The following is a 57,671-nucleotide window of genomic DNA, read 5'->3' as shown; positions in this document are numbered from 1 at the left end:
TTCACCTATTTCGCCTGAGTTTTGAGGGTTGCGTCCTCCAGGAGCTGAAATGTCATTGCTTGCTTCAATTTTAATTCTTCTCTCAGCCAATTTTTCCATCAGCTCCATATCAACATCACCTGTGAGTAGCTTATCGATTATTTCCTTGTCCTGTGCGTTTTCATTGTAGTTGAAGTTGTACTTGGCTTCGTACTCTTTTATTTTCCTTTCGTTTTCATGTTTTCTAAGTTCAGACAATTCCTTTAGGATATCTTCCTTATTGTTTATGAATTCCTTGTTTTCCTCTATAGACTTTTTAATCTTGTCATACTTTTTGGATTCCTTTTTCAGGTTTTCTATTTCATCCTGAAGTTTTCCTATTTCTGCATCTTTTCCCTGAAGTTTTTCCAAAAGCAAATTAGTGGCCACATTAGCGTCCTGGTTTTGCGGTTCCGGAGGTTGTGGTGCAGGTTCTGGATTTCCAGTTTCACCAGTCACACCTGTTTCACCGGTTTCTCCAGTCTCACCGGTTATTTCAGAATTCAACAAAGTTATCTTTCTCGGGTTTTTGGTTACACCTACATCTATCAAGCTCATAGTATCAATTCCAAATGAATCTCCATTGTCTTTCAGCAAAACATCAACTTTTGGTGACAGCCCTTTTCCTTTCATGTCCAGTTCATCCGGAAGGTCTATGAATAGCTTTCCATTATCCTCTTCGAATACTATGTTGTTTCCGATGCCGATATAAACCCTATCGTGCTCGGAAGTTAAAGGAATTCCGCCACGGTAGTTTTCAGCAATTTGCTTTAGATCTTCGGCTGTCCATTTCACAGGTTTGTTGAGTCTGTCGTCCAGGTCGGAGTAGTCATAGGATCCGACTTCAAAAAGTTCATGTTTCATGATTATCACATTTTATTATATTATTTATTATATATTTTATTATTTATTTTATATAAATATTTATATAATTTAATGCCAACTCATTAAAAATCCACACCCTATTAATCCTCCCATTAGACACTCCAAAAAAGTTTAAATTAATTATATGCTAATAGTTAATTAAAGTATTCAAATAATTTTTTCAAAATGGTGCAATATATGGCAAAAATTGGTAGAAATGAACAATGCCCTTGTGGCAGTGGAAAGAAATATAAAAATTGTTGTCTTATAAAAGAAAGATATTCAAAAAATCTTTCGGATGATGCATTAAAACAATTAAAAGAAGAGTTTTCCAAATATAATCCAGAAGACCTGATTAAAACTTTAGCTGCATTATCAATATGTCCTGAAAATCAGTCACAACAAATTCGATTAGAGATAGCCACTCAAATAGCCTGCTCCAATATTAATTGTGAAGATAAAATAATTACAATACCTGAACTAAATGAATTATTCTTAAAATATCTTCCTTCCAGAGGGCCAATTGGTTTATTAGAGGATCCTTTAGATAATTTATTTACACACAATATTTTATTTTTTAAAAATCATGTAATTTTTACAGGCCATTGTACTTTTGAGTATTATATATTACAAAAAATAATTAATTCCATTCAATTTAATTCTTCTAGTTTTTCAGACAAATATCGAGATCATTTCTTTCAAAATTCTATGCTTATCTTATCTTTAAGTGATTATATTGCTAAAAAATCAGGTCACGAGCGTTATGAACTTTTTAATGATGAATATCGGCAAGAAATATATTTCCCAGATATTAATGAATTAGATAATCTTAAAAAAAGTGTTACATTTAATATTAAAGAGTTTGAAAATTTTAAGGCTTCTTTAAATATTAATGAAGATATAGGTAATGATTTTATTATTGAAGTGGGAGACAATAGTTTTAATAGTTTTTTATCAATTGAAAAAGAATTAAAAGAACATGATCTTTTTGAGTACATAATTACTAAAAAAGACCCATATTCAAAATTTAAACAGCAAAATCCATTATTAATCTCCCCCCTAATAAAAATTAAAGATAGTTACATAATTTTTCCAACATTATTATCCATTTCTCTTAGACACCATATTTTATCATCCATAATGAAATTTAATGAAAAGGAAAATTTTATAAAAAATTATCAAGACACATTATGGCAGGATATCCTATTTAATTTAGAGAACCGATTATCTTTTGAAAAATTTGATTATGAATTACCCGAATGGGAAAATACAATATTCAAAGATGAAGTTTTTAAAATTGATACGGATAAGTTAGCTTATTGCATTCTTATTAACGATAATTTGAAAAATTATAGTGATGAACCCTGGGAAATTGATTTAAAATATAATAAAAAATTAAGAAGTAGAATAGATTCAGTTATTGATGATTTATTGAATTCAGATGAATTAATTAATGATATTCTCATAGTTTTATTTGTTGGTCAAAGCGGACGACAAATTAATAATTTAGAAATACCCAACTATAAAAATTTATTGACAATAACTTGTGAAGAATTCGACGTGATGGCTAACTCAGGCAATTATGATAGCTTGACACTTTTTAAGTTCGCAAGTTTATTAGAAAATACAGATAATAAGGAAATAAGTTTTTTAGATAACTTTAGCATTTATCTTGAAAACAACCATTCATTTCCAGTTAATAATAAAGGCACTTATGAAATGTTATTAGCTGAACCAGAAGATATTAAAAAATTAAGAAAAAAAGCAATAAAAGATAAAGACCCTCATTTAGAGAGATATGGTAAGAAATTGCTTTTAGCTTATAAAATAAGTGAGTTTATGTATGTAGCATGGCATAATTTATTTTTAATCAAATTAAATAATCAAAATATTTGGATTAAGTGTGAAAATGACTCCGAATCCAATATTGCCAAATCAATAGGCTATTGGCTTTGGCAATTCAGTGATGAACTTAAAATAGATTTAAATCCCTTGAATGACAGCCCAATTTTTATTTCAATTAGTGTTGAAGAATATACTAATCTAGATACAAATATGGAAATAACCCCAGAGATTAAAGAAAACCTAATTACATCCAGTTATACCTCAGAAAATGAAATTAAATTTAAAATTAGTAAAAATTTAATTCATATTGCAAAACAGGAAAATAATGAAGCTGATAGGCTTTTAATGAATGAAATTTTAAAATTAATGGGAAATCTATTAGAAAAAAATAGTTTAGAAAATACATTAACAGAAGCCCACAGACTCGAAATAATCAATGAAAAAATACCTTTAGGTTTAAAAAAACAAATATTAATTTATACACCAGAAAATATCAATACTCCTGTAAAAAGTCAAATAAGATTATTGCAGGAACATAATATCCAATTAACAATGGATGGATTGGTAAATAAAGTTCCAGGTGAATTTGATTATAATCAAAAGTTAACTAAAGACCAGTCTCACAAATTAAGCCACCAAATTGTAGATTATTATCTGGACTGTATTAAAAAAGAAATCATAAAATATGATTGGGAGGATCTTATCCAAAAATTAATTTTAAATTATGAGAATATCTTATTTTCCAGATATTTCACTACATTTAATAATGTATATTATTTCAATAATTATGAAAATAATCCCGACATTTTAAAAGACATTGTATATGATGAACATGAATTAGATAAAATGGGATTGCCAACAAGGTTTTTAATAGAAATTTTATCTGCGGAACAAAATTTTAGTAGCAATGTAAAAATATCAACTAACAGTTTTGACCATTTAATGGGTTTATCATATAGTTTAATTGAATGGGGATTTGCCAGTGACTATATTTATTCTGAATATGTGAATTATGAAATTATCCCTTTAGAATCTGGCCGTTTTGGAATTGAAACTAATTTAGAGGATATCATTGATACTTTTAGAACTAAAAGAACATTAGAACATATCACTAATTTATCTAGAAATATTCTTCTAGAAAAGAAAAGTGTTGAAAAACCAAGGGATGAAACAGAAGATGCATTTAAATCAGAATTTGGTATCAATTTAACAGATTATTATAATTTTATGTCTGTACTAATAAATATAGCTGTAGACGATGAAAAAGATATTGTTTTTATTTCTAAATCTAATTTAATTGATATCTTGAAAGATAAATTAGGATGGGAATCTGATAAATCTGTACAAGCAATAGAAAAATTTTCATTAAAGTATCGAAATAAATGGGAAGAAGCACCTGAAGGTTATGATGGAAATGATATTTATCCATGGGTTTTTAGAAGACCTTTATCATATTATCTGAAACCTTTAATTATTAAAAATGACGATGATGAAACAGTGATTTACGGTTTTAGAAATGTTTATCATTCTTGTTTAAATTTAAATCATCAAATTTTTAAAGGATTATATAAAATTAATAAAAATTCTTCAGATGAATTTAAGTCATTTATTAGCAAAATGCTTGATGCCAAAGGAAAAGAGTTTAATGAAACAGTTTTTAAATGGTTTAAAAATAATTTGGACACATCTAAATTTTATTTAGAACCAAATGTGCAAATAGATAAAATAGTTAATGAGGAACCAAAATATGGAGATATCGATGTCTTATTACTAGACAAAAATAAAAAACGATTATTTTCAATTGAATGTAAAAATATTGAAAGTGCTAAAAATCCTCGTCAGATTTTCCAGGAAATAGAAAAATTTTTTAATAAAAAAGAATGGATAAAAAAACATGAAAGAAGAGATGAATGGATAAAAGATAATTTAAACAAATTAGGTGAAAGTATAGGATGTGATTTAAAAGATTATAAAGTTTTTTCAATTTTTATCGTATCTCAAGAGTTACCTATAATCTATTTAAAGGACACCCCTATTGACATAATACCTTTTTCACATATAATTAATAATGGGATAAACATATTAAATAAATACAAATAATTATGAGTTTTCAATAATTATATTTCAACTCCACTATCCCTTATAATTCTCTCACCGACAGGCTGTTCCTCCTCAAAGTTAGACAAGTAATTCTTATAGATTTCATCACCTTCAGCAGTGAGTTCCATAATGTATCTTAAAACATCATCTCTTGAATAGCTGAAATAAATATCCAATGTTTCACTGATTCCCATCAGCTCCAATTGCATGTTCAAAAGCTGATTACAATACTTTAAAACCCATTTCTGGTCATTGGCAACATTGACGATAAAACCTGTAATGGCCGAATCGTTGATGTATTCTGCAACGTTCTGGTTTGATCTTTCATTACCTGCCTGAGACTGGGGAGTGACGAAAGTCCTTAGGATGTTGTTTCTAAATATTTCAGTCTGTCTTGTATAGTCGGACTGGTAGTTGTTACCCCCTAAGATTTTGGATTCAATTCCCGGAGGCACAATAGCCACATTTGAATTCGCAGTTGTTCCGTAATCGGCATAAAGGTTTTCCTTAGCGGTTGAAGAGAGCTCCATTATTATTGGCTGGCCGTTAGCATCAAGTGACGGCTTTACTTCAATGATGTTGTCCTTATTGATTCTTTCAACCTGGTTACGCTCCAAGTTGCATTTGTGGTAGATATCATCAAGACAATTTAAGATAATGCTTTGGGCTTCCGAATATATTTCATTGTACATGAAGTTAATGACCTCATCAGGTTCGTATTTAACAGTCAATGTTCCCTCCTCAACACTGACATAATTGTCAAACTCTTCAGGTGATCCGGCAACAATATCTTTCGGCATCTCATGCAAGTACAGCTGCACCTCATTGTCATCATTGAACTCCTTTTTCAAACCATAGCCGTGAGCACCGATTTCAAGAAATATCGGCTTTATGTATTTTCCTATGGATTTGTCCCATCTCTGCACCGGTTTGATTAGACCTTCACCATCAACCATTCCACCCTGCAGGATGTTTTTAGCAATTTGGCGAATGTCGATTTTTCGAGCCCAAAGAATTAATGTAAGTTTCTGCTCTTGGGAGAGTTTGTTTTCCTTATCAACAAGCACCACATTAACATTGGCTTTGTCAATTCTGTTTTTCAATATTCCTGAAGTGTAACCGTCAAGCTTTATAGCATAACGTGCATTAGCTATTGTTTTGTTGATGACTGGTGGAAGTGCATCCTGCAAATCAAGGCCAGTGTTTATTCCATCGACTCTAGGCTGCCTTTCACTTTCACCCCAATAGCTGCGCTTGGTGTTGTACTGTTCCACACGGTTGTTCAATAATCTGGTTTTGATGTAATCAGTAATTCCCATATCAATCATTCCCATTACAATTTTTTATTATATTATTTATTATATTATTTATATAAAATAAGTAATAAAATTAATGGGATAAAATAATCACAAGACCAAGACTGTTTTGAATATTTTTCCAAAAATTTTAAATAACAACATCGAAGAAATTTTATAACAAATTGACTAGTATAAACAATATATAAATTTAGCTTGAAAGAAGAAATGATACATCAGATATACCATTTTAGATTGTGTAATTTATTTTTTTAAATTCAACAAGCTTATACTCGTTATGATATTTTTCCATTAAAATATGTTTGTTTTCAGTACTGTGAAGTTTATGAGTATTAGCTATGCTAACCATCAATAAAAATCATGATAAATAACCTATTATTCCTTATCAGTAAGTCCACTTTTAAATCTAGGCGAATCATCCTCTTTTAATAGGTTTTCATTATTGATTTTAAATGGATCTTCATCATAATATTTTGATATTTCATGTTTTATTTTAAATGAAGATTCAATTAATTTTTCTAGTTTAAATATTTTTATTATATCTTCCATTTTAAATGTGGCATTAATATTTAACATGAGACCTAATATATTATTAGTTCCATTATAAATTTTTAGAATTTCATTAAAATCACAAATTAAATCATTTGTTAAAAAATAAGAATAATATCTATGGAAATTAGAAATATCTTCAAAAAAACTCATTAGTTGTCTTGCAATTGTTTCTCTCCATAGTTGTGTGGTTACTAAATTTCCGATATAGCTCTCATTATTATTAGTAGTTACTAAATTTCCGATATAACTCTCCTTATTAGTATCAATCAATTTAATTTTATTTACCATCATTGGCACATTTTCAAGATTGTATTCTAAGCTTTTCATTTCATCATAAGTTACTGTAGATTTATACATATTCAGTATAAATTTGTCAAATTCAATTATTGGAATAATTAGTTGACTGTATATGAATTTTCTTTTTTCTTCAAGTTCTTTTTGAGCAGCAGCCTCTCTTTTGAAATCTATCAATGAAATAATTATGATTGATGAGATAATGTTTATTAAAAGTGGAATTGCAATTGTTTTGATAGATTCGTTTAAGGAGTCATCTTTAGGAATTATTTGTAATAGTATTATTGCAGATACTAGCAATATTCCTGCAATTATGAGTAATATCATTGCAATTTTTTTATAATCTGTTTGGAACATGGTGTTCTCCTATAAATTGATTTCTTTAGATTTTAGTGCATATTCTGAATAATTCATTTCCATTTTATATAACTTCCAATTTTTTTCACGAGCAATATCTTTGAAATAATCAAGATATTCATCATTAAATTTAACTCCCAAATATATTTTGGAAGGTTTTAAAGGTAAAAACTTCTCATCAGATATTAATCTCCATTCTCTTTCATATCTCCAGTCTTTATATTTAATCAGCAAATTTAATTTTTTATCAGTTTTTTCAACGTTTATAAGTGGGAAAAATGTTTCATGATAGAAAACAGGAAATAACTGTTTTTTGATTTTTTCTTCAATTTCAGATGTGTCATATCCAATACAGAATCCTTGATGTTGATTTGCATAATGAGACCACATTAAAATTGAATCATGAATTTCACTTAAACAACTGACTTTAAATTTTATTCTATTTTTAACATAATAATCATAGAAAAATTGTTGATTTTCATCTAAAAAACCATCCATTATACCCATATCAATATTTATGTCTTTATACATTATTTCTTTATTGGACACTATATTTGGGTCGATACCAGCTTTTCTAATTAGAGTGTCTGTGTATAGTTCTATAACTTTTTGTTCTAAACTTTTTTTGGTGTCCTCTTTGAATTTTTCAATATCTATGCTAAAAGCAGAATCATAAGGGTCGTTAAAGTTATAAGGATTACTTAAATAAATTTTCTCATTTTTTAAAGCATCAACATGTTTATTGCATTTGATGTTTTCGTCTTTGGAGATGGAACGGTAACGGTATAATTCTTTAGGAATATATTTTTCCCTTTCTTGTATGATTGAATAGATTTGATCTAATTGTAGATTAAGATTGTTTTCTAAAATAATGCTCACTCCCTAATATCATTTTGTATTGATATCTTTTAAAATTTTAGTTTTGAAACTGTGTTTGGTTGCTGTAACTTTCATCTGAAATCTACATCACCATTGATATCGTCATCAAAGCGATTTTAAAAATAACCTCACTAGAAGATGTTATAATTCATATTTATCTCGTTTATAAATATCTTTACCATTCATAAGATATACTCCCAATTCACTTACGTTGCTCATGGAGTGTTTTGTATTAATCGGTGCTGGATTAAAGATTGCCATATCAATTATTTTATCCAATACCTTAAAAATATCTTTATCAAAAATGCTCTCATCATGAGTTTCTTTATAATGCTTGACGAGGTTTTTAAAAGCTTTTTTGTTAATTGGTATTTTGTTAGCTTCAACAATATCCCCTAAACTTTTAAGTCCTTTCTTTTCACCATTTTGGGAGTGTTTATAAATATTTTTAATTTTTTTTAAGCTAAAATCAGTTTCACATACTTCATTTATGGCTTTTTGCAATTCTTCAGGAGTATAATTGTCTAATTCAAAATCATATTCCCAAATATGTGACCATTCCTTAATCATTTTTTCATATTTTTCTTTACCTGATTCTAGATGCTTTTTTTCAATTTCTTTAATGTTTCTTCCATCAAATTTTTCAAATAATTCTTTTAAATCAAAAACTCTCCCCTCAAGTACACGTTCTGTAAGTTTATTTTCATCATCACCTAGAAAATAGGGTAAAGCTTGCCATTTATGCAAATTATAGTTAATCAAATGTTTATAACTAGTTACAATATTATCCATATATTTTCTGGTGTTTTCATCTTTAATTCGAATATTTTTTCCATAAAAGTTAGAAACACCTCCAATATTAATAATTTCAATTCCTAAATTATCACATGAGATTGCATAAAATTTTAAGAACATGGGGAGCATAATCTCTTCGGTTTTTCCTTCAACAAAAACAACAACTTTCGGATGATAATTAAGATTGAGATAATTTGCAAGGTAAAATAATCTTTTTTGATGGTTGTTGAATTCATATTCTCCAGTGATTTCATGGGTAAAATCTTCATTTCTACATCCTCTGATGCTTCTACCAGTTTCTTTTGAAGGAATATTATTTTTTATATCCTCAGGGGACATGTCTATTTCATCCACATCAAAAATTTCTCTCCCTAAATGATGCTGAATGCATTCTTTAAGCATTTCTGCCCATTGTAAATATTCAATTCCTAATCTTGTTGATCCTTTACAATCATCTTTTTTATCCCACGCAATATTTTTCCATAATTGTATTGCAAAACGGCTTCCTAACATGTATTCTAATTTATTGCAGATTTCAAAGTAAGTTTTGTATAAATCATCTTCTTTAGCGCCAATAACATCTAATGCTTCGTTTAAATTATATTCTTTTATTTTTTCATGATAGTTATTTCCATAGTTTGGATAAAAATATACTCCATTTGATTTACCGTAGGGGGAGTAAATTTGAGTAGCAATTAATAAGTTGATGAATTTTTCGATATAAATCTGATAAGAATCGAAAAATATATTATTTTTATTTTTAGGGTCATATTTTAATAATTCAATTACATGGTATATTTGAAAAGTAGAATAAAAGGATTCAAATTTTCTTTTCCTTGATGTTTTATCAAAAAACTTAGAAAATTCCATAAAATCTTTTTCTTGAGGTAAAAAAATATATCCTTCATTAAGTAGCTTATTAAAATCATTGTGATGTTCGGGGTGGAAATCTAGAGATATAAAGATATTTCGAGGTTTGTTTTTGAAATCTTTAACTCTAAAAATTGGATAAAACCAACCATTTTTCTCAAATTTTTCTAATTTATCTTGTGTTAATTTAATCCCTCTTTTATCGCAGAATTCAATGAAATTTTTCATATTTAATGGAGGATTTTCTACATACAATTCTTTTTTAAAGTAGTATTTTAAAAATTCATAATTCATTTTTCATTTCCTTTTAAAATTATTATTCAATTTTATGATAGTTTTTGTATATCATTATTTTTATTATTAAGCAATAATATAAATAATATAATTATTATTTAAAGGGAAAAAAGTTTTCTTAATTTGTAAGTTTTTATTCATAATTGTTAATGGGGGTTAATATGTGGTTAGATAATTTTTTTGAATTATTATATTTTAAAGGCGGTAAAAAAATTAAAGAAGCATATGAATTAAAAAATCAAGAAATGCCTGAATTTCTTTATAAATATAAGTCCATTGATGAACTGGGACATACTTTTGATTTATTAGAAAATGATTTAATATTTTTATCCAGTGCCAATAATTTAAATGATTTATATGAAGGTGAAATTTTTTATGATAACAAAGAACTACTTTATAATAGATTCAAATCTGACGGTTTACCTTATTTTATGACAATAACTAAATTTAACCATGACCAAAAGGAACAAATAAAAAACTCTGAAAATCCTTATTTAGAGACAATGAAGTTAATTTATGAAACAGATCCTGATATTAATCCAGAAATTTCATTTAATGAATTTAATGATAATCTATCTAATTTCTTTTTAGACATATCTGATGATACTTACAAAAAGAGAAATGATGCAAGTAAAGAAAACACTTATTTAACTTGTTTTTCTGAAAATCATGATATAAAATTAATGTGGGCTCATTATACTGGTTATAATAAAGGAATTTGTATAAAATATAATATTAAGGATTATGAATATTTAAGGGATAAATGTTATCCCATTAAATATGAGGATGGATATGATTACACTGAAGAATTGTCTAATTTTAAAGAACATATTTTTAAACTTGCGTTTGATCCCTATTTAAGAAAAGAAACAGATTGGAGTTATGAAAAAGAGTGGAGAATATTATTTAATTATGAATTTTTAAGAAATACGATAAAGATTGGTGAAAAATATTTTCTTAAATTACCAAAACCTTCTGCCATATATTTAGGTAAAAGAATTGACAGTGAAAATAAACGAAAAATCTTTGATATTTGTAAAAAAAGAGAAATTTCACTTTATCAAATGGAAAAAGATAGGCGTGAAGCTAAACTTTATGAAATTGAAATTTTAAAATATTCTGATAAAAATTTTGAAGATGAAATGTTTATTGTAGAATCTATTAAAAATAAGACATATAAATCATTGATTCGTAATTATTTTTACTATCCAATTTTAAGAATGGCAGATATAGAAAAAAGGTTTTCAAAAATTATTGATTCATTTAATAATTTAACAGATAAGGAAATACAATTCTTTTTAGATGAATTATTATTTAAAAATGATATTTTTCCAGTTTTATATCCATATTATTCTAATGTATTATTATTTTTGATAAAATTATATAATAATAACTCATTTAATCATATAACTACTAGTGATGGATTATCTGTTGAAAAAAACTTAGAAAAATGGATTGGATATTGTATTTCCAATTTCTATAATAAAAAACTTGTAAGATATATGATTTTCTTTGAAAAATTATTTATGAGATTTTATAACCGTTATGTAATTCTCTCAGATAAAGAAAAAGAGAGTTATGAACGAGAATTATTTAACTATAATTTAAAAAATAAATACGTTGAATTGATTGAAGAAGATATTACTGGTGAATCCAAATTAATACATCCATTCACAAATAAAGACCGCAAGGAACTAATTAGAAACAATATTTTAGATAATATTCAAAGAGTGTTTGATTTATTTTATATTAATGGCAAATTTGATGAAGAAAGTTGTTATGAAGAATATCTAAAATTAAAATTAATCGTTGCAAAAATAGAAAATAATACTGAATTACATTATCAAGAAATTTTTTTAAATTCAAAAGACGACTACATACTTGATTATGACAATTTATTTAATAAATCATATGATATTCAATTAGAAAATTCTGGACTTGCATTAACAAAAAATAAACATGTTTTACAATTAGTGTCTCATAAAGATAGGGTCTTATTTGAAATTTTGGGAAAAATTAATTATAATCAAAAAATCTCAAAATTCATTTTTGAATGCTGTGATGAATTGAATTTAAATTATAAAGAAAATATTGTAATTAATGTAGATAAAGATTATTTTAATCCCAAAATTAATCCATATACAATTTTAAATTTATAGCTCAGAACATTTGATAATTTATTAATTTCTTTTTTATTTTCACCATATTATTTTGCAGTTTATGGAAATCATCATTTCGATATACACATAAGCAACTGTTTATGGAAATGTTATAACCAACAAATAATTGGGACTTCATCCACAAATTTAATTAAGCATCCCAGTCAAAAGAATATTATAGAAAAGTTAAGAGAGAAGCAGTATAAGTAACTGATATTTAAAGTGATATAATGATGATACCAACAATACCTACTCCTGATGAAATATTAGACAAGGGATTCAGCAGAGGTAAAAAACAAGCAGATTTACTCAGGTCTCAAAAAATACCTAAACACCTGAAAGGCAAAAGGATTGAGGAAAGACGTGTTGTCACATCCTGTCAAGTAATTAAAGATAAACTCAAATCAATTTTGGATGCAGTTCCTGAAATTGAAAGCATGCACCCATTCTATCAGGACTACATCGACATCACTGTCGGAGTGGACGATATGAAACAAGCGCTTGGAGGACTTAACTGGGCTTACGGAATTATAACCCAACTTGAAAAGGAATATGGTGCTAAAATCAGAAAAAATCCATCTGAAAGAGCAACTGCAATACAGAAACAGGCCTACGGCAGAATCGCATCTGTCGTGAACAAGATTAAACCTAACTTGGATTTCCTGGATTTTGCAAAACAGAATTTGAGGAATATGCCGACAATCGATTTCGATGCAACTACAATCGTCATTGCAGGATTTCCGAATGTGGGGAAATCCACATTGCTTACACAACTAAGCAGTGCAGATCCTCAAGTTGCAAACTACCCTTTTACAACAAAAGGTATTCAGATTGGCCACACTGAAATGCGCTGGAAACATATCCAGATTATCGACACACCAGGACTGCTCGACAGACCAGTATTAGAAATGAATGACATTGAAATGAATGCAATTGTTGCACTTGAGCATCTGGCTGATGCAATACTATTTATCTTTGATGCTTCCGAAACCTGCGGATTCCACCTGGAAAACCAGTACAATCTCCTAAAACAAATTGAAAAAATCTTTTCTGAAATACCTATCGTGTATTTATTTAACAAGATGGATCTTGTTAAAGATAAGGAACATCTTAAGGAATACATCGACGACGAGGAAAACTCAATTTTTATTTCCGCAATTGAAGGAGAGGGAATTGAAGAGATTAATAAGAAAATCGGCAGAATCAAAAAAATAGAACGTGATTTTGAACAAGACGATGACGATGATGAATATTATTAATGATTTAGCAATGAATCTAGACTTAAACTCATAGTCACAGCCATGATTGAAAATAATTAATACAGATTAAATAATGATGAAAAGTCTTTATTTAATCACTAATTTAATTTCTCTTTAATCTATAAATATGAATGGAGCAAATTCTATTTCAAAATTAGGATCAATTTCCAGAATTTTTTCGCTGATTAATTCTTTTAATTTTGAAAGGTCTTCGGCGGTGTCAGCGAACAAATAAATGCTTTCGGGTCTAACCTCCTTGTCCCCAATTGGTGTATTTTCAATTGGTCTGAAATTAGGATTATAGCTTTTGCATATCCCGAATTCGGTTTTCAAATAATTTAGTGCATCAATTTTTTCGTATGTGCCTTCCTTTACATATTCAAGATTGTCAAATTTAATGAATAGTGCAACTACATGCTCAATTTCTACAATCATCTCATGAGTATTCTCATCTCTAATGGCATATCCTGTATTTAACTGGTTAAGTTCATCCATTAAATCATTCAATTCTTTATTTAAAGATGATTCATTTTCAGAATTTAATTGGAAAAATGTAATGTCCATAAAAACTTCATCAGAATGGATAGGATTCAAATTAAAATAAAGATATGAAGAATACTGTTGGACATTTGATGCATGATTGATTACAATTTTATTTATTTCTTCTATTTTTTCAACATCGACAATAGCAAGGGAAAACTTTTTTTTAATGGACATGGTTATAATTATGATTTATAATAAGATAAACCTTATGAAAATTATGTAGCAATACATTTTTTTACATATAAATCATAAACCAATTAATTATTCTCCAATATCACCCAATTTAAATTAACTGATTAGACCAATATAATCTATTTAACAATTTAACAAGCATTATTCGAAACATCAACAAAATAATTTAGGAATTCAAAAAAATAAAGCAAAATACATATAAAAAAACAAAAGATTGAAAAAATTAAGTTTTAATAACTTTTAGTAAATTTAATAGAAAAGTTTATATAGTAACATAATGTAATTAAAACATAATTATAAAAAACCCATGTATAAGGAGCGTGAAAACTATGGTAGATTCCGAAACCATTGATACAAAAGTTTCTGACAAAAAAGAAGAATTCAATGATGAACAAGAAGAAGAAATAAATGACAATCATGAAGAAACAAAAGAAAAAAGAAAAAACATAGGTGATGGAGTAATCAACGATTTATATGCCAGCATTGATGAATTCAAAGAATACATCAAAAATATGCAAAAAAATGCAGACAGAAAATATGCTGAATACAAAAAATCCACTGTTCAAACCATTGACATAGATTTAATCGAAACCAAAGATGCTTACCACATAAAAGCAGCAGTTCCGGGCGTTTCCAAGGAAGATGTAATGATTGAAGCAGGAGACAATGACTTGACTATTGAAGCTACCTTAAATGCATACATCGATGAATTTGAAGAAGAAGCCGAAGTAATTGCATCCTCAATAAAATCAGGAAAATGTGTAAAAACAGTAAGATTTGAAAACAGCCTTGATTTAGAAAACATCACTGCAAAATTCACAAATGGAATCGTTCTCATAAACATTCCAAAATTGATTATACCAAAACATAAAATAAATGTGGAATAAATCCACATTTTTACTTATTTTTAAAAAAATTAATATCTGACTTTTCCGATGTGTCTTGTAGCACCAGGATCTTCACCATTATAATGTGCCAAGTAATAGATGAACCATTCCAATGGAATTACAAGGACAAACGGAGACAATAACTTGTCGACATCAGCATAATCCTTTAATTCATAAATGATTGATTTCAATTTCAAGTTTTCAGAAAAGTCGATTGCCTTGTCGGTAATCTCGTCAGATTCAAAATCAGACCTTAAAAATATGATAGGAACACCTTTTTCTGCCCTTTCAATCAATCCATGTCTGAATTCAGCAGAATACTCAGGGCAAGCATGCTTGATTGCACCTTCCATAAGCATGGTCATTGCCAACTTATAAGCAAGACCGAAGTTTGGTCCGGAACCTAAACAGTAGAAAATATCCTCTTTTTTGAAATCCTCTGCCAACAATCTGTTGGCATATTCTGTGGTTTTTAATAACTCTTCAATAGTATCAGGCATTTGAGCTAACTGAGCCAACAATTCATCTTTAGCTTCATAATCACTGGCAGTGAATAAAATCTGATATAGGCATGCAAGTTGAGTGATATATGTTTTTGTGCCCAATATTGCAGTTTCAGTTTCACACCTAGTGACAATTGGAGTTTTAGCTTCTTTAATCATTGAGCTTTCAGGTTCGTTGGAAATTGAAACAGTATGTATATTAAATTCATTTGCTCTTCTAAGTGAAGCAAGAGTATCGGCGGTTTCGCCGGATTGTGATGTGAAAATAGCTATTGCATTCTCATTTTCAACCAATTTCTTATTATAGTAAAATTCATAGCCTGTATAAACTTCAATGTCGATATTAGTGGAGGACATCCTTATTGCATCCCTTACACTATAACAGGTTGAAATAGAACTTCCACAACCGATTAAATAGATTTTATCCTTATCTGAAATTAATTTAGAAACTTCATCCATAGTAGACATTTCACTTTCAAAAGTTTTTCTAAGGGAATCCGGTTGTTCCATCATCTCATCATACATCTTATATTTCATAGCTCAAAACTCCTTTAAAATTAAATATTATAATTATTATATTGTTAATCAAGATATAAAAAGGTTTTTTAAAAATGGTTAATATGAAAGTAAATTTAACTTCAATTGGAATGGAAAAGGGCAGACAATACGAAACGATAATAACAACAAAAAATGAGGATGGAACCAAAAATGCCGCACCCATCGGTGTGCTGTGTGCCGGCGAAAACAGAATCATCAATCGTATCTTTAAGGGAAGTCATACTTTGGACAATATTGTCCGTGAAAAAGAGTTTATTGTCAATATCACCCATGACCCAGAACTGTTTAAGACTTCTACCTTGGGAAATTTACCTCAAAGCCATTTCAATGATGACATGTCCCTCAAATGCGCTGATGCATATTTCAAATGCGAAGCATTTAGATTTACCAAAGCAGTCAAGCAAAGCGATCCGATAAAAAAGAAAGGTGAAGCGATTGTGTTTAAATCAGAAGCAACCGATTTGATAATTAACAAACCTGTCAAAGCCATGAATAGAGGATTTGGATATATTATTGAATCCTTGACCAATTTAACACGCTTTGATTTGGTTAATGATGAGAAAAAAGAGGAATACCTGACCCATTTTAAAGAGGCCAACCGTGTCGTTTTAAAGGTTGGAAGAAAAGAAGATATAAAAGCGATGCGGGAAATAAAAAAAGAATTGATTAAAAGAGGACATAACCTCTAATCAATAATCACATCCATAAATTCAAAGTTATCTCCATCGAAGAGTCCCTTATCTGAAATCTTGATTGACGGAATGACAAGCAATGCCATGAATGCCATTGTCAAGAATGGAGCTTCAAGCTGACAGCCCAAATCCTTTGCCATATTGCGCAGGACACTCACATCATGGGCAACATCATATGCATCTTCATTAGACATCAATCCTGCAATCGGAAGTGGCAAGGAATGATTGAAGTCCGAACTTACAATAGAAATGCCTCCTCCATCATCAATTATCTGATTGACAGCCTGCGCCATAGTTTCTGAGTCACAGCCGATGACAATTATATTATGTGAATCATGGGCAACTGATGATGCAATAGCTCCTTTTTTAAGTTCAAATCCCTTGATGAATGCATTTGCAACAGTGTTTCCACCATAGCGTTCCACAACAGCAATCTTTAAAACATCCTGATCAATATCCGGTTGAACTATGCCGTCCTTAACCTGTAATCTCGCAGTTAATTTCTTGGTCAACAACTCCCCATCCAAACTCTCGATTACATTGACTTCACATTCATCACCATCATAATGTATGTCAAAATCACCGGCAGTTTTTTTGGAAGCATTTATACTATTCTCAAATTCAATTTCCGGAACATCAAATAATACATTTTCTCCATCAAAGACACATTCCCCACCAATATATGTTTTTAAGACATTACAGTCATATATGCTCTCAAGAACTATAAAATCTGCCTTCGCACCTTCCACAATGGCTCCGCAATTCAGATTATAATGTTGTGCGGGATTAATCGTTACCATATGAATTGCCTTTAAGACATCAATGCCAAGATTAATCGCTTTTTTAATGGACAAGTTTAGATGACCATTGATTAAATCATTTGGATGTTTATCATCACTTACAATGAAATCAAATAATGGAGAATAAATCTTGTTGTCAAAAATATCTTTAAAAAAGACGTTAAACTCATTTTCATATTTAAGAAACGAATCATCATTATATATATCAAAAAGTCCTTCCATATTCAGGGCGGATGAACCATCCCTCACCATAATTTTCATACCTTTCAGCTTTTTCTCGAGGACTTCAATAATATTGCTGCATTCGTGGTCAGTGCTTATACCCTGTGCAAGGTATTTATCCAAATCATCACGGGAAAGCAATGGAGCATGACCGTCAATTGGCTTGCCGTATTGTTTTGCCAATTCAATCTTACGAATAACCTCCTCATCACCATTTATAACACCCGGAAAATTCATCATTTCCCCTAATGCAACAATCTCATCCTTTTTAAGCAAATATTCAATATCAGATGAATCCAAAGTAGCGCCTGAAGTTTCAAATGGGGTGGCAGGCACACAGGAGGGTGCTGCGAAATAAAAATTAAAAGGAACCTGATTTGCATTTTCAATCATTGATTCAACCCCCTCAATTCCCAAAACATTGGCTATTTCATGAGGGTCGCAAACAACAGCAGTAGTGCCGTGACGCACTGCAATCTTGGCAAATTGAGCAGGAGTAATCATACTGCTTTCAATATGAATATGGGAATCAATGAAACCAGGAACAATTAATCCTTCAACATCAACCCCATATTTTTCATCAAGTGTGATTGGAGTAATCTCTTTAAATAATCCGTTTTCTATTGTAATTTTTGCAGGATATATCGTATCAGTTATCACATCAAGAATATATGCCGTAAATGACATAATCAATCCTCCATGAGAGAATTGTAGAGGAGTGGCAGGAATGTACCAATATCCGTTACAATACCAACAACCTGAGCGCTTCCCCTATCTGATAATTTTGTAACGGTAGATGGATTGATATCAACACAAATACTTTTAACCCTTGAAGGGAGAAGATTTCCTGTTGCAATCGAATGAAGCATGGTGGCGATCATGATGACCATATCCACTTCCTGAGCATAATGCCTCATTATCCTTTGGGCTTCAGTAATGTCCGTTATGACATCAGGCAAAGGTCCATCGTCACGAATCGAACCTGCAAGAACAAATGGAACATCATTTTTAACGCACTCATACATGATACCTCCAGTCAAAGTGCCGTCTTCAACCGCTTTTTTAATGGAGCCGGAGTTGTTGATTCTGTTGATTGCTCTCATATGGTGAGTGTGACCGTGAGCTACAATCCTACCTGTTTCAACTTCAATACCTAATGAAGTTCCGAACAGATTTGACTCGATATCATGAGTTGCAAGAGCATTTCCCGCCATAATGACATCGATGAATCCTTCCTTAACAAGAGCTGCCAAGTATTTGCCTGAACCTGTGTGAACTATTGCTGGCCCACCAACAATACCTATTTTTCCGCCTTTTTCCTTGATTTCCTTCATTTCATCAGCAATCCCCTTGATGAGATTCATTAAAGGCTTTTCGGAAGAAACTTCGCTGTTCATGAACTCGAACACCTGCTGTTCGTCACGTGATCTGTGAGGAGGTGTGACCTTAACCCCATCAAGGCCAACGACGATCTTGTCTCCAGCCTTAACATCAGATATAGGCTTTACAAATGCCCTTTTCTCATTTTCATCCACAACTACAAGACAGTCCATTTCAATATCTTCGACAGGAATCCAATTTCCATTGTAGAAAATATGAGTGGTATGATTAGAGGATGAATAAAATCCTTCAGGAGCAACTTTGTCTTTAGTTGATGCAACAAGATTGACTTCCTTAATATCATCAATTGATGCACCTAAAACAGACAATTCATCTAAAATAGAATCCAACAATTCGGGAGAATCCGCAGATACTTCAATCTTTGCATGACTTACGTCTGACTTTTTACGTCCAATATCGATTTCCAATATGTCAAATTCTCCGCCTTTGTCCATGATTATGCCCATTGTTCTTGTTAAAGTCAATGAGTCGATAATATGGCCAGAAAGCTCAATAGTTCTTTTATTCATAACAATATGCTCCATTTTTAGTTAATATTATAACTTTGGTTTTGGTAATATTTAATTTTATTGTTATATTGTTGAAAGATCCCATTTGAGAAGTAAAAAAATTATATATTTACTAAATACATACTTTAAATTAACAAAAAATCGGTGATATTATCAAAGATGATGAATTCGAAGAGTTTCATGATTATGAAAGTTTAAAAAATTACTTTAAATCAGGGCTTTATGACATAGCAGAAGAGTTGGATGAAGAAGATCTTGAAAGAATCAAATCGTTTAGGGACGAGTTTAAAGAAAAATACTTAACAAAACCTAATGTCGAAAAAAAAGTAGATACAATAGAAAATGGGTTCTTTCAAGAGTTTGTGCAAACTTTTGATAAAAATATTGATATCGACCCCGGAAGATTGATAGGTTTGACTGACGGCATTTTCGGCATGGTAATGACTCTTTTGGTCTTTAGTATGGCTTTGCCAGGAGCACAATTGTTAAGTGAAACGGATTTTATAACTTTTTTACAAGCAAATGCCCATACTTTTGGTTTAACCATTGTAAGTTTTATTCTAGTCAGTTCCTTTTGGGTTTATCATCATGAATTTTTAAAGATTGATTCATTGAATATGCTACATTTATGGATACATATGTTCTTTTTGGCCTGCATATCCGTTACTCCATTTACAACATCCATGATGGGTAATTATTCAGAGTTTTTCATAGCGGAAGTGCTATTTGGAATGAATATATTTTTGACAATCCTGACCTTTTTAATAATGTATCATCATGCATATAGCGAAAAAACCTTCAAAAAGTGAAAAGAGATACGTTATAAATACGTTCATCATCCTTATGGGCATTACCATTGCCGTAAATCTTTTGGATTACAATGTTTCAGAGGAGTTTATGTATCTGTTCCTGTTGGTTCCAGTAATTTCTACAATTCGAGACATCAGATTTAAAATGAAATCACGATCTCATTAAAAAAAAAAGAGAAAAAATAAAAAATTATTTTATATTACTTTGAACAACTTTACCAATAAACGCTCCAAATAATCCGAGTATTATAAAAAGAGGTATTGTAAAAGCAGTCAACATTAGAAAACTACATATTATCCCTACAATTGCGCCATAGATTAATGCATATTTAGTTGAGTTATTGGTTAAAAATCCGGAAATTGCCGAACCAATAATTACACCAAACAAACCGAGAAACCCTGAAGTAAACCAACCGATTATGATAAGAATAATTCCCGCAACAGCACCTTTAATTATAGGTTCAAATTCAATATTCTGTGCAATATCCTCACCCATTTTCATTCCTCATTTAATTATTTTGGCAAGCAATTCATCATGCTGCAATCCTTCATCGGCATAAACAAAAGGAATATCCAAAATGACATATTTTCCATTTTCAACATACCCATAACCGTATCTGGGACCACCAGAATATATGCGGCCGTATCCTTCTTTTCCGTTAATTGTTTTTTGTGAAAATCCCTTCTTAATTAATGAATTATATAATGATGTTTCATCACCATCAAAATCAACCACACAAATCTTTATAAATTCATGATTATTCTCATTATCATAGGTATAAGCTTCATAGTTACCATTACCGTTTAACTGGTCTTCTTTTTCAACATGATTAAATCCGTCAGGAAGATGAAAATTAATCCCATTAACGGTTACATCTGATCCACCATCAAAAGGCCAAATTGCACTTACGCTGGAAACCAATAAAACTGCTGATAAAATTATTGCTAAAGTAAATAATAGTTTCCTATTCATATTACCTCCAAAAAAAAGTTAAGTAAACAAAAAAATGTTTACTTAACTAAATTCAATTGTATTTATGCACTGTTTTGCAAGGTCTAAATCATCGCATCCAACAAATACTGTTTTATTTTCTGGTGAAGAAACACCAACAAAATATTTTACAGCATAACTAGCACCTTTAGGAGAAGTGGTATCTTCAAAAATTGTTAAATTCCCTTCAACTTTTGGTTTACCAGTGAATAATGTATTACTTTTAATGATTGGAATCAAATTATCCATTCCCATATCATAATAACATACATACATGGTTTCATTATTATTAATCCATGATTGATTAGATACATATTCCGGAGAATACCTATCACTCACTGTAAAATTAGTATTTTCAGTACAATTCATTTTGAATTTTCCATCAAAGTCATTTTCCTTTGTTAAATCAACTGCACATACACTAGCAATTGAAATAACTGCAATAAATACTATTAAAAAAGTTAATATTTTACTATTCATATAAAACCTCCATAATTTGTAATAGTAATTTTATTAACCCCATAATATAAACATTGCTATTAGCATGCTAATATCCTATACATATCTATTAAATAAAAAAGATGATATGAGCATTATATCACTGTTGGCACGTTCCAAAAAAAGAGTAAAAGTGCTTAAGTCCTTAAAAAAAGAAGATAAGATTCCATCAAAAATAAGCAAGGACATCAACGACAACAGCAATCATGTCTCCAAATATTTAAAGACATTGAAAGAAGCGGAGTTGGTGGAATGTCTCAACGAAGAAGACAAAAGATACAGATTTTACAGCATCACCGACAAAGGTAAATATTATCTTGACAAAGTAGAAAAAGAATACAATGACTGATTTTTAAAAAATAAAAGTCTAAAGTCCAAAGAACAGATATATAATGAATACTAGAACCATCAGCCAGATTCCCCAACCCAAATCCCTTGCCTTTCCGCTAGCAATGCTTGTGACTGTGTAAATCACGAATCCCCAAGCGATACCTAATGAAATGGAGTAGGTCAGAATCATCATGATGATAGTCATGAATACAGATGCGGCCACAATCATACTGTTCCACTGAACATTCTTTAACTGCCTTATCATCAATATGCCGACAATCACCAATGCTGCACAGGTAACTGGAGAAGTGAACAGCCCCAATATCAATGGCGCAAAGAATATTGAAAGAAGGAACAGTAAACCTGTGACGATAGCTGTTAGGCCTGTCCTGCCGCCGTTTCCGATACCTGCAGCACTTTCCACAAATGCAGTAACTGTACTGGTACCCAATACTGCACCGACAATACCTCCAACTGCATCAGCCATGAATGCCTTTTCGATTCCGACGGCCTGGCCTTCATCATCAATGAATCCACACTGTCTTCCCAAACTCATCAGAGTTCCTGTCGTATCAAAGAACGTTACGAATATCAATGAAAACAAAATCATTATCAGGTTCGGAATGTTTGAGAAAAGCTGTCCAAACCCTCTGATGAATCCGCAAAACAATGACAAATCAAAATTGGCCGATACGATATGCGCCGGAAGTGAAGGCATCAATATGTTGCCCGCACCAAATCCGCAAGCAGTAAAGATCACTCCAATTATAGCGGTCCCAATCAATCCGAGAAATACGGCAGCCGGCATTTCCTTCACATATAAAACCAATGTAATGATAATGCCAATCAATGCAAGAAGCGCTGGAGGAGCCATAAGAGATCCCATGCGAACAATAGCGGATGGGTCAGCAACAATGATTCCAGCACCTTTTAATCCTAAAAATGCCAAGAAAAAGCCGATGGCAGCACCGATACCCAACTTCAAGTCAATAGGAATGGCATTTAGGATGGCTTCCCTCAAACCTGAAATGGTGATTATCAAAAAGATTATGCTTGAGAGGAATACTGCAGCAAGAGCAGTTTCCCAAGTGTTTCCCATCGCCAATATAATCGTATATGTAAACAATGCATTCAGCCCCATACCTGGAGCCAATCCAATCGGATATTTGGCAACAATACCCATAATAAAACAAGCAATAGCAGAAGATACTGCAGTGGCAAAGAACACTCCAGAAGCAGGCATTCCACCATCAGACAAAACAACAGGATTTACCCCCAAAATATAAGCCATTGCAAGGAATGTGGTAATGCCTGCAGCGATTTCTGTCTTGAAATCAGTGCCATTTTCACTTAATTTGAAAAAATTGTCCAGCATATAATCATCCAAAAAAAATTAATTTACATATTACTATTTAAAAAAAAGTGATATTAAAACTATCTATTAATTTTTACATCAGAACTATTCGACCAATGTTAAAAAATCATAAATGATTTTCGCCGCTACAACAGCAGTACTATCTCCTAGCTGGTTGCTGGCAGTCTCAACAACATCCAGCCCAACAACGTTTCTGTGAGCCAAAGTTTCAATAATTGCTTCGATTTCAGAAATGAATAATCCTCCAGGAGTAGGATTACCGACATTTGGAGCAATAGACGGGTCCATAACATCCATATCTATTGAAATGTAAATTGGTCCATCAATATTTATCAGGAAATACTCAATGGCATCCATATGTTTGTGGACGTCCTTATTCTTGAATGTTTGGATATTATATGTTGATTTTACAAATTCATTTTCATCAGCCGAAGAGGATCGGATTCCAATTTGAACCAAATCGGCTCCCATTTCATGAGCCCTTCTCATTACAGTTGCATGAGAATACTTTTCACCGATAAAGTCAAATGCAAGGTCCCTGTGGGCATCCAGGTGTACTACTGTCAGTTTTCCATATCTTTTAATCAATGCCTTGATGGCTCCTATGGAAGCTGAATGCTCCCCTCCTATGACTATCGGCCTGAGGTTCAAGTCCAAAATTTCATTGACAGTGTCCTCAACTATCCTGCAAGTTGCCTCACAGTTGCCGGGAACAACATTTACATCCCCGAAATCATGAAAACGAGTTGTCAAATCTTTATTAAAAACAGTATTATATTTTTCAAAACCAAATGAAGCTTCACGAACAACAATTGGTCCTAAACGTGAACCGGAGTGATAAGAAGTAGTGCTGTCAAATGGAACTCCTATAATTCCAAATGAATTTTCAGTTATTTCATCATTTTCACAAGAAAATGCAAATTTCCATGGTTCATAGGTATTTAAAAGCATAATTAATCTAAAAAAAGGAAAAATAAAAAAGAGAACTTATGATCCTCTAGTTCTCATAATTTTCATATTTCCCATAGCAACAATGTATTCTACTTCAATACCTTCAACGATTGCATCTTTTAAGTCTTCAGGCATTGGTAAGTCAATGGTATCATAATTTTCCATATCCATGATTTGTACGTTGTCGCCTTGGATAGAGATTACTTGTCCTAATCTTTTGTCGATAATAGGAATATCTACTTTGTTATCTACAGGTTTTACAAGACTTCTTTTTTGATTATCGAAAACACCGACTGCTTCAATTCTTGCTTTTGCAGCTCCGTGTTTACCAGGAGATGAAGTGGTGTAACTAATGATTTTACAAGCTTCTCCTCCTAAAACAATGTATTTTCCAACTTTTAATGTTTTAATTTCTACAACTTTTGTTGACATTAATTTTCCTCCATTTTTTTTAAAAACCGGTTTTTAATCTTATAATAAGGAATATTATTAGATTAATATAAATTATCTTTTCCATTTTATATAAAGTATTCGTTTAATCATCTCAAAAAAATTATATTCCAAAAATATTAAATTAATTAAATTATTTAAATACATTGAAAAACATAATTAGAATAGTGATAGAATGAAGATAGCAATAGTTTCAGGAAAGGATGAAGGACCAACAAAATTGAATGCATTTGATAATGCGCTGACAAGTGCCGGAATTGGAGATGTAAACCTCATAAAAGTATCCAGCATGCTTGCAGGGAATGCCAAAATCCAAAAGCTGCCAAAATTAAAAGCAGGTGCTATGGTAAACTGTGTATTATCAGAAATCACTTCAGACAATCCTGGAGACGAAATTACTGCTGTGATTGGATTGGCTATCGGAGAGGAATTGGGTTGTGTCGTTGAGACATCCGGAATCAACAGAAACCCTACGGAACTAATTGATGAAGCTAAGGAAATGGTAAAATACATGATGGATAAGCGTGAAGTAGAAATAAAGGAGTTGATTATCGAATATTCAACTACAAAAGTTGAAAACATTGCATCATGCATATCTTCAGTAGTTTATTTGAATGACGACATCGTGGAGTAATGAAAATGGATAAAAAAACCAGGAAAATCGCCAGAAGATTAGCAAATAAAATAATTAAGGAAGTCGGACCTGCAGTAAGGGAGTATGCCGGAACAGAACTGGCAGGTGCAGAAGTAAAGACTGGCGCTGACGGAACCCCCACATCTTTCATAGACCAAGTTGCAGAAGAAAAAATTGTCACAATATTGAAAAATGCAGATGTCTATTCCTATTTGGTCAGCGAAGAAATTGGAGAAGTAAAATTAGGAAAAGGAACCAAAAGAAGAATTAACTTAACCCAAGAGCTGAAACGTACTGATTTGAAAGAGGATGAAACCCCAAAATTCATATTTTTAATCGATCCGGTCGACGGAACAACAAATGCAATAAAAAAAATCCCCGCTTATGCCATTTCAATTGCAATTGCAGATGTCAATCAGGGACATGTTGCAACAATTAATGATGTCGAACTCGGATTTTTATACAATTTAGCAAACGGTAACTTCTTTGAAGCGGAAAAGGGTAAAGGGTGCAAATTGAACAATAAAAAGGTCAAGCCAAGCAAAGTCATTAAAGTCAATCAAATGACACTTGGAGGATTCACAAAATCGGGAACTTCAGAAGCTTCAAAACTGGTCGACAGTGCACGTCGTATGAGAGTTTTAGGAAGTGTCGTTTTAGAGCTTTCCTATGTTGCAAGCGGAAAATATGATGCATTTCTTGATTTGAGAGGAAGCAGAATAATTGATATCGCCGCAGGAAAATTAATACTTGAGGAAGCGGGAGGAATCATAACAGACAAATACGGCCAAAAGCTCAATAACGTATTGAGCATTTATGAAAAAGCAATCGTTGTTGCTGCAAACAATGAAATAATGCACAAGCAAATGATTGACATACTGAATGATAATCAGGCAGACATAATCGGTAAAATCGGAATCATATCAAGAATTGACCAGACCCCACCAATCATATTTGCCGCAAAAATAATTGATTACTTTCTTACAAATGGCCGTGAAGTAATCATAGAAAATCAATTGGTACATGAACTGGTTAAATTAAAGGAAAATCCCGATTTAGATAAGATAATTCAGGAAAGCAAAGAGGAATACCCTAAAATCGCACCGATGCTTGATGACATCAACTTTAACATTGACTACGAAAAGATATCAGAAAACCTCTTTGATTTCGACTGTGACATGGCTCTGATTCTTGGAGGGGACGGAACACTTCTAAGGGCACACAATAAAATGCACAACAACATTCCATTATTTGGAATAAACATGGGCACTGTCGGATTTTTAACAGAAATCGAAGTCGAGCATACCTTTGATGCACTTGAAGAAATCATGAAGGGAGAATACTACAAAGAAAAAAGAACACGACTCATAGTATCCCACGAAAACCACAACTTCAAGGCCATGAACGAGGTAGTGGTGATGACAGACAAGCCGGCAAAAATGCTTCATTTCCAGATACTGGTCGATGGAGAAATCATCGAAGAGGTGAGAGCCGACGGACTAATCATTTCAACACCGAGCGGTTCAACAGCATATTCAATGTCTGCAGGAGGCCCTATTGTGGATCCCAAAGTTGCAGGATTCATCATAAATCCAATTTGCCCATATAAACTGGGAGCCAGACCATTTGTCGTATCAGACAACAGTGAAATTACCGTCAAATTGCTTAAAAAAGGTAAAAATGCAGTATTCGTTATGGATGGCCAGATTAATGAAGAGGCCAAGTATGAAGAGGAAATCAAGTTTAGAAAATCCCCTAAAGATGCCCTTTTCATTAGAACTTCAACCAAATACTTCTATGAAAAAGTTAAAGACAAATTAAACGAAGGCGGAATCAAAAAATCCTCCTAGGTGCAACAATGAACAATCTTGTAATTGATTTGACACATGGCGGAGTAAAAATAGCCATCAGTTTATCCAAAAAGGGCAAAAATGTTCTTTCTTATGACATTTACAACACATTGGAAGGCATCGATGCCAAAATGCTTGAGGTCTATGGCGTTAAACTAATCCAGCTTGAGGAATTGAGTGACTTTAAAGGAGATATGAATGTAATCTATCCCATCCACATGCCTTTAAGTTTTGATGAAATAAAATCATTCAACCCTGATTTGAACTGGACTTTCCAGAGCCATCATGAAATCATCGGAGAAATCCTTAAGGATTGGGGAGATGGAATCCCAAAAATAGAAATAACCGGAGTTAAGGGAAAAACAACCTCTGCATTTATGCTTAAGGAAATTCTTATTGATGAAAACCCCTTGATATTGTCCAGCCTTGGAGCATTTCTATATGAGAATAACGAGGAAATCGTTTTAAAAAAGGACATTTCAATTGCCCCTGCAAACATTAAAGAAACAGTTGATTTAGCCTACAAGATAGCAAATCCCATTTGCAAAATAGCTGAGGGCACGGTTGTGAGTGAAAACTTAAGAAAATACAACTCAGCAATCTTTGAATCATCTTTAGGAGTGAGCGGAATTGGGGATGTAGGACTTTTATTGAATATCGTTGAAGACTACCCCATTGCAAAGGGAAGAAGCACCGCCAGTGAGGCCAAAAAACAGGTATTCCGATGTAAATGCGTATGCATTCAAAAGGAGGCTCTTGTCAAGTACTATTCAGACATAAAACATGAAACGACCAACACATTTTCCCTAACTGACCACACAGCAAACTTGTTCGTTGACAATGCAGAATATGACCTTGACCAGACCAGCCTGGAAATCGCCTACAATAATATAAAAACAATAAATGGCAACCTCATTTCCGGAAAGATCAAAGTGAAAACATTTGCTCCAGGACCACACCACGTAAGCAATGTTTTGGGAGTGATATTGACTTGTCTTAGTCTGGAAATCGAATCCGACAATATAATTAAAGGGCTTGGAAATTACAAGGGCATACCTGGCAGAACCACTAAAAAAACAATTGAAAATTCCACCATCATTGAAGAGATCAATCCAGGATTGAATACAGAGGCCATAAAGGAATCCATCAACATGATTCAAAATTTGAGAGATTACTATATCTCAATCGGAGGAGATTACGGAATTACATGTGAAGAGATTGATGAAGAAAAACTATCCGATTTTTTAAACACACTAAACACAGACATCATCTTGACCGGTGAATTGGGATTGTCAATTGAGCCAAGATTAACTAAAAAAACTCAATACTTCAAGAACTATTATGATGTTTATGATTTAGCTATAAGCAATGATAAAAACCTTCTTTTCATCTACAGGTCAGATTACCGCAAACTTTCACAAAGATGAATTTTTCAAAAAATTGAAACATTTAATATAGATTAATTCTAAAAGTTAATAATGTACCAAAATCTTATAGGTTATACTATAAAAGAAAAATTTTCAAATGGAGATACTTAATGATTGTAGGAACACGCGGTAGTAAATTAGCTTTAGCACAAACAAATCAGGTATGTGCCGATTTATCTAAAATAACCGGAGAATCTATTGATGTTGAAATTATTAAAACAAAGGGAGATAAAATCACCACATCCCAATTGTACAACATGGATTCAAAGGGACTCTTTACCAAAGAACTGGATATAGCCCTTCTGGAAGAAGAAGTTGATTTCACCGTGCACAGCTTTAAGGATTTGCCTACCGAACTCGATGCGGATTTGAAAATCGTGGCTGTTCCAAAACGTGAATCTCCAAATGAAGTGCTAATTTCCAAAAAAGACTGGAACGACTTGGGCCCGGGTTCAAAGCTTGGAACAAGCAGTCTTAGAAGAGAAGCATTTTGTAATCATTATAATAAAGAATTTGAACTCAAACCTATCAGAGGAAATATTGAAACAAGGATCCAAAAAGCTTTGGAAAGCGATTTGGATGCCACTATAATGGCACAAGCCGGCTTAAAAAGGTTAAATCTAACCCAATACATTAAAAATGTATTTCCACTAGATTATATCACACCCCCTGCCGGCCAAGGCGCATTGGCAATAATTACCCGTAAGGATAGTGAAATGAAAGAGAAAATATCTAAATTAAATGATTACATTTCAATGCAAGAAGTATTTGCAGAAAAGAAAGTGTTGGAAGAGCTGGGCGTCGGCTGTCAATGGCCAATCGGTTCAATAGCACAAATGAATAACAACAAATTTAATATTTACTCAATATTATTGACTAAAGAAGGAGAAATCCTTAAAGAGCACAGTGAAAAAGGATCCGTAAAGGATGCGGTTGAACTTGGCAGGCGCATCGGAAAAATTTTCACAGATTACGTTTAAACGGAGGAATTAAATTGAAAACTATTAACGTAGGAGTTGTCGGAGTAGGAGCGATGGGTGAAAACCATGTTCGTGTCTACCACAAAATGGAACAAGCGAATTTACTCGCTGTAAGTGATGTAAGCGAAAGAGCACTCAAAAAAATTGAAAAGAAATATGGTGCCAAAGGTTTTACAGAATATAGCGAACTATTGGAAAATCCGGAAATAGAAGCGGTAAGTGTATGTGTACCGACCACATTCCACCATGCAGTGGTAATGGAAGCTATCAAGAATGGAAAGCATGTTCTGGTGGAAAAACCGATTGCATTTACAGTGGAAGAAGCTGAAGAAATGATTGCAGCTGCTAAAGAGGCAGGAGTCCTTCTTGCGACAGGACATGTTGAACGATTCAATCCTGCTGTTCAAAAAGCTAAAGAGCTTATTGATGACGGAGTCATTGGCGATGTCGTATCCGCATTCGCAAAAAGAGTAGGGCCGCTCCCACCAAGAATCAAGGACGTTGGTGTTTCAATAGATTTAGCTATTCACGATTTAGACATTATGAATTATTTATTTGAAGAGGAAGTTACCCAGGTTTACGGTTCAATGAACTGCAGTTTTGACGACAGTGAATTTGAAGACCATGCAGAGATAATGGTTAACTTTGACAACGAGTCGACCGGAATCATTGAAGTGAACTGGCTTACACCATATAAGCGTAGAGAATTGGAGCTTACAGGTACTGCAGGAATCATATCTGTAGACTACATCAAACAAAGTATTGAAGTATATGGTAAGTTTGCTCAAGACATTCAAATCAAGCATGAAGAACCTCTTAAAAGTGAATTAAACTCATTCTTAAATTCAGTGATGAACAAAGAAGAGCCCGAGATTACCGGTGAAGACGGACTTAAAGCTCTTAAAATGGTCATCGCTGCGAACAGATCCTCCAAAGAACATAAACCAATTAGTTTTGAACAACTCGAATAGGTGATAATGTGAAACAAAAATTAATTCAAAAAGCTCAAGAACTAAGACAACACGGATTTACAACCGGTGAGATAGCTGATGAACTTAATGTTAGTATGGATACTGCCAGATGGCTAACTCTCCAGAAAACAGAAGAAGTAAAAGCTGAAGCGCCAGTTGACTTTGCTATCAATTGGAAAAGCATCGGCGGAAATTCCACCCGTTTAAGTTATGTTTCAGGCGCTTTAAGCGATATGGCATTATCACATGGAGATGTTGATACTGTTGTTGGTGTTGCAGTCAGCGGAATTCCATTTGCAACCGTGATGGCAGACCTGATTGAAGACATGACAGGAGAAGACACATCCTTAGCCATTTTCCACCCTCACAAGCACAGAAAGGATGCTGATGAAAGTGATGATGAAGGTACAATGAGTACCAACTTCGCAAACGTCGAAGGCAAGAAAGTTGTTATAGTTGACGATGTAATCACAAGCGGAACAACCGCAAAAGAGGTAATTCACACCGTGAAAGACCTTGGCGGAGAACCTACTTGCGTTACAGTCCTAATTGATAAGGCAGGACTTTCAGAAATTGAAGGCATACCTGTTGAATCTTTAATTAAAGTTAGTAGATTATAATCTACTACAATTTTTCCTATTTTTTTGACCACTACGACCATTTACAAGAAAACCTTATCAAAGAGATTGACACAATTTAAATACAAGAGGTGAAAATGTGTATATAACAATCATTGCATTTAACAAATTTCATGGCTCCAAACCCCTTAAACTGGATGGAATAGTCAAACTAGTTAAGGAACCGGACAACAAATATGATGCAGAGGCAATAGCCTGTGAGATGAGATATTTTGGAAAAATAGGATATCTTGCAAATAGCGTCAATTCAGTCATAAAAGGATGTATGAGTTCCGGAAGGGTTTATGACAAAATCGAGGACGAATACTATGCCCAAATCAAATTCATATCCGATCATAACGCAATAGCAAAAGTATTGTCATCTGACGAATTCATAGAAGAAATTGAAAATCCAGAAAGTGACGTTCATTACTTAAGTGAAAATCCTGCAGAACTGGATATCGAATACATTAAACAAAACTATTGAAGGCGATAAAAATGATGGCACTTGGAAATGATATTGAACTTTTAAATCCGCAGGTTCATGAAAATCTGGCGATAATTCCATTAAAAACTGAAAAATCATACATTGACCTGTTGACCCTTAAAAAAGGCCTTGAATTGGGACTTGTCGAAGTCAAGGAATGTGAAACATCCACAGTGAATACGGTAATTGTTAAAAACAATTCAGTTGTTCCGCTGATTCTGATTGATGGTGAAGAGATTGTTGGAGGAGACCAGAACCGTCTCGTCAATTCCACCATTCTGGTCAATGCGAAAAGTCATATGAAAATACCTGTAAGCTGCACAGAAAAGGGAAGATGGGCATACAAAAGTGAATTCAAGCAATCAAACTATATTGCAAACTACAATACCCGAAGGGCAAAGGAATATGCCTCAAGAAATTCAGGCTCCTTTCAGAATGTCATCTGGTCATCCATCAACAGCCTGGAGGTCGAAAACGATTATGCATCTCCAACCTGCGCAATGGAGGAGAGCTACGAAAACCTGAAAACAGACCATGCAAAAGTAATAAAAGAGTTCAATGTTGAAGACAGTCAAAACGGTGTTCTGATTATTGTGAATGGAGAAATCAAAGGCTTTGAAATATTCTTAAACCCTGAAATATACCGTGAGTTTCATGAAAAGATATTGAAAAGTTACCTGATCGACTCAAAGGTTGAAAACAAGACATTTACAATAAATACTGATGCCGCAAAGAACGTGATAGACAATGCATTTGCTTCAGCATTTGAAAAAAGAGGCAATATCGGCCTTGAGGAAGCCTTTGAATTTGAAAATGATGAAGGTCTTGGAACGCTATACACATATAAGGACAAAATTATCCACTTATCATATTTCACAAAGTTAGAAAATAATTTTGAGGATGAAATTAATGATGATATCGGTTTAAAATCTGATATCTAATTCATCCATCATTTTTTCTATTTTAATATTCAAACTATTTATATTTGATTCGATTTCCTCTTTTTCATCAGCCAACTGGTCAAGTGAAATGAATTCCCCTTCAAAAGTGTCCACATAACGGGAAACTGACAAATTAAAAGCGTTGCATTTTATTTCTTCAATGGAAATCAGATTGGAAAATTTTGGTATTGTCAGTTTGTTTAGATACACATTTTCCATTTTAGCCATAGTATTATTATCCAATATGAGATTTTTTCTAAATAGTCCAGGATATGCACGGCCGCTTCTTTGAGTTTCGTAGTCCGCTGCCATGTCAATGAATAGAATGTCATCATTTTGCCTGTTTTTCTTAAATACGATAACCACTTCCGGTCTGGAACGTATGATTTCATTTGGAATGCGAATGATGGCATCGATGTAGTTTTTCTTGTATGTGAGATATTTTCTAAGGGTCTCCAGGGAGTTTTTAAACAGGAAATTCTCGGAAATGCTTACCACCATTATTCCGTCATCTTTTAGAGAATCAATAAGATTGAGCAAAAACAGGAATTCGCTTTCCTTAAGTGATTCATATTCCCCAATAAAATCGGTTCCGGATTCATTTTCAAGATCAATCTTTTCAACAAGATTTTCCAAAGCAATATTCAATTCACTATCCTGCTTGAATGAATCTCCATCCATACCGAAGTTATCCAGAAGCAGGCTTTCGAGTTCGCTGCGCTTATTTCTTTTAGCTATTTCTCTGCTTTGATTGACATTTGATGAATAGTAGTTCTTTATGGCAATTGGAATCTTTGACAATATGACATCAAATGATGATCCATTAATGTCAATGGAATCCAATGCATCTTCATTCTTTAAGAAGACGTCTTTGAATGATAAATGGTTTATAAAGAATTTTACAAGAGTATAAAAGTAATTGAGCTTGTGCGAATCCTTACCATAGCAATACTTCAGATCATATCCTATGCTTTCGTATAACTTCATTATGGATTCCCCATTCTTTATGAATGGATCATATGCGCTGTTGATGGTTTTTTTCTCAGACAAAACGATTCGAGACAGAATCTGATTAATGTATTCTGGATTTGAACCGATGTGCATCAGTTTGGAATCTGAAATTATGCTGAACACCTCGCTGAACTCGAAATCTGAATCGAAAACATCGAATTGAGAAATCAGATTAATTATCTCACCGATATTGTGAGCCTCTTCGCTTGTGAACTGGAATGTGTCGATTTCATTGTCAATGGTTGCAAACATATAATCAAAATAATCGGAATTGTGATATTCTGAACTGAATACAATGTTTTTGGGAAATATCTTTAAGAAATCCGGCAAAAAACCAGGTTTTGAGTAGTTGTTGTTAACGACTTCCTCAATGAAAGCTTCAGAACTTTTAATATAAAAACCGTTTAATTTGAGTGAATCAAAAAGCAAATGTTCCTGATAGCCCTTATCCCTGTAAGCTTCATCAATAGTGAGTTCCTTGTCCTTCAATTCAAGCTGCAAAAAATCTTTTATGGTATCTGAGCAGTATTTATACAAAAATGCATACATTACTATGTAGTCTGTTTCAGGAGGAAGCTTATATCCCCTTGATTGAGACATCAGCATTCTTAAAATCTTATAATTTATGGATTTCCTATTCCTCATGTACTTTCACCCCATAAATCATTAAGTATCGCTTCCTTAAGGTGCCTGTCATATTCCACTTGACGCAAATCCTCAATAATCTTATCGTTTATGGTGTTTAAAAGTTCTCCATATTTCATTTGTGTTTTCAAATCCGGAACAATAATCTGAAGTTGTTTTATCTCTTTTAGTGATGTGTGAGGTATCTTGCCGCTGCCTCCAAGCTCGTGGAGCTGCTTTTTAATATGGGCATTGGTCAGGAGATGGGCAATGAAATCCGGATCATAACCTTCTTTAAGCCTTATTATTGCTATCCTATCACTTATAACAAGGTTTTCCTCTTTTACACAAACGACATCATATGGATAGGTCATTTTCATCAAAACATCATTTTTTTGTGTAAAATATCTTTCTTTAATATTGCTTTTTAGAGATATCTCTTCAAAATCAGATAGATCTCCGTCCTTTTTAATGGACCTTTGAACAATGACTTTGAAGTCCTCTCCGTTTTCATCTAAGTAACGTCTATATGATAAGCCGGAAAATATTTCGGCCATATCATTAAGTATCATCTTTTGCATGTTAATCCCTTTCAAAGAAAGTTATTTGAAGATGGTGGTTGAATGAGCATTAGTTTTGGTGGTGAGCCAAAACTAATTTATTGGTAAAGACCTGCTACGTCATCGAGTAGCGGTGTTTCATCAGGAATTTCAGAAGGGTCAACTTTTTCAGCAGAGACTCCTCCGATAACTCCTACACTTTGAATGTTATTCTTTAACACAGCTGTTGAAGTAAGGCCTGAACCTTGTGGGGACAAGACAAACAAATCAAGAAATGTCTCATCTTCCCCGACAATGAATGCAGGTTCAATTGATTCAGCAGACTTTGTTTGAACTTTGATTAAGATATGTTTAGCTTCGTTTTCTTCTTCCATACCAATTTCTTTTCTAATTGTTTCATCCAAATCTTTAACTTTTTCGCTCCAATTAATATTTGGGTTCATATTATTACCTCGCTTATTCTTTTATAATGCACCTTAAAATACAATGGTGTGATTTTTTAGTAACAGTCAATGCATTTTTTGAAAAGTTATGCACTTTTCAACATTACATTGATTTTAATAGTATATAAACTTAACTATTTTAATTATGTTTTTTAAAAAATTACATTTGTTAAGCTGTAAAACATTATCTATTTTAGGACATATATAAAGTTTTTTGTATTTTTTGAAAAAATGCAAAAAAGTGCAAAATCACGGAGGTGTCAATGCAAAAAAATTCAAAAACAAAATATTATAAAATTAGAAAAAAATAGGCAAATGCCCATTAACTGAAAAAAAGCTTAAAATAAAAAAATAGAGATAGTGAGACAGTTATGCCTCAGATTTTTCCTTTTTGCCTTTTTTGTCGACGATGACCATTTTTTCTTCTTCCTCGTCAACTTCCATGACAATCGGGTCGGCTTCAAGTGCACCAGGATCCTTTTCAACACATTCGTTGATTTTTGATTGGATTGTTCCGATATCTTCAGTATCAATCAAATCAACAATTTCCAGCTGTTGCTGGAATCTTTCAATACCCTCGAGAGGAACATTTTCAACGAATGGAATTGCTCCTGTAGCGCCGGTTATTTTCTTTTTGTCAGGGTCTGCTCCGTTGTCATACAATGCCTGAATACTTTGACCGGTAATGTGTCCTTGGACCTCAGCACCAGCCAAAATCAAGAATCTGATATTCGGATTTGATATAATATTCGCTACAACCTTTTCAATGCCTAAGTTTTCTGTTTTACATGGGCCTGCAATAGCTGCTCCTGACAGTTCTGCTTCAATGTGGGAAGCAAGAGTAGTTACTGCAACTGGACTTTCCGGATCTCCTACAATATAGTCACCGCTAATTACCGGCCAACCATCTGCAGGGGCTTTTTTATCAACCATAATTGATTCCTCCTATAGTATAATTGTGATTATATTTAAATGAATATATAAATATTTTCATCAGTAATACAGTTCGGAAGGTTTTCCGATATATTCAAAATCGTCCTTGTTCTCCAGGTACTTGACGCCGATGACCTTGCCATCGGGAAACCTTGTGACAACGCTCATACCGTCATTGACATCAATGACAATCACTTTTGTGTTTTTTTCGCCAGCAGCCTCAATTTTGATTATCTCATCATTTTCCAAAAGAGTTGCATCTTCAAAATCGTTGCTGATGTCTGTTGAATACCAATGCTGAGGCAACTTGACCCTGATATCTAAATAATCCAATAAATCTTTAACATGCATTTTTTAATCCCTCTGATTAAATGTTAATTTGAAACATTTATAAAGATTTTGTAACTTGTCAAGGGTGCAAAGTAGCTAAACCATGAAATGAACCTTGTTCTTATCGACATCTGCCGGCTCATGTGCCGGAGGAATATCGTCGGAATGGCCCAATGCCATGATGCCTACAATCCTGTAGTGGTCATCAATTTTCAGAATGTCCCTGACAAGCTCTTCGGAATCTTTTCCGTTTTTGGACCTCAAATGAATCTGAACCCAGCAGCTTCCAAGGCCAAGCTCTGTAGCCATCAGATGCATATAGGTCAGGGCAATGGATGAATCTTCAATCCATGTATCGGCAACCATGGTATCTGCAACTACGACAATGGCCTTATCGGCGCCATTGATCAAGTCTGCACCATGGTCTTTAGAATTTGCCAAATCAGTCAATGTCTCCTTTCGCTCAACCACCATGAAATTGCACGGCTTGCGGTTCATGCTGGTCGGTGCAAGAAGAGCGGCTTGGAGAATCTTGTCCAGTTCCTCCTTTGTCACCGGCTCGTCATTGAATTTCCTTGTACTTCTTCTCTTAAGCATAACATCTATAAGTTCCATAGTAATGTTTTTAGAAAACTAGATAATTATATGTTGTGATGTAGATGATGGAAATGATATTTTTGAAAAGATAGATATACAGTGCAAAAAATTGAATGTGAAGTGAATTAAAGTATACTCCCCATGCAATGAGAATGGTTTAATCGATTGGAATTTGAATTAAATGGTTGGCAAAAAATTTGTCAAAAATCACATCACAAATGTTGCGACTATCAACAATTAGAGTTGCATAAAAAAATTCGAAGTTACGGCAGTGCAACTCCGAATTTGCTATTTTTCACGACTTGTTAATCAGTCACTTAATAGTTATTGATTTCATCATTTATAAAACAAATGGTTTTTGAAATAAAAATACCATGTTGAAAACAATATTTATTTTGACTTAAAATAATTACAAGTCCATTACAATATTGCAATTAATTCATACATAGATTTAAAAGCGATTAAAACAATAATCAGTAATTACAAAAAGTTTTGGTGAAAAATATGCAAGATAAAAGCAATATTGATTTTGAAAATATAATTCGCATGAATGAAATCGCAGAGGTTTATGAAATTACAAAGCAAAACAAAAAGGCTGAGAATTATCACAGAAACATCGTCAAACTCTGTGACAGATATCCGAAAAATGAAAAGGCACTCCAATACAAAATACACTCCCTGAACCAACTAAACAAACCATATAAATCCCTGGAAACAACAAATGAACTTTTGAATCTGAATCCGAATAGCCTGATTGCACTGTTCAACATCATAAAATACCTGAAGGAGGCATCATATGTTTAGGCGAAACAGCCTGGAAAAGACAATTGAAAAGGCAGAAAAATACTTCAACAAAGGAGAGATGTACAAGGCGAGAAACATGTATCTGAAAGCCCTTGCACAAGATCCAAGAAACATTGCAATCCTAAATAACCTCGCATTCATATATCATGTGCTTGGAGAAGAAGACACATCAAAAGGATACAGCGAGATACTTTTAAAGGAATGTGATGAGACTCTAAAACATGAAACCGTGAAGGAAATTCTAATATTAAAGATTCCGGCATTGGTCTCCCTTGAAAGAACAGGAGAAGTGATGGAAGTCATTGATGAACTACTGAAAATCGATTCAAAAGACATGAATGCCCTGTTTCAAAAATCATATTATCTTGAAAAAGAAAATCGACACACAGAGGCGCTGGACTGCATAGAAGAGATATTAAAAAAGCATCCTTACCATATCGGATCACTTCTTTCAAAAGGCAGAAACCTGGTTGAACTGAATAGATTTGAGGAAGCCGAGAAATGCTACAATCTGGTTTTTGAAATCGAACCCAAAAACAAGGCGGCAATCACCCTCAAATCACAACTGCTTAAAAGGAAATACAACCTGACAATAACATCACATGATTTGATGCTTAAGGCTGTTGAAAGCTTTGAAATGGAAAACTTCAAGGCTTCAAGAGATTATTTCAAAAAAGCACTGGATATGAGCTCCGAATATGCTGAAATCTGGTTTGCCCAAGGCGAACTGTTCATAAGGACAGGCCACATCAGCGATGCAATAGCATCATTTAAAAAAGCATTTGAGATAAATCCCACCAGTGGAGGAATAGTAAAGCATAAGGAGTTTTTCAAACTCCTTGACCGCATGAAAAAAATAAATGTGTTTCTTGGATTTGAAGAAAAGGGATGAATTGAGTTTTAAAAAAAACTCACTATAACTTAAATCCGGTTCCGACAAACTGGGCAACATCACGTCCGATGTCATCGCAGATATTGACGATTACGATTGATGATGTGCGTCCGCTTTTGCGGCATGTTGCCTCAGCAATCAGCTTTTCGCCTTTTGGAGCGGACAGATAATTGATGCTTACCTGCTGAGCGACAGTCAGTTGGTGTATCTGATTTGACAGAACTGCAAATGCGAAATCGGCCAGTGTGAATATAACACCACCCATCACTCCACCATAAGCATTCTTATGGTCGTCGGTTATCTTTAAGCTGCAAACAGCCTTGTCTTCTGTCAGCTCATCCAATGTTATGCCTGCATTTACTGCAAATTTGTCTTTATAAAAGAATTCCCTTGCGCTTTCTACTGTATCATAATTAGCCATAATTACACCAAGATAACTATTTATAATTCATCATTATTAATTTTTTTACAAAATAATTTAACCGAAAATCTCCTAAATCATCACCTTGAATGACTCCCAAAACAGATAGACTGCTCCAATAATTATTAAAACAGCGAATATTTTTGGAATGTATTTTGTTTTTCCAATGAGCTTTTCAAGATTTATCTTTGAAATCAGAAGGCTTAAAACGAATAACATCAATCCAAAGCCCAGACAGTATAAAAGTATATTGAAAACGGCGTACGGCCAGTCGCTGGAAGACACCAGAAGTGTTATGAGAGAAATCAGATACGCACTATAGCACGGAGCCCATGAAATTGACGTTATAAATCCCAAAATGAATGATCCGACAATTCCGTCACTCTCTTTCGGTAATTTAATACTGAAACTGAATGAATAGTCAACAAGCATCAAAATTCCGATTGCGAGAAGAAGCACAGCCGAAAGAATCCTTATATAGAAAATGTATGAGTAAACAACGGATGTGAAAAATCCGGTCAAAAGAACTATAACCAGAAAAACGCTCAACAGTCCCAAGGTGAATGAAACAATTTCGCTTTTTGACTTTGTTTTCAGGCTGAAAGCTACGAATATGGGTATTACCGGCAGGATACATGGAGACAATATTGAAATTACTCCCGTAAAAACGGAAATCAAAGGAAATATTTCCATTTATATCTCCTTAAGCTCCTTTAGAAATTCATCAGCCTCGACATATCCCTGGATTTCATGAGTAACCTTACCGCTAGGCTCAATGAACTTGATGATAGGAGTTCCGTAAACCCTGTACTTATCGGCGAATTTAGGATTTTCATTGATGTCAACCAGAACGAAGACATAATTTTCATTCAGCTGTTTTTGAACATCAGAATTGCTTAAAACATTATTTTTCAGCATGTCGCAGTAAGCGCAACTGGCCTGATCAAAGAATATTGCTACAGACTTGTTTTCACTCTGTGCCGCATTCATTGCCAAATCAATGTCAGTTGTCATGTTCAGGCCCGGAATGGTGCTGTTTTCAAAATCCGCACTATACACTGCAGGAGCCACTGCAAGCAACATGATGGCCATTAAGATAAAGACATATTTTTTCATATGGAATAATCTAAAAATAATTATTTATAAAGTTATTCTTAATCGTTCGTTGAAATAGCAAAAATAAGTGTCACGGCAAATAACCGTTTTTCTGGAAATGGTTCTCCATTTTAATATAGAACTCCTCGTCTGTGAAATTAAAATTGGTATTGAATGACTTATAAGCCAGCTCGCAATCCTTTTTTAAATTGAATCTGAAATCAGGACGTGCCCTGAAAAATTTTTCAAAACATATTTTGGAATTTTCAGGGAATGGAACCTCCTCAAAGGAAATCTTTTCTATTGACATTTTCATGGCGCATGAGAGAACGGTTAGCTGGATAGCTGAAGCGTAGGCATCATAATACTGACCATAATCCAGATTTACATTGAAGTATATCATGAAATTAATCATCACATGAGAAACCCAAATTAGAGAATTCGGTTCGAATTTTTCCAGCTGCAAATCGGTGAACTTGAATATTTTATCTTCCAGACTTTTTTCACTGTTCTCGCTGCAGAAGCCTACAAACTCCTCAAATGAGTAATTTGTCAAATATTTAGTGTAAGCATCTTTAATCTCTTCATCACAGAGATATTTGGAAATATTTTTCAAATCCTTTTTCCTTAAAACTCTTGGATAGGTAAACATCAAAGTAATATATTTAATTTATTTAATTAATAATTTCCTAAATTAGTATTCCTAAACCAAACGATTTTTTGTGCAGGGATGGGTAAAATTTGATTCTGAAAATCATCAATAATATCTTATTTATAACAAAATACACAAACATTAAAATTGTATATAAATATGGGAGAAAAATATGAAATTTCATAAGATAAGCATATTCTTTCTATTTTATTGATAATGACAGTGGGAGTTGTCTGTGCTCAAGATGCAAATCAGACAGTTCCAGACACATTAGAACTTGACGACACACAGAAAGTTATTTCAGATACTCCTGAACTGTCATATGATGATCTATCAAAAAAAATAAATGAATCATCTGATTCAATAACATTAGAAAGCGATTATAAATATAAGGATACTGACAGTATTAAGCACATTGAATTTACAAATAGAAATTTCACCATTGATGGAAATAATCATGCAATCGATGCCGACGGCAAAACCAATATATTTAAAATGAATGGTGGAAAGTTAACATTGAAAAATCTTGTATTGAAAAACACCAATGACAGTGCAATACTATTGCGTAATGGTATACTGAACACCATCAACGTCACATTCATAAACACAACTTCTCCGAATACAGGAGGTGCAATATATGCCTACAATAGTATATATTACAGTAACAACGATAAATTTATTGACAGTTCCGCTAAAGATGCGGGATCAGCATTATTCGCATCATCTGCTACAATGCATATAAAAAATGCAACATTTGCAAGCAAAAATCCTATTAAATGGAGTTTGATTTATGGAATCAATAGTATTATTAATGTTTCAGACACTACTTTTGCAAACATTTCCTCAAAATATGCAACAGCAATATATAATATAGGAATCACACACATCACAAGATCAAAATTCATTAACTTAAGGGCAAATGCAACTGGAGGCGCCGTTGCGGTAAAAGGTGATGATGAAAAAGGATTTGCTCAACTATTAATTACTGACTGTGAATTTGCGAACATCACTGCTGGAAGAAATGGTGGAGCCATCTTTGCAGATATCGCAGCCGGCAGCGATACCCTAGGCGAAGGAAGAGTCATAATCACCAATACTGCATTTAACAAAAACACTGCTGAATTTGGAGGGGCAATACTCCAACTTGGAGGAACACTTGCTCTGATTAACTCCACTTTCACAAACAATACTGCATCTGAAAACGGTGGAGCAGTCTACACATCAAGGACAAATGTAGCCATTTACAATGATTCATTTACAAACAACCGTGCACGAGAAACTGACGGATGCGGCGGAGCCATATATCTTGATCATGGAGAGGCAATTATTGTCAATTCCACATTTGCAAATAATTCTGCAGGCAAAGGCGAAGCCATTTACTGTTATGAGATAATGTACACAATCAACAATGCAACTTTCAAAAACAATAAGATATACACCCAATTCGATTATACTGGAAGCAGCATAACAAACTGCGAAGGATGCAACGGCACACTAAACGAGACAAATATAACTTATCTCATAAGATACAACGGTGAAGCAATCATATTGAATCCTCAGCCTATTCCAGGCTCCGCTAAGGATTCTTACTTCAATCTGAATGATTGGGGATTGGTTACCCGTGTTAAAGACCAGGGCTCAATGGGTTCATGCTGGGCATTTGGAGCAGCAGGAGCATTTGAATCATCATACCTGATTGCAACAGGGATAGAACTGGACATTTCCGAAAACAATATTAAAAGCCTCTGTCTGCCGTATTCTGAATTCGGACAAACCAGCACAACCGAGGCTGGAAACATGGTTACAACCGCCGCATACTTTGCAAGCTGGTTAGGGGCAATCAACACAACCGATGATTTTTATGATGAGCTTGGAAAAGTTTCTACCCTACAATATGGCCCTCATGCGGTTCATACCGTAAACGCAGTTTTCATAAACATAAAGGACAAGAATGCCATCAAGGAATACCTGACAACATATGGTGCAATGAACATGTTTCTATACGGTGCAAATTCACAAGACCAATCCTACAGTCCCACATACCACTCAGTGTACAACAACGAATACGGGGCAAACCATTACGTGACATTAGTCGGATGGGATGATAATTTTTCAAAAGACCATTTCTCAACACCAGCTCCTGGCAAAGGTGCCTGGATTTGTAAAAACAGTTGGGGAAGTGAATGGGGAGATGGAGGATACTTCTATGTCTCATACTACGACAAATCATTAACTCAAGATGTTGTGGGATTCACATTTGACAATGTGGAGCAATACGAGAAACTTTATCAGAATGGAATCATCGGACTGCACTTATTTGACGACGACTACAATACATACGGACAGATATATACCAGCAAAAACGGAGATATAATTGCTGCTGTTGGAACCTACTTTGAAACCGCAAGCAGCCCATATACCATTTCAGTATATGTCGATGGCCGCATGGTCTACAGCCAAAGCGGAAAATCAAGCCATGCGGGATATGAAACAGTTAAATTGAACAAGTACATTGCAGTGGATGAAAATTTAACTTTTGAAATCAGGATAAAATCCGCTTCAGTGCCGTATGTTAAAAATTCAAGAAGTATCCTCATGCATAATGTGAATTACATTTATGATGACGGTAAAAAGATTGACCTAGGAACCAGAGGTTACTTTGCTCCGATTAAGGCATACACATATCACAATAGCGAGATTACCAAAAACGTTGTAAACTATTATGATAACTCAACTGAAACAATATTTTCTTTTTACAATATTTTTGAAGGCAATACAATTCAAGCGAGCTTCAACAATAGAAATTACACAATACCAATCGTCAATAATACCGGAAACATTTCATTGGGAGTTCTGCCTGTCGGAGAATACCTTGTAACCATAACCTACAACAATCAGACTATCTCAACACCAGTGTTAATAAAAACAACCATTTTCAGCGATGACCAAAAAGATATGACATTGGCATACAATGCAGGCGGATCTTTTGGAGTGCAGTTCATTAATCCAAATGGAAATCCTCTCGCAAATACCCAAGTAACCGCCAAATTTGATAATCAAGAACTTTCCGGTGCAATAACAAACGAAGAAGGTATATTAAGTATCAACATCCATCCTACTAATCCAATCGGAAAACACTACATTGACTATGTAAATCCGAAAAATGGCGAAACATTAAGAGTCACCATCAATATAGTTTCAAGATTCTATGGAAATGCAAACGTCAACATGTACTATGATGACGGACACACATACAAGGTGCGCGTAAGAGATGATACAGGCAAGTTTGTTGAAGAAGACGAAATTGTAACCATTAAAATCGGCAAACACATATTTAATGTAAAAACCGATGAAGAAGGTTACGCAATCTTGAAAATACCTTCCAAAATCACTCCAGGAAAATACACAATTTCCACAACATACAAAGGCCAAACAGTTAAAAACACATTAACAGTAAAACAGGTCTTGAAAACCAAAAAAACCGTCAAAGTCAAAAAGTCAGCCAAAAAACTTGTATTGAAGGCTACCCTCAAAAAAGGAAAAACCGCCCTCAAAGGCAAAGTCATCAAATTCAAGGTCAAAGGCAAAACCTACAAGGCAAAAACCAACAAGAAAGGTATCGCCAAGGTAACCCTCAAAAAATCACTCATCAAAAAACTCAAAGCCGGTAAAAAATACACAATCAAAGTGAGCTATTTGAGTGATGTTGTAAAAGCAACCTTAAAAGTTAGACGTTAGAGATTTAAATCTCTAACCCCTTATTTTTTTATAAAACCTTTAACAAATTATAATAATTAAGAAAACATTATATTTTAATGATTTGTTTTTTAAAACTTCTGTTAAAAGAAAATTAGGAGAGAATATCATGATCAGTGATGAGGAAAAACAGAAAATCAAAGCAGAGATATTGGAGAAAATAAACTCCGTTCTGGAAAAAAACGGCGAATCATTCAGGCTGGATAAGGTAAACATCCTGAAAACAAAAGAGACAGTCAAATTCATGGGAAACTACCGGGTTTATGACAGGAGAAATTATGACTCCGTCTCAAGAGAAATCAACTCCTTTTTAAAGCAATATGGGGATGTTGACATCAAATCCAAAAAAATCAGGGACAGCGGCATGAAATTCACCACCGTGAGCTTCAATTTTGAACTTTGAAAATTCTGTTAAACAAAAAAAAGAAAAAAAGAAACAAGGAAATCTATACGATTTCTTGTGCGGAAATAGGGCGATACCACCATACTTTGAAAGAATCAATTCCATTTTTTATAGATTGATCTTCTTGGACCAATATCAATTATTTCAACCTCTTTAGTTGATTCATTGATGAAATATATGATTCTATAATCGCCCACCCTTATTTTCTTACATTTAGGACATTTTCTACTTCTAAATGAACTTTCTGCTTCTTTATACGGATCAACAGCTAATTGATAATATTTACCATGTATCCTCCTTATCAATTTTTCATCATCAGAATGATTATCCATGAATCTTATTGCTTTTTTATCCTCAAAAAGTTCATAATGCACTTCCGAATTATTTTTTGAGGGCATTTAAATCAACTTTTCTAGTGCCGTTATAGTCCCCATTTTCAAAATGCCTAATTCTTTCATTATAGTAATCTGCTTCTTCATCACTTAATTCATCAAAATACATTCTTTCATACACCTCTATTAATCTAGCTATAATATCATTATATGTTTCGGACTTCAAGCCCAAATGAGCTAGTTTTGTGTGAACCTCTTCAGTTACTCGAATAGTTTTCATAGACATAGCGAATCCTCCAGTATATTAAAGTTAATCAGATACATTAATTATATTTAATATATTATTTATATTTATTGTAAATTAATATATCCTATTGGAGACAACTAACCTGAAACCTATTCCAACAAAAGATATATATTGAAAAATAATGAAATTTTTTGAAGTGCAAAAATGTGAAAAATCACAAATGTGTAAAATCACAACTATATTCAAAAAGCAGAAAAACACAAACACAATAACCACCAAATAAAACACGACAATACCATCACCTAAAAAAAACACACGATGACCCAAGTGATACCACCCTACATCGTAAAACAAAAAAGAGTGAATAAAACTATCCACAAATACTCTAAACTCCAAAAATTAAACTAAAAAGTATTTTATTATTCTAAATATAAATAAAAATTATACAATAACAAAATAACAAATAATTATACTAAAAAAAGAAAAAATAAGCAAGGACATCTATACGATGCCTTGTGCGTTCATAGCGTCAACTACTTTCTTGAATCCTGCAATGTTTGCTCCTGCGACATAGTTTTTGTCCATGCCGTATTCTTCAGCAGCAGCTGCAGCATTTTCAAAGATAGTTTCCATAATGGTTTGAAGTTTGCCGTCAACCTCTTCAAATGTCCAAGATAATCTTTCTGAGTTTTGTGACATTTCAAGTGCGGAAGTTGCTACTCCACCAGCGTTGGAAGCTTTACCAGGTGCGAATAATACTCCGTTTTCCTGCAAGTATTCGGTTGCTTCAATAGTGGTTGGCATGTTTGCTCCTTCAGCAACAGCTAAAACGCCGTTTTCAACTAGGATTTTAGCATCTTCTAATTGCAATTCGTTTTGGGTAGCACATGGTAATGCGATGTCACATTTGATGGACCATACACCTTTGCCTTCGTGGTATTCTGCAGAAGGTCTTGCTTCAGCATAAGCGGTTAATCTTTCACGTCTTACTTCTTTTACTTCTTTTAATAACTCTACGTCGATTCCTTCTGGGTCGTAGATCCATCCGGTGGAATCGGAACAGGTTACTGGGTTACCGCCTAATTGTTGTGCTTTCTGGATAGCGTAGGTAGCTACGTTACCTGCACCTGATACGACAATGGTTTTACCTTTGATGTCAATATCATTTGCTTTTAACATTGCGTTTGTGAAGTATAATAATCCATATCCTGTAGCTTCGGTTCTTGCAAGAGATCCTCCGAAGGATAATCCTTTACCAGTCAATACTCCTTCGTATAATCCTCTGATTCTTTTGTATTGTCCAAATAAGAAACCGATTTCTCGGCCACCTACACCGATATCCCCTGCAGGAACGTCAGTGTCTGCACCGATGTATTTGCATAATTCAGTCATGAAACTTTGACAGAATGCCATGATTTCCCTGTCAGATTTTCCTTTAGGATCAAAGTCGGATCCACCTTTACCTCCGCCGATTGGAAGTCCGGTTAAGGAGTTTTTGAAGATTTGTTCGAAACCTAAGAATTTGATGATTCCGAGGTTTACTGATGGGTGGAAACGTAATCCGCCTTTGTAAGGTCCAATTGCTGAGTTGAACTGTACCCTGTAACCGGTGTTTACTTGTACTTGACCGTTGTCGTCTACCCATGGAACACGGAATTTGAACTGTCTTTCAGGGTTTGTTAACCTTTCAAGAAGTGCATTTTTTTTGTATTCTTCTTCGTTTTCTTCAATTACTACCCTTAATGATTCTAAAACTTCACGAATAGCTTGGTGAAATTCAGGTTCTGAAGGGTTTTGTTCTATTATAGTTTCAATTACTTCATCTACGTATGACAAAATTATTCCTCCGAATAAAATTATAAAAATTATATCATTAAATTTTAACAATATAATTAATTATTTGCACTTCCTCATATTTAAATATTATTCAATTTTTACTAAAAATAAATCAATATCATTCATAAAAATTAAGATAAATATTATACAAATTATAAAAAATATAGAAACATCTATTTTAATTTTTAAATCTTTTCAAAAATTTTTCTACAATCTACAATAAAAATTATCAATACATAAACAAAGTCGGAAAGCATCTTCCACCATAAAATTTCCGAAGATGAAAGAATGAAAATGTTCTAGTAAATCATATATTACATCTGAAAAATCGAACAAAAAAGAAAAATACTCAAAAATTTTAAACAAAAATATATAGAAATTTAAAAAGCATATTACTTTATATATCATAATTTACAAATCAATAATTAAAAATGGGTAAAAATTAATTTTTAATAAACAAAGTGATAAAATATGATAAGCAAAACTCAATATGAAACACTCAAGGAAAATTATCTGAGCAAAAACAGGAGCCTGCATTCACTATATGTTGAAATAAACAAAGAAAAAACAGTTCCAAAACAAATATTTTTCAAATTAATCAACCAGATACGCCAAGAAGAAGGTCTAAGCGAATATTATACAAAAAAAGAAAAAAGAAAAAGTGACATTATAACACATCCGGACAAGTCTCCAAACTGTTATAATTAATAGTCTACGTAATACCTTAAAACTGCTGCAATTCCACCAAATGCCCTGAACAGTTGCATACCTTCTTCAGTTTCAGTGGAAATAAATTCAACATCAGTATTCATCTCTTCAGCCAATTCAACAAATTCATCATCAATGTCTATTGAATCCTGCTCTTTGAGATTGTCACCGCAGTCAGGACACTTCTTATGCATGTTATCCGCTTCAGCCTGTGACTTGACGGTGATTTTTTCCTCGTGACCGCAGCCTGAACAGACGAATGTCTTACGCATGCTTGACAAATCCTCAGACAGAAGCAATACGTCAACTGCACCCATAATCAGGTTTCTTCTAACCTCATCCTCCCCATAGGATGCAAGACCCTTTTCCTTGATCAGCTCCTTGATGAACCTTTGAACAAGTTTCTTTTCATGCATTACGTCAAGGTTTTCCAAATCATCGGCGGATTTTGTGATAACCTCACGGATTCCCTCTTCACCGGTGTAGGAAGTGTCAACAATGGATATGACCTTATCCTTAAGCTCATACTGGAGATAGTCGCCATCGTAGAAATCCTTTTTGGTAAATCCCGGACCTCCAAGAATGATTCCCTTCAAGTCATCCTTAAGCGGAAGGTAAGCCTCATTCATATGGTCTCCGATACGTTTTAAAAACTGGTGAGCGAGATCCTCAATTACACGGTCAAACCTTCTCTGTGACTGACCCCCTGCCTTATGTTTTCCAGGAACTCCACTTGTCAAGTGACCCAGAATGTTTTCCCTTTTACCTTTCAAAGTACCATAAGTGGCTTCGTTTCTGTCAATAACAGCCACACCATAGACATCGTGCTCCTCAATCATATACTCCAAAGGCTCTACGAAAAACTCATTGTTACATTTATACCAGTAAGTCTGAACAGGTTCAGGTGGCTCCAAAATGTATTTCTCCATCTTTTCAGTTCCAGGACCACCTTTAGGAATCATTCCCACAAAAAGGACGATACCGTTTTCAGGAGGCTGTTTGTATAATTTGATACTTTCCAAAATAACCGCAATTGCAGACTGTACGTTTTTCCTTGTTTGTTTACTCTTAATGTTAGCACTCTGACCCATTTCATCTCTCATGTGCTTACCAACATCACTCAACTGTTTGGATGGTGGAATATAAACGGAAACAAGCTCAGTACCTCTACCTCTCTTATTTGCTAATTCTTTTAATGTCTTTTTAAATTCATATAACTCTTTTGATGATACACTAGCCATGTTATCCCTATAATAATTAAATTAATATAATAGATATAATTATATAAATACAAATATAAATAATTAATGAAAAAACAAGGAAAAACTGCATAATTCAATGTGACTTCTATGAAATGGAAAATCGGAAATGTTAAAATAGACAACCAGGTGGTCCTTGCGCCAATGGCAGGAATATGCGATTCGGCATTCAGAAGAATAGCCAAATCAATGGGATGCGGACTGATTGAAACTGAAATGGTGTCAGACAAGGCAATAATGTATGAAAACACAAGAACACAGGAAATGCTTTACATGACGGATGCAGAAAGACCAATATCCCAGCAGATATTCGGAGCCGAAGCCAAATCATTCAAGATAGCTGCAGAATACATTGAAAAGACCATGAAACCAGACATCATCGACATCAACATGGGCTGTCCGGTTCCAAAGGTGGCAGTCAGGTCACAGGCAGGAAGCGCACTTCTCAAAAACCCTCCAAAGATTGGTGAAATCGTGGAGGCAGTTGTTGAAAGTGTCCATGTTCCGGTAACCGCAAAAATCAGAAGCGGATGGGACGAAAGCTGCATAAACGCCCTTGAAGTTGCAGGAATTGTTGAGGATGCAGGAGCATCAGCAATAACAGTCCATCCAAGAACAAGAGAGCAGAGATACGGTGAAAGTGCAGACTGGTCAATAATCAGGGACGTCAAGGAATCCCTTTCAATACCAGTCATCGGAAACGGAGACATCTGGTCATGTTATGATGCCCACAAAATGATTGATGAAACAGGCTGCGATGCAGTGATGATCGGCCGTGGGGTTCTTGGAAACCCATGGCTCATAAGGCAGTGCATTGACTATCTGGATGACGGAACAGAGCCTGAAGAAGTCACTCTGGATGAGAAGATCGAAATGATTAAAAGGCATGCGGAGCTACTTAGCGAAATCAGACCCGAAAAGGTTGCAATGCACAAGATGAGGACACATACGGCATATTATCTGAAGGGCCAGTGGAGAAGCTCCGAGATAAAGCCAAGAATATTTAAGATGAATACAAAAGAAGAATTGTTTGATTTGCTTGAAGAGTATATTGAGCTAGTCAGCTAATTTTTCATCGCAAAACTTGTCAAAGAGTTCCAAATCACCACTGGAAATCGTATCAACCTCAAGCAAGTCCATGCCGGTGATTTCAATCACCTCACGTGCCAGGCCAACGTAAGTGTCGGGATAGTCATTATATCCGAATATGTGCCATATGATATCGCCTTCAAAGACAATTTCCAGATACCAGTCATAACCTTCCAAATCATCGGGGTCACGGGCATTTGACTTCTTGTGATATTCATCAAAAATCCACATGTAGACATGATATCTCTCAAGCAATCCCAGGATAAGATTCCTGTCAATGCCGGTCAATTCCTTTTCAATGTATCCATCGATTTTATCCTCCTGAAAGTTAATGATCAGCCGAGGATTTGGAAGCTCATAAGGATAGGTCTGATAATGGCCAAATTCAATGGCTTTGATATCCAATTTATCTTCCAAATAAACGCCATCCCTTCTGATGTCAAAATAAAGTGGAGTTACGAGCTGCTTTTGATAGTTGAGGTGCAGAACGTCAAAATCAAAAAGCTCCTTTAATATTTCTCCGAATCCAATCCAGTTTGGAGGGAAATTGTTCTTGAAGCTGTATTCCTCGAAATTGTCCGTCGAATATATTATGACGTTGCATGAATAGACAAGCTCTATCTTTTCAAAATAGGTGAACTCTTCTGAGACAAAGCCATCAAACAATTTCAAATCATCAAAATCATGCAGGAATTTATCCTTTTGGGAATCGGTGAAATTATGAATCCTGCTGGTCATGCTCTTCCTCAAATCGACCAGTATGTCAATCCATGATGAGTCACAAAGGGAATGTTCGCTCAAAAACTTATCGCCGCTTCCCCTCTCTGAAATCTTATAATATGCATTGTTGTTAACCATATCAATGGTGAAACACTCATAGTGACGATTAAGCCTTTTAAAATTAAACCTTTGTGTGATTTCGATTTTTTCAATCATTAAAATATCTATCTTAGACAAGCATAATAAACTTAACTAAATTTAAAAACATTTATAAGGTAATTGCTATCAATTATTTAATTAAGTGATAGTATGATTAGAAGATGCCCCCAATGCGGAAGTGCTGCAGACGATATTTATGGTTTTTGTATAAAATGCGGACATGAATTTCCAAAAATAGAAGTGGATTCAGACACATGTCCATCATGCGGATTCCACAATCCTCCGGAAGCCGAATATTGTGTCAAATGCGGTACTCCATTAATCTTTAAGCAACAATTTGAAAAAACAAGCACCACTAACCTTGGTCCTATTGTCATTCAAAAAGAGGTTGTGCAGAGTCCTCCCGAACAAAAGCAAAACAGGACAAGCAGATGGCTGATATTTTTCGGTTATCTTTTCTCAATTTTGGGAGGAATACTCGGATTGATTATTGCAATCTATCTTTCAACAAGAAAGGACCCTGTTGCTCGAAAGCATGGGCATATCCAATTGGCAATATTCGTATTCTACATTGCGCTAATAGCCGTCTTATATGCAACCGGAAACATCCCTGCAGATGCAATATCCCAATACAAACAAATCCTATCTGGGAATTTTACCCGCATTTAAGTGCAGATACATCAGTATGGCACCTGCACCATCTTCATAATATCCCGGAACAACCCTATCTATTTTAAAATTGAATGTTTTGTAAAATTCGACTGCCCCAGTGTTGTTTTCATTGACTTCCAGATAAATAGTGTCAAGATTTAGAAGTGACAACACTGATATGGCCCTTAAAAGAAGTTTTGTTCCGGCTTTAAGGCGACGGTAATTCTTGTCCACTGCAATGGAAATTATATGGCCCTGATTTTCATATTTAATCCAAAAAAGAACATATCCAATGACATATCCATCTTCTTCTGCCACCAAAAAACCGACACCCATTTCATACAGCTGCTGGAACATTTTGATGCCATAAGACTGGTTGAAGGACATGCTTTCTATTTCATAAACTCTTTTTAAATCATTCGGCTTAAATTTTCTTACAAGCATAGCAAATTAAAATTTAAAAATCAATGTATTTAATAGTTTTGATGACAATAATATTAAAGTGAGGATTAAAAAATGTGGGACGATTTTGCCGAGTATATCTTAAGCGAAACTGAAAACAGAAATGTCAAAATTGCCGAAATTGCAGTTGGAAAGTTTGACAGAATTGCAGATTATCTGGCTTCAAAAGACAATATAGATTTGATTAAAACGGACATTGCTCCGAAAGATGAAACAGTCATAAAAGACGACATTACAAACCCCAATATGGAGTTATACAAAGATATTGACATCATCTATTCGATAAGACCCCCAAGCGAACTTCAGCCATACATCGTCAGGCTCGCAGTTGAAATCGGATCCCAGCTCATTATCAAGCCGTTGACAAACGAAGATTTAAATACAGGCAACGCTAAAATGAAATTAAAAAATTTCAAAAGGGCAAGTTTTTACACTTTAAGGTGATGTAATGGAAAACGTTCTATCGCAATTTGACTCATCAGCAGAGGGGCTCAGCAAACAGGAAGTCCTTGAAAGGCAAAAGGAGTATGGCCTAAACAAGATTGAAGAGAAAAAGCCGACACCATTAATCAAACTGTTCCTAATCCAATTTGTAGACATTCTGATAGGCCTGCTTATAGTTGCGGCCGTTGCGGCCTATGCGATTGGGGACGTCATTGATGCCTGCGTAATCATGCTTGCAGTTCTTTTGAATGTCATCATGGGTTTCATTCAGGAATACCGCTCCCAAAAGGCAGTTGAAAGCCTAAAGAATCTGATTGTTAAGACTGCAGTGGTCAAAAGGGAAAACAGAATTGAGCAGATAAATTCCGAGGAGCTGACAATCGGAGACATTGTAATACTTGAAGAGGGAGACAAGGTGCCTGCAGACCTCGTACTGATTGAGGCAAATAACCTGACCTGTGACGAATCATCCTTGACCGGAGAATCCGAAGCTGTCAAAAAGGAAATTGAAGATGAAGTCTATATGGACTGCAATATCCTCTCCGGAAATGCAGTGGGCGTTGTCAAAGCCATCGGAATGAAGACCCAAGTCGGCGAGATTGCAGAAGTTGTTCAGGAGGATGACGAGGACACACCATTGAAGGCAAAAGTGGGAAGGCTTGGAAAGACACTTTCACTAATTGCAATTGCCGTGTGTATCGCCATCTTTGTTTTGGAACTCTTTAAAGGAATCCCTCTTGTCGAGACATTCATGACTGCAGTTTCCCTTGCCGTTGCGGCAATTCCTGAAGGGTTGCCTGCCGTTTTGACATTGACACTTGCATTAGGCATGTCCGAGATGGCCAAATCCCAGGCAATCGTCAAAAGATTATTGTCTGTTGAAACATTGGGGTCATGCACAATCATCTGCAGTGACAAGACAGGTACACTGACCGAAAACAAAATGACCGTTGTTGAATCCTATTTTACAAATGAAGACAGAACACTGGAAATTGGAAAACTATGCAACAACGCCAGCATCTCAAACGGAGAAGCCATAGGCGACCAGACTGATGGAGGGATTTTAAAATTCTGCCAAAATCATAAAGGCGACTTAAAAAGAGTTGATGAAATACCTCTTGACAGCAATCGTAAAATGATGACCACTATACATAGCCTAAACGGTGAAAAGAATATTGTTTTTACAAAAGGTGCTCCAGAAATAATTCTAGACAAGTGCAAACACATAGATTATGATGGAAGTATTAAAATTATTGATGCTGAAAGCGAGGAAATTATAATTAAAAAAATTGATGAAATGAGCGGTCATGGCTTGAGAGTAATCGGATTTGCATACAAGGTTGAAGATGATGATGAGCCTGAGGAAAATCTGACTTTCACAGGACTTCTCGGACTTGCCGACCCTCCGAAAAAAGATGCCAAAAAGGCCGTAAGCGATTGCCTGAAAGCCGGAATCAAGGTAAAGATGATTACAGGCGATCATGAAAAGACAGCCTGCTCAATTGCAAAAAACCTGGGAATCCTTACAACAGGAAGGACAATAACCGGAGATGAACTTGAAAAGCTCACCACCGAAGAGTACCTGACAATTGCAGATGACATCCAAGTGTATGCAAGGGTAAAGCCAAAACAGAAAATGAGAATCGTTGAAGCCCTTAAAAGTTCAGGCAACATTGTTGCAATGACAGGTGACGGCGTAAACGATGCGCCAGCACTTAAAAAGGCATCAATCGGAGTTGCAATGGGTGACGGTACAGACGTTGCAAAGGAATCAGCAGACATGATTTTAGAAAACAACGACTTTGCAACAATTGTCAAGGCAGTCAAGGAAGGCCGTAAGATATATGACAACATCAAAAGATTCGTCAAATTCCAGGTTTCAACAAATGTCGGAGCAATACTGACAATTATTGGAACATCCCTGCTGAGCCTGCCACTTCCATTCAATCCGGTTCAGCTGTTATGGCTGAATATTGTAATGGACGGTCCGCCGGCCCAGACATTGGGAATTGAAGGTGCCGAAAAGGACCTGATGCATCGCCCTCCCGAAACAGGCGACATTCTCACAAAAAAGACCCTGATTGAAATATTGATTTCCGGAATCGTAATGGCAATTGGAACAATTGCAGTATTCAGCTATCAGCTGAGCATAAATTCAAACGAAAGCAAAGCGATGACCGTTGCATTCACACTGTTCGTAATGTATCAGCTGTTCAATGCATACAACAGGAAAGCGAATTCAGACAAGCCGAGCACTTACCTTTATGCCGCCATTGTCTTATCATTCCTACTTCAATTGTTAATCATATACCTGCCGCAGCTGCAGATCATATTCAGAACCACAGCAATCTCATTGATTGACTGGGCAGTAATCATAATCGTCGCATTTACAATAGTGATAGCTGAAAGAATAATGAAAAGAGTGATAAAATGAAGATACTGCTACTGGGCGGAACAAAGGACTCAACAAACATCATCGAGCATATCAAAGAAACTCACAATTATCATATCATGACTACCACCACCACAGAATACGGGGCGGAACTGGCCCGAAAAGCTGGAAGCGATGAGGTGATTGCCCGCCCGCTGCCAAAAGATGAAATCATTGAAATAATAAAAAGGGACAAATTTGATGTGCTGATTGATGCAACACACCCATTTGCCAAACATATCACACAGACAAGTGCCGGCATCGCCAATGAACTGAAAATGCCCTATATCCGCTTTGAGAGACCTACCACCAACCTTGAAAACATGGACACATCACATATCCATTATGCAGATTCATTTGACGAAGCGGGAAAATTGATTGAAAGCAAATTCAGTCAAGGAAACGTGCTGCATTTTGCAGGAGCCAATACCATGGAAGACATCCTGAAACATGTTGACGTCGGCAGGTTCTACCCAAGAATACTGAATGTGGAAAGCTCCATTGAAAAATGTGAAAAGCTGGGCGTTGATCCGTCCCACATCATTGCGATGAAAGGTGCCGCCAGTCTTGAGGAAAACCTTGAGCTGATTGAAAAGTATGATGCAGGCGTGATGATTACAAAGGAAAGCGGCGATGTGGGTGGAGTCATTGAAAAAATCCAGGCTGCAAATGAAAAGGATGTTGCAGTTGTGATGATTCAAAGACCAAAAATAGATGAATTAAATAAAAATGATATTGTATCTAATCTTGACGAATTAGATATTAAGCTAAAAACTTTTTTTAAAAATAGATAAATATAAAACGCCGAGACTGGGAACCTCACAGGATTTCAAGTCCTGCGCCTTACCAGACTAGACTATCTCGGCATATGAAAAGGAATATTTAGAAGGATTCTAAATATTTATCCTTTAAGTTCAATTTCAATACTTACATTATCAGGAACGTTTACTTTCATGACTTGTCTCATAGCACGTTCGTCAGCTCCAATACCGATTAAACGTTTATGAATTCTGAGTTCCCATTTTTCCCATGAAGCTTTACCTTCTCCATCTGGAGATTTTCTTGTTGGTACAACTAACTTTTTAGTTGGTAAAGGGATAGGACCAGATAAGTCGACACCAGTTCTTTCAGCAATTTTTTTAAGTTGATCACATACGTATGCTAATTTTTCTGGGTCAGTTCCAGTAAGTTTAATTCTTGCTTGATTCATTTATTCTCCTCCCAAAAAACAAAAAGAAAGAAAGTAAAAAATTACTTTCTAATTATTGTTTACAAACTTATTTTGCTGCGGTAATGTTAAGACATAAACCTGCTGCAACAGTTTGACCCATATCTCTGATAGCAAATCTACCCATTTGTGGGATTTCTTTTGCGTTTTCGAGACACATTGGTTTGGTAGGTTTGATTTTAACAATAGCTGCGTTACCGGTTTTTAAGAAGTCAGGGTTTTCTTCGTCAACAGCACCAGTAGCAGGATTTAATTTTTTGGATAATTCTAAGAAAGTACATGCTACTTGGGAAGTGTGACAGTGGAATACAGGAGTGTATCCAACGGTAATTACACCAGGGTGTTGTAAAACAACAATTTGTGC

58 protein-coding genes, 1 tRNA gene and 1 pseudogene (1 of these 60 running past the window's edge) are annotated in these 57,671 nt (G+C 34.2%); 26 read left to right on the top strand and 34 right to left on the bottom strand.

Annotation, left to right across the window (positions count from 1 at the left end; all coding sequences use genetic code 11):
* Nucleotides 1–882, bottom strand: the 5' portion of a protein-coding gene (locus QZ138_RS06215) for a hypothetical protein (protein ID WP_292887541.1). The gene continues 108 nt to the left of window position 1, outside the view; only the first 882 of its 990 coding nucleotides appear in the window; the start codon lies at nt 880–882; its stop codon lies beyond the left edge, outside the window.
* A 198-nt stretch (nt 883–1,080) separates the two neighbouring features.
* Here QZ138_RS06215 and QZ138_RS06210 point away from each other — a divergent pair, with 198 nt between their 5' ends.
* Nucleotides 1,081–4,827, top strand: a complete 3,747-nt coding sequence (locus QZ138_RS06210) for a YecA family protein (RefSeq protein ID WP_292887538.1) — start codon at nt 1,081–1,083, stop codon at nt 4,825–4,827.
* Between the two features lie 17 nt (nt 4,828–4,844).
* On the opposite strand, the gene QZ138_RS06205 is transcribed toward QZ138_RS06210, so the two are convergent.
* The 4 genes from QZ138_RS06205 to QZ138_RS06190 all read right to left on the bottom strand — a co-directional run bounded on the left by QZ138_RS06205 (nt 4,845) and on the right by QZ138_RS06190 (nt 10,184).
* Nucleotides 4,845–6,161, bottom strand: a complete 1,317-nt coding sequence (locus QZ138_RS06205; RefSeq protein ID WP_292887535.1) for a hypothetical protein — start codon at nt 6,159–6,161, stop codon at nt 4,845–4,847.
* Nucleotides 6,162–6,518: 357 nt separating this feature from the next.
* Nucleotides 6,519–7,346 carry a hypothetical protein gene (locus tag QZ138_RS06200; RefSeq protein ID WP_292887532.1) on the bottom strand — a complete coding sequence of 276 codons (828 nt, stop codon included), beginning with the start codon at nt 7,344–7,346 and terminating at the stop codon, nt 6,519–6,521.
* A 9-nt stretch (nt 7,347–7,355) separates the two neighbouring features.
* The gene (locus QZ138_RS06195) at nt 7,356–8,225 is read right to left on the bottom strand and encodes a DUF2971 domain-containing protein (protein ID WP_292887529.1); all 870 of its coding nucleotides are present in this window, start codon (nt 8,223–8,225) and stop codon (nt 7,356–7,358) included.
* 141 nt (nt 8,226–8,366) lie between these two features.
* Nucleotides 8,367–10,184 carry a TOPRIM nucleotidyl transferase/hydrolase domain-containing protein gene (locus QZ138_RS06190; RefSeq protein ID WP_292887526.1) on the bottom strand — a complete coding sequence of 606 codons (1,818 nt, stop codon included), beginning with the start codon at nt 10,182–10,184 and terminating at the stop codon, nt 8,367–8,369.
* A 161-nt stretch (nt 10,185–10,345) separates the two neighbouring features.
* On the opposite strand from QZ138_RS06190, the gene QZ138_RS06185 reads away from it, so the two are divergent.
* Together QZ138_RS06185 and QZ138_RS06180 are read left to right on the top strand one after the other, a co-directional pair.
* Entirely contained in the window at nt 10,346–12,343 is a 1,998-nt protein-coding gene (locus QZ138_RS06185; protein ID WP_292887523.1) for a DUF2971 domain-containing protein, read from the top strand.
* Between the two features lie 230 nt (nt 12,344–12,573).
* On the top strand, nt 12,574–13,602 hold the full coding sequence (locus QZ138_RS06180) for an NOG1 family protein (protein ID WP_292887520.1): 1,029 nt from the start codon (nt 12,574–12,576) through the stop codon (nt 13,600–13,602).
* Nucleotides 13,603–13,716: 114 nt separating this feature from the next.
* Here QZ138_RS06180 and QZ138_RS06175 read toward each other — a convergent pair whose 3' ends face one another.
* Nucleotides 13,717–14,319 carry a hypothetical protein gene (locus tag QZ138_RS06175; protein WP_292887517.1) on the bottom strand — a complete coding sequence of 201 codons (603 nt, stop codon included), beginning with the start codon at nt 14,317–14,319 and terminating at the stop codon, nt 13,717–13,719.
* A gap of 347 nt (nt 14,320–14,666) precedes the next feature.
* Between QZ138_RS06175 and QZ138_RS06170 the strand changes: the two genes are divergently transcribed.
* Nucleotides 14,667–15,224 carry an Hsp20/alpha crystallin family protein gene (locus QZ138_RS06170; RefSeq protein WP_292887514.1) on the top strand — a complete coding sequence of 186 codons (558 nt, stop codon included), beginning with the start codon at nt 14,667–14,669 and terminating at the stop codon, nt 15,222–15,224.
* A 29-nt stretch (nt 15,225–15,253) separates the two neighbouring features.
* Here the strand turns inward: QZ138_RS06170 and QZ138_RS06165 are convergent, their stop codons facing one another.
* A complete protein-coding gene (locus tag QZ138_RS06165) occupies nt 15,254–16,264 on the bottom strand; it encodes an SIS domain-containing protein (RefSeq protein WP_292887511.1) in 1,011 nt (336 codons plus the stop codon).
* Nucleotides 16,265–16,347: 83 nt separating this feature from the next.
* Between QZ138_RS06165 and QZ138_RS06160 the strand changes: the two genes are divergently transcribed.
* Nucleotides 16,348–16,974, top strand: a complete 627-nt coding sequence (locus tag QZ138_RS06160) for a DUF447 domain-containing protein (RefSeq protein ID WP_292887509.1) — start codon at nt 16,348–16,350, stop codon at nt 16,972–16,974.
* On the opposite strand, the gene ade is transcribed toward QZ138_RS06160, so the two are convergent.
* Together ade and QZ138_RS06150 are read right to left on the bottom strand one after the other, a co-directional pair.
* Nucleotides 16,971–18,686, bottom strand: coding sequence for an adenine deaminase (ade, locus tag QZ138_RS06155; protein WP_292887506.1), 1,716 nt, complete (start codon nt 18,684–18,686; stop codon nt 16,971–16,973). The genes QZ138_RS06160 and ade overlap by 4 nt on opposite strands.
* Before the next feature lie 2 nt (nt 18,687–18,688).
* Entirely contained in the window at nt 18,689–19,909 is a 1,221-nt protein-coding gene (locus QZ138_RS06150) for a TIGR00300 family protein (RefSeq protein WP_292887503.1), read from the bottom strand.
* A gap of 239 nt (nt 19,910–20,148) precedes the next feature.
* Here QZ138_RS06150 and QZ138_RS06145 point away from each other — a divergent pair, with 239 nt between their 5' ends.
* Entirely contained in the window at nt 20,149–20,718 is a 570-nt protein-coding gene (locus QZ138_RS06145) for a TMEM175 family protein (protein WP_292887501.1), read from the top strand.
* The gene (locus QZ138_RS06140; protein WP_292887498.1) at nt 20,687–20,884 is read left to right on the top strand and encodes a hypothetical protein; all 198 of its coding nucleotides are present in this window, start codon (nt 20,687–20,689) and stop codon (nt 20,882–20,884) included. The genes QZ138_RS06145 and QZ138_RS06140 overlap by 32 nt, the downstream gene beginning before the upstream one ends.
* A 24-nt stretch (nt 20,885–20,908) precedes the next feature.
* Here QZ138_RS06140 and QZ138_RS06135 read toward each other — a convergent pair whose 3' ends face one another.
* The 3 genes from QZ138_RS06135 to QZ138_RS06125 are packed head-to-tail and all read right to left on the bottom strand — an operon-like array spanning nt 20,909 to nt 22,189.
* Nucleotides 20,909–21,214, bottom strand: a complete 306-nt coding sequence (locus QZ138_RS06135) for a hypothetical protein (protein WP_292887495.1) — start codon at nt 21,212–21,214, stop codon at nt 20,909–20,911.
* A gap of 9 nt (nt 21,215–21,223) precedes the next feature.
* Entirely contained in the window at nt 21,224–21,691 is a 468-nt protein-coding gene (locus QZ138_RS06130; RefSeq protein ID WP_292887492.1) for a hypothetical protein, read from the bottom strand.
* Between the two features lie 42 nt (nt 21,692–21,733).
* Nucleotides 21,734–22,189: a hypothetical protein gene (locus QZ138_RS06125; RefSeq protein ID WP_292887489.1), complete on the bottom strand. Its 456-nt coding sequence runs from the start codon at nt 22,187–22,189 to the stop codon at nt 21,734–21,736.
* 106 nt (nt 22,190–22,295) lie between these two features.
* On the opposite strand from QZ138_RS06125, the gene QZ138_RS06120 reads away from it, so the two are divergent.
* Nucleotides 22,296–22,556, top strand: a complete 261-nt coding sequence (locus QZ138_RS06120; RefSeq protein WP_292887486.1) for a helix-turn-helix transcriptional regulator — start codon at nt 22,296–22,298, stop codon at nt 22,554–22,556.
* 18 nt (nt 22,557–22,574) lie between these two features.
* On the opposite strand, the gene QZ138_RS06115 is transcribed toward QZ138_RS06120, so the two are convergent.
* The 3 genes from QZ138_RS06115 to QZ138_RS06105 all read right to left on the bottom strand — a co-directional run bounded on the left by QZ138_RS06115 (nt 22,575) and on the right by QZ138_RS06105 (nt 25,295).
* Nucleotides 22,575–23,912, bottom strand: a complete 1,338-nt coding sequence (locus QZ138_RS06115) for an NCS2 family permease (RefSeq protein ID WP_292887483.1) — start codon at nt 23,910–23,912, stop codon at nt 22,575–22,577.
* 84 nt (nt 23,913–23,996) lie between these two features.
* Complete coding sequence (speB, locus tag QZ138_RS06110; protein ID WP_292887480.1) at nt 23,997–24,863, bottom strand: agmatinase; 867 nt, start codon at nt 24,861–24,863, stop codon at nt 23,997–23,999.
* Nucleotides 24,864–24,899: 36 nt separating this feature from the next.
* The gene (locus QZ138_RS06105) at nt 24,900–25,295 is read right to left on the bottom strand and encodes a translation initiation factor IF-5A (protein ID WP_292604345.1); all 396 of its coding nucleotides are present in this window, start codon (nt 25,293–25,295) and stop codon (nt 24,900–24,902) included.
* A 193-nt stretch (nt 25,296–25,488) separates the two neighbouring features.
* Between QZ138_RS06105 and QZ138_RS06100 the strand changes: the two genes are divergently transcribed.
* The 8 genes from QZ138_RS06100 (at nt 25,489) to QZ138_RS06065 (ending at nt 33,220) form a co-directional block, all read left to right on the top strand.
* A complete protein-coding gene (locus QZ138_RS06100; RefSeq protein ID WP_292887477.1) occupies nt 25,489–25,947 on the top strand; it encodes a pyruvoyl-dependent arginine decarboxylase in 459 nt (152 codons plus the stop codon).
* Nucleotides 25,948–25,952: 5 nt separating this feature from the next.
* Complete coding sequence (locus tag QZ138_RS06095; protein ID WP_292887474.1) at nt 25,953–27,797, top strand: bifunctional NADP phosphatase/NAD kinase; 1,845 nt, start codon at nt 25,953–25,955, stop codon at nt 27,795–27,797.
* Between the two features lie 8 nt (nt 27,798–27,805).
* Nucleotides 27,806–29,224 (top strand): coenzyme F430 synthase, encoded by a 1,419-nt coding sequence (gene cfbE, locus QZ138_RS06090; RefSeq protein ID WP_292887472.1) that lies wholly within the window; start codon nt 27,806–27,808, stop codon nt 29,222–29,224.
* A 110-nt stretch (nt 29,225–29,334) separates the two neighbouring features.
* Nucleotides 29,335–30,204 (top strand): hydroxymethylbilane synthase, encoded by an 870-nt coding sequence (gene hemC, locus QZ138_RS06085; protein ID WP_292887469.1) that lies wholly within the window; start codon nt 29,335–29,337, stop codon nt 30,202–30,204.
* A 14-nt stretch (nt 30,205–30,218) separates the two neighbouring features.
* A complete protein-coding gene (locus tag QZ138_RS06080; protein ID WP_292887466.1) occupies nt 30,219–31,175 on the top strand; it encodes a Gfo/Idh/MocA family protein in 957 nt (318 codons plus the stop codon).
* Nucleotides 31,176–31,183: 8 nt separating this feature from the next.
* On the top strand, nt 31,184–31,795 hold the full coding sequence (locus QZ138_RS06075) for an orotate phosphoribosyltransferase-like protein (protein ID WP_292887463.1): 612 nt from the start codon (nt 31,184–31,186) through the stop codon (nt 31,793–31,795).
* 97 nt (nt 31,796–31,892) lie between these two features.
* Nucleotides 31,893–32,279 carry an HIRAN domain-containing protein gene (locus QZ138_RS06070; RefSeq protein ID WP_292887460.1) on the top strand — a complete coding sequence of 129 codons (387 nt, stop codon included), beginning with the start codon at nt 31,893–31,895 and terminating at the stop codon, nt 32,277–32,279.
* 11 nt (nt 32,280–32,290) lie between these two features.
* On the top strand, nt 32,291–33,220 hold the full coding sequence (locus QZ138_RS06065) for an ARPP-1 family domain-containing protein (protein WP_292887457.1): 930 nt from the start codon (nt 32,291–32,293) through the stop codon (nt 33,218–33,220).
* On the opposite strand, the gene QZ138_RS06060 is transcribed toward QZ138_RS06065, so the two are convergent.
* The 6 genes from QZ138_RS06060 to QZ138_RS06035 all read right to left on the bottom strand — a co-directional run bounded on the left by QZ138_RS06060 (nt 33,203) and on the right by QZ138_RS06035 (nt 37,736).
* Entirely contained in the window at nt 33,203–34,876 is a 1,674-nt protein-coding gene (locus QZ138_RS06060) for an N-6 DNA methylase (RefSeq protein WP_292887455.1), read from the bottom strand. The genes QZ138_RS06065 and QZ138_RS06060 overlap by 18 nt on opposite strands.
* Nucleotides 34,873–35,436 (bottom strand): restriction endonuclease subunit S, encoded by a 564-nt coding sequence (locus tag QZ138_RS06055; RefSeq protein WP_292887452.1) that lies wholly within the window; start codon nt 35,434–35,436, stop codon nt 34,873–34,875. Before QZ138_RS06055 ends, QZ138_RS06060 begins: the two co-directional genes overlap by 4 nt.
* Before the next feature lie 77 nt (nt 35,437–35,513).
* On the bottom strand, nt 35,514–35,858 hold the full coding sequence (locus QZ138_RS06050) for a hypothetical protein (RefSeq protein WP_292604323.1): 345 nt from the start codon (nt 35,856–35,858) through the stop codon (nt 35,514–35,516).
* Nucleotides 35,859–36,227: 369 nt separating this feature from the next.
* Complete coding sequence (gene mtrA / locus QZ138_RS06045; protein WP_292887449.1) at nt 36,228–36,791, bottom strand: tetrahydromethanopterin S-methyltransferase subunit A; 564 nt, start codon at nt 36,789–36,791, stop codon at nt 36,228–36,230.
* 60 nt (nt 36,792–36,851) lie between these two features.
* Entirely contained in the window at nt 36,852–37,142 is a 291-nt protein-coding gene (locus QZ138_RS06040) for a hypothetical protein (RefSeq protein WP_292887446.1), read from the bottom strand.
* A gap of 75 nt (nt 37,143–37,217) precedes the next feature.
* Nucleotides 37,218–37,736: a nitroreductase family protein gene (locus QZ138_RS06035; protein ID WP_292887443.1), complete on the bottom strand. Its 519-nt coding sequence runs from the start codon at nt 37,734–37,736 to the stop codon at nt 37,218–37,220.
* A gap of 486 nt (nt 37,737–38,222) precedes the next feature.
* Between QZ138_RS06035 and QZ138_RS06030 the strand changes: the two genes are divergently transcribed.
* Complete coding sequence (locus QZ138_RS06030; RefSeq protein ID WP_292887440.1) at nt 38,223–38,522, top strand: hypothetical protein; 300 nt, start codon at nt 38,223–38,225, stop codon at nt 38,520–38,522.
* A complete protein-coding gene (locus QZ138_RS06025; protein ID WP_292887438.1) occupies nt 38,515–39,414 on the top strand; it encodes a lipopolysaccharide assembly protein LapB in 900 nt (299 codons plus the stop codon). Before QZ138_RS06030 ends, QZ138_RS06025 begins: the two co-directional genes overlap by 8 nt.
* Before the next feature lie 22 nt (nt 39,415–39,436).
* Here the strand turns inward: QZ138_RS06025 and QZ138_RS06020 are convergent, their stop codons facing one another.
* From QZ138_RS06020 to QZ138_RS06005, 4 genes are all read right to left on the bottom strand, one after another.
* Nucleotides 39,437–39,835, bottom strand: coding sequence for a PaaI family thioesterase (locus QZ138_RS06020; RefSeq protein WP_292887436.1), 399 nt, complete (start codon nt 39,833–39,835; stop codon nt 39,437–39,439).
* Nucleotides 39,836–39,907: 72 nt separating this feature from the next.
* The gene (locus QZ138_RS06015; protein ID WP_292887433.1) at nt 39,908–40,528 is read right to left on the bottom strand and encodes a cytochrome c biogenesis CcdA family protein; all 621 of its coding nucleotides are present in this window, start codon (nt 40,526–40,528) and stop codon (nt 39,908–39,910) included.
* Nucleotides 40,529–40,951 (bottom strand): thioredoxin family protein, encoded by a 423-nt coding sequence (locus tag QZ138_RS06010; protein WP_292887430.1) that lies wholly within the window; start codon nt 40,949–40,951, stop codon nt 40,529–40,531.
* A gap of 70 nt (nt 40,952–41,021) precedes the next feature.
* Nucleotides 41,022–41,582, bottom strand: a complete 561-nt coding sequence (locus QZ138_RS06005; protein ID WP_292887427.1) for a hypothetical protein — start codon at nt 41,580–41,582, stop codon at nt 41,022–41,024.
* 216 nt (nt 41,583–41,798) lie between these two features.
* On the opposite strand from QZ138_RS06005, the gene QZ138_RS06000 reads away from it, so the two are divergent.
* The gene (locus QZ138_RS06000; protein WP_292887643.1) at nt 41,799–45,320 is read left to right on the top strand and encodes a C1 family peptidase; all 3,522 of its coding nucleotides are present in this window, start codon (nt 41,799–41,801) and stop codon (nt 45,318–45,320) included.
* Between the two features lie 127 nt (nt 45,321–45,447).
* Nucleotides 45,448–45,741, top strand: coding sequence for a hypothetical protein (locus QZ138_RS05995; RefSeq protein ID WP_292887425.1), 294 nt, complete (start codon nt 45,448–45,450; stop codon nt 45,739–45,741).
* A 95-nt stretch (nt 45,742–45,836) separates the two neighbouring features.
* Here QZ138_RS05995 and QZ138_RS05990 read toward each other — a convergent pair whose 3' ends face one another.
* The 3 genes from QZ138_RS05990 to gdhA all read right to left on the bottom strand — a co-directional run bounded on the left by QZ138_RS05990 (nt 45,837) and on the right by gdhA (nt 48,156).
* Nucleotides 45,837–46,139 (bottom strand): type II toxin-antitoxin system RelE/ParE family toxin, encoded by a 303-nt coding sequence (locus tag QZ138_RS05990; protein ID WP_292887423.1) that lies wholly within the window; start codon nt 46,137–46,139, stop codon nt 45,837–45,839.
* The gene (locus QZ138_RS05985) at nt 46,123–46,353 is read right to left on the bottom strand and encodes a hypothetical protein (protein WP_292887421.1); all 231 of its coding nucleotides are present in this window, start codon (nt 46,351–46,353) and stop codon (nt 46,123–46,125) included. The genes QZ138_RS05990 and QZ138_RS05985 overlap by 17 nt, the downstream gene beginning before the upstream one ends.
* A gap of 468 nt (nt 46,354–46,821) precedes the next feature.
* Entirely contained in the window at nt 46,822–48,156 is a 1,335-nt protein-coding gene (gene gdhA / locus QZ138_RS05980) for an NADP-specific glutamate dehydrogenase (protein ID WP_292887418.1), read from the bottom strand.
* A gap of 471 nt (nt 48,157–48,627) precedes the next feature.
* Here gdhA and QZ138_RS05975 point away from each other — a divergent pair, with 471 nt between their 5' ends.
* A complete protein-coding gene (locus QZ138_RS05975) occupies nt 48,628–48,864 on the top strand; it encodes a hypothetical protein (protein ID WP_292887415.1) in 237 nt (78 codons plus the stop codon).
* On the opposite strand, the gene prf1 is transcribed toward QZ138_RS05975, so the two are convergent.
* Nucleotides 48,861–50,105, bottom strand: a complete 1,245-nt coding sequence (prf1, locus tag QZ138_RS05970) for a peptide chain release factor aRF-1 (protein WP_292887412.1) — start codon at nt 50,103–50,105, stop codon at nt 48,861–48,863. The two genes, QZ138_RS05975 and prf1, sit on opposite strands and share 4 nt — an antisense overlap.
* A gap of 108 nt (nt 50,106–50,213) precedes the next feature.
* Here prf1 and dusB point away from each other — a divergent pair, with 108 nt between their 5' ends.
* Nucleotides 50,214–51,191: a tRNA dihydrouridine synthase DusB gene (dusB, locus tag QZ138_RS05965; protein WP_292887409.1), complete on the top strand. Its 978-nt coding sequence runs from the start codon at nt 50,214–50,216 to the stop codon at nt 51,189–51,191.
* On the opposite strand, the gene QZ138_RS05960 is transcribed toward dusB, so the two are convergent.
* Nucleotides 51,180–52,148 (bottom strand): hypothetical protein, encoded by a 969-nt coding sequence (locus tag QZ138_RS05960; RefSeq protein WP_292887406.1) that lies wholly within the window; start codon nt 52,146–52,148, stop codon nt 51,180–51,182. The genes dusB and QZ138_RS05960 overlap by 12 nt on opposite strands.
* 93 nt (nt 52,149–52,241) lie before the next feature.
* Between QZ138_RS05960 and QZ138_RS05955 the strand changes: the two genes are divergently transcribed.
* Nucleotides 52,242–52,760 (top strand): zinc ribbon domain-containing protein, encoded by a 519-nt coding sequence (locus tag QZ138_RS05955; protein ID WP_292887403.1) that lies wholly within the window; start codon nt 52,242–52,244, stop codon nt 52,758–52,760.
* Here the strand turns inward: QZ138_RS05955 and QZ138_RS05950 are convergent.
* Nucleotides 52,734–53,186, bottom strand: coding sequence for a GNAT family N-acetyltransferase (locus QZ138_RS05950; protein WP_292887400.1), 453 nt, complete (start codon nt 53,184–53,186; stop codon nt 52,734–52,736). The two genes, QZ138_RS05955 and QZ138_RS05950, sit on opposite strands and share 27 nt — an antisense overlap.
* Before the next feature lie 72 nt (nt 53,187–53,258).
* Here QZ138_RS05950 and QZ138_RS05945 point away from each other — a divergent pair, with 72 nt between their 5' ends.
* From QZ138_RS05945 to cobK, 3 genes are read left to right on the top strand one after another with little or no spacing between them, the layout of a single operon-like run.
* Nucleotides 53,259–53,648, top strand: coding sequence for a UPF0146 family protein (locus QZ138_RS05945; RefSeq protein ID WP_292887397.1), 390 nt, complete (start codon nt 53,259–53,261; stop codon nt 53,646–53,648).
* Between the two features lie 4 nt (nt 53,649–53,652).
* On the top strand, nt 53,653–56,082 hold the full coding sequence (locus QZ138_RS05940; RefSeq protein ID WP_292887394.1) for a calcium-translocating P-type ATPase, PMCA-type: 2,430 nt from the start codon (nt 53,653–53,655) through the stop codon (nt 56,080–56,082).
* Nucleotides 56,079–56,873, top strand: coding sequence for a precorrin-6A reductase (gene cobK / locus QZ138_RS05935; protein ID WP_292887391.1), 795 nt, complete (start codon nt 56,079–56,081; stop codon nt 56,871–56,873). Before QZ138_RS05940 ends, cobK begins: the two co-directional genes overlap by 4 nt.
* 8 nt (nt 56,874–56,881) lie before the next feature.
* Here the strand turns inward: cobK and QZ138_RS05930 are convergent.
* The 3 genes and pseudogenes from QZ138_RS05930 to QZ138_RS05920 all read right to left on the bottom strand — a co-directional run.
* Nucleotides 56,882–56,945: transfer RNA gene (locus tag QZ138_RS05930), tRNA-Ser, on the bottom strand.
* A 35-nt stretch (nt 56,946–56,980) separates the two neighbouring features.
* The gene (rpsJ, locus tag QZ138_RS05925; protein ID WP_042691424.1) at nt 56,981–57,289 is read right to left on the bottom strand and encodes a 30S ribosomal protein S10; all 309 of its coding nucleotides are present in this window, start codon (nt 57,287–57,289) and stop codon (nt 56,981–56,983) included.
* A 67-nt stretch (nt 57,290–57,356) separates the two neighbouring features.
* A pseudogene (locus QZ138_RS05920) lies at nt 57,357–57,671 on the bottom strand (elongation factor 1-alpha); the annotation flags it as partial.

The sequence above is a fragment of the Methanobrevibacter sp. UBA212 genome (assembly GCF_905233225.1).
Classification (GTDB): domain Archaea; phylum Methanobacteriota; class Methanobacteria; order Methanobacteriales; family Methanobacteriaceae; genus Methanocatella.
The sequence above is the reverse complement of the archived record's forward strand: the minus strand, read 5'-3'. Positions and strand labels throughout refer to the sequence as shown.

Coding starts and splice junctions, on each gene's coding strand:
- prf1 (WP_292887412.1), bottom strand. CDS start 50,105: ATGGCTAGTGTATCATCAAAAGAGTTATATGAATTTAAAAAGACATTA.
- QZ138_RS06135 (WP_292887495.1), bottom strand. CDS start 21,214: ATGGGTGAGGATATTGCACAGAATATTGAATTTGAACCTATAATTAAA.
- QZ138_RS06175 (WP_292887517.1), bottom strand. CDS start 14,319: ATGTCCATTAAAAAAAAGTTTTCCCTTGCTATTGTCGATGTTGAAAAA.
- QZ138_RS06040 (WP_292887446.1), bottom strand. CDS start 37,142: ATGCATGTTAAAGATTTATTGGATTATTTAGATATCAGGGTCAAGTTG.
- QZ138_RS06025 (WP_292887438.1), top strand. CDS start 38,515: ATGTTTAGGCGAAACAGCCTGGAAAAGACAATTGAAAAGGCAGAAAAA.
- QZ138_RS06165 (WP_292887511.1), bottom strand. CDS start 16,264: ATGAAATATAAGATGTATGATGAGATGATGGAACAACCGGATTCCCTT.
- dusB (WP_292887409.1), top strand. CDS start 50,214: ATGAAATGGAAAATCGGAAATGTTAAAATAGACAACCAGGTGGTCCTT.
- QZ138_RS06020 (WP_292887436.1), bottom strand. CDS start 39,835: ATGGCTAATTATGATACAGTAGAAAGCGCAAGGGAATTCTTTTATAAA.
- QZ138_RS06210 (WP_292887538.1), top strand. CDS start 1,081: ATGGCAAAAATTGGTAGAAATGAACAATGCCCTTGTGGCAGTGGAAAG.
- QZ138_RS06115 (WP_292887483.1), bottom strand. CDS start 23,912: ATGCTGGACAATTTTTTCAAATTAAGTGAAAATGGCACTGATTTCAAG.
- cobK (WP_292887391.1), top strand. CDS start 56,079: ATGAAGATACTGCTACTGGGCGGAACAAAGGACTCAACAAACATCATC.
- QZ138_RS06010 (WP_292887430.1), bottom strand. CDS start 40,951: ATGAAAAAATATGTCTTTATCTTAATGGCCATCATGTTGCTTGCAGTG.
- QZ138_RS05945 (WP_292887397.1), top strand. CDS start 53,259: ATGTGGGACGATTTTGCCGAGTATATCTTAAGCGAAACTGAAAACAGA.
- speB (WP_292887480.1), bottom strand. CDS start 24,863: ATGCTTTTAAATACCTATGAACCATGGAAATTTGCATTTTCTTGTGAA.
- QZ138_RS06185 (WP_292887523.1), top strand. CDS start 10,346: ATGTGGTTAGATAATTTTTTTGAATTATTATATTTTAAAGGCGGTAAA.
- QZ138_RS06060 (WP_292887455.1), bottom strand. CDS start 34,876: ATGAGGAATAGGAAATCCATAAATTATAAGATTTTAAGAATGCTGATG.
- QZ138_RS06005 (WP_292887427.1), bottom strand. CDS start 41,582: ATGTTTACCTATCCAAGAGTTTTAAGGAAAAAGGATTTGAAAAATATT.
- QZ138_RS06140 (WP_292887498.1), top strand. CDS start 20,687: ATGCATATAGCGAAAAAACCTTCAAAAAGTGAAAAGAGATACGTTATA.
- QZ138_RS06170 (WP_292887514.1), top strand. CDS start 14,667: ATGGTAGATTCCGAAACCATTGATACAAAAGTTTCTGACAAAAAAGAA.
- mtrA (WP_292887449.1), bottom strand. CDS start 36,791: ATGGTTGATAAAAAAGCCCCTGCAGATGGTTGGCCGGTAATTAGCGGT.
- QZ138_RS06205 (WP_292887535.1), bottom strand. CDS start 6,161: ATGGGAATGATTGATATGGGAATTACTGATTACATCAAAACCAGATTA.
- rpsJ (WP_042691424.1), bottom strand. CDS start 57,289: ATGAATCAAGCAAGAATTAAACTTACTGGAACTGACCCAGAAAAATTA.
- ade (WP_292887506.1), bottom strand. CDS start 18,686: ATGTCATTTACGGCATATATTCTTGATGTGATAACTGATACGATATAT.
- QZ138_RS06030 (WP_292887440.1), top strand. CDS start 38,223: ATGCAAGATAAAAGCAATATTGATTTTGAAAATATAATTCGCATGAAT.
- QZ138_RS05990 (WP_292887423.1), bottom strand. CDS start 46,139: ATGCCCTCAAAAAATAATTCGGAAGTGCATTATGAACTTTTTGAGGAT.
- QZ138_RS06015 (WP_292887433.1), bottom strand. CDS start 40,528: ATGGAAATATTTCCTTTGATTTCCGTTTTTACGGGAGTAATTTCAATA.
- QZ138_RS06105 (WP_292604345.1), bottom strand. CDS start 25,295: ATGTCAACAAAAGTTGTAGAAATTAAAACATTAAAAGTTGGAAAATAC.
- QZ138_RS06095 (WP_292887474.1), top strand. CDS start 25,953: ATGGATAAAAAAACCAGGAAAATCGCCAGAAGATTAGCAAATAAAATA.
- QZ138_RS06125 (WP_292887489.1), bottom strand. CDS start 22,189: ATGAATAGTAAAATATTAACTTTTTTAATAGTATTTATTGCAGTTATT.
- QZ138_RS06150 (WP_292887503.1), bottom strand. CDS start 19,909: ATGAATAAAAGAACTATTGAGCTTTCTGGCCATATTATCGACTCATTG.
- QZ138_RS06035 (WP_292887443.1), bottom strand. CDS start 37,736: ATGGAACTTATAGATGTTATGCTTAAGAGAAGAAGTACAAGGAAATTC.
- QZ138_RS06065 (WP_292887457.1), top strand. CDS start 32,291: ATGATGGCACTTGGAAATGATATTGAACTTTTAAATCCGCAGGTTCAT.
- QZ138_RS06000 (WP_292887643.1), top strand. CDS start 41,799: ATGACAGTGGGAGTTGTCTGTGCTCAAGATGCAAATCAGACAGTTCCA.
- QZ138_RS05955 (WP_292887403.1), top strand. CDS start 52,242: ATGATTAGAAGATGCCCCCAATGCGGAAGTGCTGCAGACGATATTTAT.
- QZ138_RS06180 (WP_292887520.1), top strand. CDS start 12,574: ATGATGATACCAACAATACCTACTCCTGATGAAATATTAGACAAGGGA.
- QZ138_RS05960 (WP_292887406.1), bottom strand. CDS start 52,148: ATGATTGAAAAAATCGAAATCACACAAAGGTTTAATTTTAAAAGGCTT.
- QZ138_RS06190 (WP_292887526.1), bottom strand. CDS start 10,184: ATGAATTATGAATTTTTAAAATACTACTTTAAAAAAGAATTGTATGTA.
- QZ138_RS05950 (WP_292887400.1), bottom strand. CDS start 53,186: ATGCTTGTAAGAAAATTTAAGCCGAATGATTTAAAAAGAGTTTATGAA.
- QZ138_RS05940 (WP_292887394.1), top strand. CDS start 53,653: ATGGAAAACGTTCTATCGCAATTTGACTCATCAGCAGAGGGGCTCAGC.
- QZ138_RS06050 (WP_292604323.1), bottom strand. CDS start 35,858: ATGAACCCAAATATTAATTGGAGCGAAAAAGTTAAAGATTTGGATGAA.
- QZ138_RS05975 (WP_292887415.1), top strand. CDS start 48,628: ATGATAAGCAAAACTCAATATGAAACACTCAAGGAAAATTATCTGAGC.
- QZ138_RS06130 (WP_292887492.1), bottom strand. CDS start 21,691: ATGAATAGGAAACTATTATTTACTTTAGCAATAATTTTATCAGCAGTT.
- QZ138_RS05985 (WP_292887421.1), bottom strand. CDS start 46,353: ATGAAAACTATTCGAGTAACTGAAGAGGTTCACACAAAACTAGCTCAT.
- cfbE (WP_292887472.1), top strand. CDS start 27,806: ATGAACAATCTTGTAATTGATTTGACACATGGCGGAGTAAAAATAGCC.
- QZ138_RS06200 (WP_292887532.1), bottom strand. CDS start 7,346: ATGTTCCAAACAGATTATAAAAAAATTGCAATGATATTACTCATAATT.
- QZ138_RS06120 (WP_292887486.1), top strand. CDS start 22,296: ATGAGCATTATATCACTGTTGGCACGTTCCAAAAAAAGAGTAAAAGTG.
- QZ138_RS05995 (WP_292887425.1), top strand. CDS start 45,448: ATGATCAGTGATGAGGAAAAACAGAAAATCAAAGCAGAGATATTGGAG.
- QZ138_RS06160 (WP_292887509.1), top strand. CDS start 16,348: ATGAAAGTAAATTTAACTTCAATTGGAATGGAAAAGGGCAGACAATAC.
- hemC (WP_292887469.1), top strand. CDS start 29,335: ATGATTGTAGGAACACGCGGTAGTAAATTAGCTTTAGCACAAACAAAT.
- QZ138_RS06055 (WP_292887452.1), bottom strand. CDS start 35,436: ATGCAAAAGATGATACTTAATGATATGGCCGAAATATTTTCCGGCTTA.
- QZ138_RS06100 (WP_292887477.1), top strand. CDS start 25,489: ATGAAGATAGCAATAGTTTCAGGAAAGGATGAAGGACCAACAAAATTG.